This is a genomic window from Martinezella lusitana, assembly GCF_016901135.1.
In the GTDB taxonomy this organism is placed as follows: domain Bacteria; phylum Pseudomonadota; class Alphaproteobacteria; order Rhizobiales; family Rhizobiaceae; genus Rhizobium; species Rhizobium lusitanum_D.
Genome location: NZ_JAFEVL010000075.1, coordinates 452,560 through 507,459, shown reverse-complemented (window position 1 = coordinate 507,459; position 54,900 = coordinate 452,560). Strand labels below are relative to the sequence as shown.

Below are 54,900 nucleotides of genomic sequence, written 5' to 3'. Positions count from 1 at the left end.
CACCGGCCAGGCGGAAGCCCGCGCCAATCTGAAGGTGTTCATCGAGGCGGCCAAGGGGCGCGGCGAGGCGCTGGATCATGTGCTTTTTGTCGGCCCGCCCGGCCTCGGCAAGACGACGCTGGCACAGATCATGGCGAAGGAGCTCGGTGTCAATTTCCGTTCGACCTCCGGCCCGGTCATTGCCAAGGCGGGTGATCTCGCAGCATTGCTCACCAATCTCGAGGAGCGCGACGTGCTCTTCATCGACGAGATCCACCGCCTCAATCCGGCGGTCGAGGAAATCCTCTATCCGGCCATGGAGGACTTCCAGCTGGACCTGATCATCGGCGAGGGCCCTGCCGCGCGCTCGGTGAAGATCGATCTTGCCAAGTTCACGCTGGTTGCCGCCACCACGCGTCTCGGTCTGCTGACAACGCCGCTGCGGGATCGTTTCGGCATTCCGGTCCGGCTGAGTTTCTACACCGTCGAGGAGCTTGAGTTCATCGTCCGGCGCGGCGCGAGACTGATGGGGCTCGGCATGACCGACGAGGGGGCACGCGAGATTGCAAGGCGTGGGCGCGGAACGCCGCGCATCGCCGGCCGCCTGCTGCGCCGCGTGCGCGATTTTGCCGAAGTGGCCAAGGTCGAAGCAGTGACGCGGGAGATCGCCGACGAGGCGCTGACGCGGCTTCTCGTTGACAATGTCGGCTTCGATCAGCTCGACAAGCGCTATCTCAACATGATTGCCGTCAATTTCGGTGGCGGGCCGGTCGGCATCGAAACCATTGCCGCCGGCCTCTCCGAGCCGCGCGATGCGATAGAAGATATCATCGAGCCCTACATGATCCAGCAGGGTTTCATACAACGTACACCGCGCGGCCGTGTTTTGACCGCGATCGCCTGGAAACATCTCGGCATGCAGCCACCCAAGGATCTGGAGGCCGCGCAGTTCCGGTTGTTCCAGGAGGGAGATTGAATGCTCGGCCGTCGCGCCTTTGTGAAGCTTTTCGGCGGCAGCATATTCGGTTTGATGGCACTCGGGGGATACGCCCTCGGATATGAGCCTGTCGTGCGCCTGAATGTGACCCGCTATGCGTTGACCCCACCGCGATGGACGCCGGGGCTCAAACTGCGGATCGTGGCGCTCGCCGATTTTCACGCCTGCGAGCCGTGGATGACGGCCGAGCGCGTTGCATCGATCTGCGCCCGCGCCAATGAGCTCGACGGCGACATCATCGTCCTGCTCGGCGATTATACGTCAGGGACCGATCTTATCACTGCTCGCGTCGATCATCAGGCCTGGGCGGCGGAGCTGGGCAAGCTCAAGGCGCCGCTCGGCGTTCATGCCGTCATAGGCAATCACGACTGGTGGCACGACGCGGCCGCACAGAGAAGCGGCCATGGTCCGACGTTCAGCCACCGGGCCTTGGCCAGCGTCGGCATCGAGGTCTATTCCAATCGTTCCACACGTCTGGAGAAGAACGGGCAAGGGTTCTGGCTTGCCGGCGTCGAGGATCAGCTGGCCCTGCGCCGGAGCATGCGCTGGAGGCGCCCATATACGAAGGGGCTCGACGATCTTGGCGGCACCTTGGCGCAGGTTGTCGACGACGCGCCCGTGATCCTCCTTGCCCATGAGCCCGATATCTTTCCCAATGTGCCGTCGCGTGTGTCGCTGACTTTGTCGGGACATACGCATGGCGGCCAGGTGAGGATTTTCGGCTGGTCGCCCTATACGCCGTCGCGGTATGGCGACAGATATGTCTATGGCCATATCACAGAGGAAGAGCGTCATATCATCGTTTCCGGCGGCCTCGGCTGCTCCATTGCTCCGGTTCGTTTCGGCGTGCCGCCGGAAATCGTCGTGATCGATGTGGGATGAAGATCGTGTCGAAACGCAAGCTTATCAGACTGAATGCGGGCCGCTCGCGATTCCAGATGCGCGTGGCGGGCCTCGGCTTTCGTGATGGGCATGTGCTTGTCCATCGGGCCGAGCACGAGACATTCTGGACCTTTCCCGGCGGTCGTGCCGAGATCGGCGAGACGTCGGAAGAAACCCTGCGACGGGAAATGGTCGAGGAGCTGGGCGTCGATGTGACAGTCGGACGCCTTCTCTGGTCTGTGGAGAATTTCTTTCATTACGAGCAGCGCGACTGGCACGAACTCGGCCTCTATTACCTGATGGAGCTACCCGGCAGCTTCCCGTTCGCTCCAGACGAAATCGTGCATCGCATCCGCGATGGCGATAACGATCTCGAATTCAAATGGGTGCGGGCAACGCGGGAGGCGCTGGTAGCGCTCGATATTCCGCCCTATTTCATTGCCGAGGAAATCGAGAACCTGCCGCTGACGCCGCGTCATCTGGTCTGGCGGGACGGCGATCTCGACAAGGCCTAGGGAGAGATATCCGATGCCCGCTTTCGATCCGGTTCGTGTCTTTCGCAAGCTCGCCTACAACAATGCACTGGCGAATGTCCGGCTCCATCGCGCCTGCGCGGCGCTGCAGCCGGGCGAGTTCGAGGCGAAGCGGACAAGCTTCTTTCCGTCGATCAAATCGACCCTCAATCACATCCTGACGGTCGACTGGTTCTATGTCGATGCGCTGGAAGACGGCACTCTGGGGCTGCGGGCCTTCGACGTCGAAGAGCCGTTCGACAGGCTCGAAGACTTGTCCAGGCAGCAGGCGGATGTCGATCGCCGGCTGGTGGTGCTTTGCGAAGGCCTGACGCCGGAGACGGCGATGCGGACGGTCGATATTCACCGTGGTGACCGCATCCAACGGGAGCGGGCCGACGATGTGCTGAGCCATCTGCTCCAGCATCAGACGCATCATCGCGGCCAGGTGCATGCGATGCTGTCCGGAACCAGCGTCGCACCGCCGCAGCTCGATGAATTCATCGTCGCCGACGATGCGAGGTTCAGGGGTGCGGAATTGGCGTTGCTCAGCTGGGACGAGACGAAGCTGATGCGTTGATGGCGGCATGGAGCGGCCACATTGCCTGCGCCAAAGTCTCGATCGTCTGCCGGAGCAATGCTTTTCCGCCGCTCTGCCATCCAAGGGCACGGATCTTCGACGTATCCATGGCGCCGACGACACCTTCGGGCGCCGGGGCGGGGAGAGGATGAGGGCAGTCCGTTGCCGTCTTCAGGTGCCCGAGGATCTCGTGCGTATCGGTCAGTATGTCCGACAGGTTGAATGCCTCGCCGTCGATGCGGGCCGTCTCCGTCTCCAGCAGCAGGCGCACGGCGCGGCCGAGATCGCGGCCGTGGACTTCCGTTCCGGCGCGGGAGGGAACCGGCTTGCCGTTCAGATAGTCGTCGAACAGATCGTCCCATTTGTTCGGACGCAGGTCGCCATAGACGCCGGTCGCTCTCAGGCTCGCTGTTGCAAAGCCGGGAGCGGAGAGGGAGAACAGGGCATGCTCGGCATCGCGCTTCACTTCGCCGTAGAGCGTGTTCGGCATCGGCGTGCTGGACTCGGTCAACTCCTCTCCAGCAATTCGATCGCCGTATACAGCGCGGGATGATAGAAAGATGCAGCGTCGAATGCCGGCCTTTCTCGCCGTTTCGAACAGCTTGACCGTGCCGTCCAGATTGAGCCGACGGAACCCCTCGTGGTCTTCTCCTTCACCGCCGCGATATTTGCCGTGCACGTGGCTGAAAGCCGCATGCACGAAGAAATAGGCATCGTCGAAAGCATGGCTGTGGTCTTCAGCGGGGTCTAGGCTCAGCGGAACGAAGGAAACGGTATGGGGAAAGAGACCTGCCTGCGGAGCGCTGCGTCCGCCGACAGCAACCTTGTATCCGGCCGCCAGCAGCTCCTCGGCGATGTAGCGGCCGACAAGACCGGTTCCGCCCGATATGAGAACCTTCATGCAGCCTCTTTGGGATTTGCGAGCGTCGCGATATCGGGCATGTCCAGCCCGCTATGGAAGCCATGCCACAAGTCGATCAACGGTCGCAACAGCTCGGCCTTCGGATGGCTCTCCTCCCAAGGCTTTTCATATTGGTAATGCAGGATCGAAATGCTGTTCCAGTCCCAGAGCGCCGGCATGGTGAACCATACATATTGCAGCATGTTCATGAAGATCGGCAGGCCGTGCCAATCCGGGAAGAATGTCTCGAGAAAGGTCTGGTCGGTGCGCCGCCAGAAGACGTCGGTGCGATCGAGCCGCTGCAACATGTCCTGAAACGTCGCGAGCGACGGTTTGGCGACGAAGACGCCGGAGTTTAGCCGATGAAAATCGGACAGGCTTTCATAGACATTCGGCGCGGCGGAAAACTCAGGGTAATCGAAAAGCCTGTCGACATTCCTCAGCACGATGGCGTCCGCGTCGATGAAGACGCAGGTGTCGTATTCGATGAGCTGCCAGAGCCGCAGCTTGCAGAAATTGTCGAGCGGCGTGTGAAAGGAGGGCTTGCGGCCCTTGGTGAAGGGAGCGGCGGCATGAAGGTTGCCGCGCGCATGACGCGCGTTGAAAGCGTCGGACAGGGGCAGGTGTTCGACCTCGACGAGCCGGCAATCGAGTGCCGCTAGCGGGGCAAGATCGCCTTCGTTGACGCCTACCGTATGCAGCACGACGATATCGGCCTTCGTGCACGTCCGAACGATCGAACGCGCCAGCGCGGTAGCCCCCATGGCATAGTCGGCATTCGTGACGAGGGTCACGAATGCTTGGCCGGAGCGCGGGCGGGTCTGCGGGCGCAATCCCTGCAGCATTTCGCTTCCCGGCATCATGAGACGGACTTCAATCTCTTGCCCTCGGGATCATGGTTGACCGTCGCCGCGATATCCTTGGTCCAGGCGGAGACGGCCGGGACACGCGAGCGATCGACGCGATAGGCGTATTTCTTGGCGACATCGACGATTTCGCTCAGCAGGCCGGCTTCGAGCGTGATCGGGGCCAGCCCGAGATTGAGGAACTTGTCGTTCTTGACGATCAGGTCGTTCTCGGGGGCTTCCTTGCGTGGGTTGGGCAGGCGGACGATGTCGGCACCGCTTATCTTGGCAATCATCTCGGCGAGATCGCGGACGCGATGCGTTTCCGTCATCTGGTTGAAGATCTCGACGCGGGTACTCCGCGCCGGCGGGTTCTTCAGCGCAAGCTCGATGCAGCGCACCGAATCCTGGATATGAATGAAGGCACGGGTCTGGCCGCCGGTGCCGTGTACGGTAAGGGGATAGCCGATCGCCGCCTGGATGAGGAAGCGGTTGAGCACGGTGCCATAGTCGCCGTCATAGTCGAAACGGTTGATCAACTGTTCGTGACGGCGCGTCTGTTCGGTGTGCGTGCCCCAGACGATGCCCTGATGCAGGTCGGTGATCCTGAGCCCATCGTTCTTGGCGTAGAACTGGAAGAGGAGCTGATCGAGGCACTTGGTCATGTGATAGATGGAGCCGGGATTGGCGGGGTAAAGGATTTCCTGGCTGACGGTGCGGCCATCGGCTGTATCGATGCCAACAGGCAGATAGCCTTCGGGAATGGCGGCGCCAACGGTCGAATAGCCGTAGACGCCCATGGTGCCGAGATGGACGAGATGGGCGTCGAGGTTGAGCTCGACCAGCGCGTTCAGCAGATTGTGCGTGGCGCTGACATTGTTGTTGACCGTGTAGTTCTTGTGGCGGTCGCTCTTCATCGAATAGGGCGCGGCGCGCTGCTCGGCGAAATGCACGATCGCGTCGGGGCGATGCTCGGCCAGCCACTTCTTCAGGAGCTCGTAGTCCTTGGCGAGGTCGATGAGGTTGAAGTGGATGCGGCGGCCGGTTTCGGCGTGCCAGATGCGGGTGCGTTCCTGGATCGAATCCATCGGCGTCAGGGACTGGACGCCCAGTTCCGTGTCGATCCATCGGCGGGAGAGATTGTCGAGGATATGCACCTCATGACCGGCGTCGGAGAGATGGAGCGAGGTTGGCCAACCGATGAATCCGTCGCCACCCATTACCGCTATTTTCATGAGATGTTTCCTTCTGCGCCGATCCGCTAGCCGGCACCATTCCGGATAGTCGGAGTTTATGACAATTGTTCAAAGCTTGCTTGATGGCAGAACTTCGGCCAAAGAGATGCCGGACATTCAAGGAGATGCGGCAACGATGAACAGCCCCTTTCTGATAGCTGGGGAACTGGAAGCCGGAAGCCACCGGCTGGTGCAGCGAGTCTATTACGAAGATACGGATTTTTCCGGCCTCGTCTATCATGCGCGGTATCTGCATTTCCTCGAGCGCGGCCGCACGGACTATCTGCGCTGTCTCGGCGTGGAACAGCGCGAGCTTTTGAGTGCCGACGAGGAAGGGCTTGTTTTCGTGGTTCACCGCATGGAGATCGACTTCAAGGGGCCTGCCCGCATGGATGACGTGCTGCTGATTCGCACCGTCACCGAGAAAGCCGGCGGTGCCAAGATGGTGCTCTCCCAGGAAATACGCCGCGACGACACGCTGCTGATCGCCGCCAAGGTCATCATCGCCGTGATCAACGCGAAGGGGCGGCCGCGCCGGCTGCCGGAGAAGCTGGCGGCACAGATGCTCTCGGCATCGCAATCCGCTGGCTAGCAAGGCGGTCAACGGCTCGTCGGGCAAGCGGCTTCATGCAAGATATGACCATTGCCTGTGGGTGCTTGCAAAAACTTGAGTTTTGTGTGAAGGAATTTGCCGCGCAAGATTTGTCTGCGTTTGCCGGCGGTTTCGCCCGGTCATTTCTTCCCAGGAGCTAGAATAAGCCTTCGCCGCCGTTAAATCCTTCATGTTTCGACGCTAACATTCTTTTAACCATAATAGTGTCTTACTAGTTAAGTCGGAGTTTGTGCGGTGCACGCCTTCCTTTGACCAAATTTGACGGCAAGAAGGCAGTTGTAAGCTTGGAAGGCTTGACCAGGGCGTTCAGCGGCGGCTGCCAAACATTTCTTGTGAGATCACTTTTAGCCGCCCGGTCTAGCGCCGGGCGTTTGGATTCGGGGATTTTGGATCAATGGAACAAGTAGCATTGGCAGCGGCCACCACACCGGACATCACCCTCTGGTCGCTATTCATGCAGGCGGGCCTGGTAGTCAAGCTCGTCATGATCGGCCTTCTGGCCGCATCCGTGTGGACGTGGGCAATCGTCATCGACAAGTATCTGAGCTACGCGCGAGCGCGCCGGCAGTTCGATCATTTCGAGCAGGTCTTCTGGTCGGGCCAATCGCTCGAAGAGCTCTACCGGACGCTTTCGGAACGCAACAATACGGGTCTCAGCGCCATCTTCGTCGCGGCGATGCGGGAATGGAAGAAATCGTTCGAGCGCGGCGCGCGGTCGCCGATCGGCCTGCAGATGCGTATCGACCGGGCGATGGACGTTACCTTGGCGCGTGAATCGGAACATCTGATGGCCCGCCTAGGATCTCTGGCCACCATCGGTTCGGCCGGTCCGTTCATCGGTCTGTTCGGCACGGTCGTCGGTATTATGACCTCGTTCCAGGCCATTGCCGGTTCGAAGTCGACCAATCTTGCGGTTGTCGCGCCCGGTATCGCCGAAGCGCTGCTGGCGACCGCCATCGGTCTGGTCGCGGCTATTCCCGCCGTTATCGCCTATAACAAGTTCTCTGGCGACGCCGGCAAGCTCTCGGGACGCATGGAAGGCTTTGCGGATGAATTCTCCGCCATTCTTTCGCGCCAGATCGATGAGAAGCTGCAGCCGCGCCAGGCGGCGCAGTAAGTAACGGACAGAACCGGAGTAATTCATATGGCAATGTCTGTTGGAGGCAGGGGTGGCGGCGGTGGCCGCCGGGGCAGTCGTCGAGGCGGAAGCCGGAGCGGCCCGATTTCCGATATCAACGTGACGCCGCTGGTCGACGTCATGCTCGTGCTGCTCATCATCTTCATGGTGGCGGCACCGATGATGACATCGGGCGTGCCGATCGACCTGCCGCAGACGCAGGCAGGCGCGCTGAACGCGCAGACCCAGCCCATCACCATCTCGATCAAGGCCGACGGCCAGGTCTTCTTGCAGGAAACGCAGATCCAGGCAGCAGACATTGCCGCCAAGCTGCAGGCGATCGCGACGACCGGCTACAACGAGCGCATCTTCGTGCGTGGCGACGGCAAGGCGCCCTACGGCGTGATCGCCGACGTCATGTCACGCATTCAGGAAGCCGGTTACAAGAACATCGGCCTGGTTACGCAGCAGCAGACAACGGATCACTGACGGATCGCCATGAAACGCAGCCTCGTCACATCTGCGGTTTTTCACATCCTGGTGCTGATCGGCGCCATGCTGACGCTTAGCGCGCCGGCACCGCTGGAGACGCCGGAAAGCACGGCGATGGATGTCGACATCGTGCAGGCTGACCAGCTTCAGCAGGGTGAGAAGAAGGCGCCGGTGACGGATCACGTCTCCCGGAAGCAGACCACGAAGCAGGACCAGGTCGCCAACGCCCAGAATGTCGGCGAGAACAACGTCGATATCAAGAACCCGGTCGTACCGACCCAGCGGCCGGAGAGCGACACCGCGGCCTTGGCGCCGAAGAAGGTCGACGTGCCCGTCCCGCAGAACGATCCGCGGCCGAATGATGTCAAGACGATAGAGCAGAAGGAGACGGAGGCTGCGCCCAAGGAAGTGGCCGCCGTTCCGCAGCAGAAGCCGGATGTGACGCCCACTCCGCCGCCGAAGACCGATCCTACGCCGCCGCCGCCGAAGGCCGATGCGACGCCGACCCCGCCGCCGACCGAACAGCCCACCCAGCAGGCGGAAATCCAGCTGCCAAACAATGTTCCCGTGCCGGATGTGAAGCCGCAGCCGACGCCGCCTAAGACCGTCGAGCAGAAGCCCGAAGTCAAGCCTGCGCCGAAGCCGGATGTGAAGGTGGCCGACGCCAAGCCGACGGACAAGACGACGACACAGAGCACGAGCAAGACCACGTCTACCGATGACGGCAAGAAGGACAGCGACAAGAAGCGCGAGACTGCTAAAGCCTCTAACAAGGGTCTTGACGACGGCCTTGCCGATCAGATCGCCGACGTTCTGAACAATACATCGTCGAAGGGTGGTGCGAAGCGCTCGTCCCAGCAGGCCTCGGCCGGTGCCGATACGCAAGTTGCCTCGCGAGGCGGCATGAAATCGCTCGGCGCAGGCAAACTTAGCCAGAGCCAGCAGGACGGTTTGCGTGATCTGATTGCCAAATACTGGAATCTCATGCCGGGCATGGAAGGTGCGAGCGACGTGCGGATCAAGGTGCATTTCAGGCTCGACAAGTCCGGCCAGATCGTCGGGGAACCGGATGCGACGACGAGCGGTGGGCCTGCTTCGACACAGGCCGCGATGCAGAGCGCTGCTGTGCGCGCGGTGATGCGAGCGCAGTCGGACTATCTAAAGGTCCTGCCGGTGGACAAGTATGACGACTGGCAGGAAGTCGTCGTCAATTTCAGTGCAGCGGACCTGGGGATGTGATGCGGGGAGTGCGGCGTTTCCACTGTCCTCGTTTCGGCCTGTCCTTGTTTGTGGCCCTGGCGATTACCCTGGCGGGCTCAGCGTCTGCGCGATGCGCGGAAACTGCTGCCGGCAAGGATCGGCTTGAGCATTCCATGATTGAGAATATCCGCAAGAGTGTCACGGCAAATTGGCCGCCGCCGGCGGATATATCTGGCATCAAGAATGTCCGTGTTCAAATCCGGTTTGAGCTCGATCGTGCCGGACAGATCGTTGGCAAGCCGAATGTTGTCATGACGGGTGGTCCGGAGAAAACCCAACAAGCTGTGGCGGCAAGCGCGCTGCGCGCTGTGCTCAGATCCGCCCCGTTCAAAAATCTGCCAATGGATAAATATGACGCCTGGAAAGAAGTGATAATTCACTTCGATGCCGGCGACCTTGGGCTTTAATGCTGAAAGGCTTGATACATATGATCAGAAACTCCTTCGTCCGTCTCCTGCTGGTGCTGGCAGGCCTGATGACAGCGCTCGCCACTCCGGCCTATGCCGTGGTCGAGCTCAACATCAACAAGGGCAATGTCCAGCCCATGCCGATCGCCATCACCGACCTGCTGTCGAATGATAGCCTCGGCCCGCAGATTTCGGGCGTGATTGCGGCCGACCTGCAGCGTTCGGGTCTGTTCGCGCCGATCAACAAGCAGGCCTTCATCGAGAAGATCAGCAATCCGGACTCGACGCCGCGCTTCCCGGACTGGACTTCCATCAACGCGCAAGCGCTGGTGACCGGCCGCGTGACGCAGGAAGGTGGCCGCCTTCGGGCCGAGTTCCGTCTGTGGGATACGTTTGGCAATAGTCAAATGGTCGGCCAGCAATTCTATGCCCAGCCGGACAATTGGCGCCGTGTCGCCCATATCATCGCCGATGGGATTTACGAGAAGATCACCGGCGAGAAGGGCTATTTCGATACCCGCGTCGTCTTCGTTGCCGAAAGCGGCCCGAAGACGGCCCGCAAGACGCAGCTCGGCATCATGGACCAGGACGGTGCCAACGTGCGCATGCTGACCGATGGCAGTGACCTGGTGCTGACGCCGCGCTTCTCGCCGAACCGGCAGGAAGTCACCTACATGTCCTTTGCCAACCAGCAGCCGCGCGTCTACCTGCTGCAGTTGCAGACGGGCCAGCGCGAACTGGTCGGCAATTTCCCCGGCATGACCTTCTCGCCGCGCTTCTCGCCGGACGGGCAGCGCGTGATCATGAGCCTGCAGCAGGAAGGCAACGCCAACATCTATACGATGGACCTGCGCTCACGCACCACGACACGTCTGACGTCGACGGCTGCGATCGACACTTCGCCGTCCTATTCGCCTGATGGCACGCAGATCGCCTTTGAAAGCGACCGCGGCGGCAAGCAGCAGATCTACGTGATGAATGCTGACGGTTCCAACCAGCACCGCATCTCCTTCGGCGACGGCTCCTATTCCACCCCGGTCTGGTCGCCGCGCGGCGATCTCATCGCCTTCACCAAGCAGGCTGGCGGAAGCTTCTCGATCGGCGTCATGAAGACGGACGGTTCGAGCGAGCGTCTGTTGACCACCGGCTTCCACAATGAGGGCCCGACCTGGGCGCCGAACGGCCGTGTCATCATGTTCTTCCGCGAACCGGCCGGCTCCAGCGGTCCGCAACTCTATTCCATTGATCTGACAGGTTATAACGAGCAGAAGATCCCGACCCCGGGCTTTGCTTCCGACCCGGCCTGGTCGCCGCTTCTCGAGTAACGAGGGGCTTGCCACGTTATCGCCGCAAAGTCCTGTGAGTGGACCGTTTCGGGACAATTTTAGGACAGCATTAACCATATTTGTTGGAATCGGATTAACCGAACCCGGTTACAGTCTGGCAACCCTGATAGAGACTAAGGAGAGACCGGCAATGAGCCGCATCGCAAACCCGGCCGTTGGCCATATGCAAAACCTCGCCCGCAACCCGATCCTGATCGCGCTTTTCGTCGGCCTTTCCTTGGCTGGCTGTGCATCGAAGAAGGGCCTGCCGAATGATGCCAATGGTCTTGGCCTGAATGGTGCCGGCAATGCCGCTCCGGGTTCGCCGCAGGATTTCACCGTCAATGTCGGCGACCGCATCTTCTTCGATACCGACAGCTCGTCGGTTCGCGCCGATGCCGGCCAGACGCTCGATCGTCAGGCTCAGTGGCTTGCCCGTTATCCGAACTATTCGATCACCGTCGAAGGCCATGCCGACGAACGCGGCACGCGCGAATACAACCTGGCGCTCGGCGCTCGCCGTGCGGCTGCCACCAAGGACTATCTCGCTTCGCGCGGCGTTCCGGCTCAGCGCATGAAGACGATCTCCTACGGCAAGGAACGTCCGGTCGCGACCTGCGACGACATCTCCTGCTGGTCGCAGAACCGTCGCGCCGTTACCGTGCTCAACGGCGCTGGCTCCTGATAGGCAAAGCATCGGTCGAAATGCGCAAAGGCGGTCCTCGTGGCCGCCTTTACTTTTTTGACCACACTTTGGCCGAACTCCGTTGCTTTTTGAGAGCAATTGTAAAAATCTCCTGTTCGAGCCCCATGGCCCGAAGAATCAATGAGACAGGAAGATCCATATGAGAAGACTTGTCGTGGCGAGCTTGCTTTGTCTCGCTGCTGTTGCAGGCAGTGAGCGGGACGCCTCTGCCTTGTCGCTGTTCGGAATCCACCTCGGAGGCCGCGACGCCTCTGCGCAGTCGGCTCCGAACAACGCCTATCAGAGACAAGGCCAGGCGCCTGTCGTCAATGTCCAGAACAGCGATGCGGAAGTGCGCCTGCAGCAGCTTGAGGATCAGATGCGCCAACTGAACGGCCGCGTCGAGGAGATGAGCTATCAGCTGCTGCAAATGCAGGAGCAGATTCGCAAGGCACAGGAAGACAACGAGTTCCGCTTCCAGCAGCTCGAGAAGCGCGGCGGCAGCGCGCCCACGGCCGGCAATCCCCCGATGAAGAAGAGCGAGGCCGATGTTCCAGCCCAGGGCGCCGGCAATCAGCAGGATGACGTTGCCGGGGTCATCAGCGATTCCGGGAACAACGGCGTGTCGCCCCAGCAGGGGAGTGGTACGGGCAAGCCGCCGAGCCAGCTCGGCTCGATCCAGTTCGATCAGAGCGGTAAACAGGTGGGTTCTGCCCTGACGCCGTCGAACAATGGTTCGGGCGCGCCGCCAAGCGCGGGCTCCGGAGCGCAGACGGCTTCGCTCGGCAATGAAGGCGATCAGTATAAGGCTGCCTACGGCCATGTCCTGTCCGGCGATTATAGCGTCGCCGAACAGGAGTTCCGCCAGTATCTCGACAGCTACCCGAGCAGCGCGCGGGCCGCGGATGCGAATTTCTGGCTCGGCGAAGCGCTCTATTCCCAGGGCAAGTACAACGACGCGGCCAAGACGTTTCTGAATGCGCATCAGAAGTACAGCGGTTCGGAGAAGGCGCCAGAAATGCTCCTGAAGCTCGGCATGTCGCTTGCCGCGCTCGACAACAAGGACACGGCTTGCGCCACGCTTCGTGAGGTGACCAAGCGTTATCCCAAGGCTTCGAAGGCTGTCTCGGGCAAGGTTGCCAGCGAAGAAAAGCGTCTCGCCTGCTGATCGCCATGCCTAGTCAAGCTGTGACCGGTGCTGCCACAGCCCTTACGCCTGAAGCCGCAGCATCCGATTTTCTCCGGTCACTTTCAAAGCCTGCTCATATCCTGGTTGCCATTTCCGGCGGCAGCGATTCCACTGGTCTCCTGATCGCCCTTGCCGAGCAGCTGAAATCCTCTCCTCATTCCGACATTACCCTTGCCGCCGCGACCATCGATCATGGCTTGCGCGCCGCCTCCACGGACGAAGCGCTAGAGGTCGCCGCGCTCTGTGCCTTTCTCGGCATTCCTCATTTCGTGCGCCGTTGGGAGGGCGAAAAGCCGAAGAGCGGCATCATGGCCGCTGCCCGCGAGGCGCGCTACGGACTGCTCGCCGACCTGGCATCCGAAATCTCGGCCGACGCGATCGTTACGGCTCATACCTTGGATGATCAGCGCGAGACGATTGCCATGCGCGCCGCGCGCCGAGGCGAGAGCGAGGATGGCATCGGCACCGGCATTGCCGACGCGGTGCTGTTTGATCGTCGCATCTGGATCGCCAGACCGTTTCTGGCTTGCCGGCGGAGGGATATACGCGCCTATCTCGAGAGGCATGGCGTATCCTGGCTCGACGACCCCAGCAATGAGGATAGCCGGTACGAGCGCGTGCGCACGCGTATGCGCCTCGCGCAGGATCCGACCCCCGCTCTCTTTGTGGATGGTGGAGCAAATCGAGCCGCGCTTTCCGCAAAAGCAGCCTTGTGGCTGGACGACCACGTCGCCATTCATGCGAACGCGCTTTGTGTCATCGACCGAGCGGCCTTTTCCTTAGACGAAACGGTTGTCGTCTATGCCTTGTCCTACCTAGCGGCGGCTTTCGGTGGCGAGGCCTATGGGCCTGGCCGCGGGCAAATGGAACGCATTCTCAATTTCGTGAATGCGGGAAACCCTGGGAGACGCACGGCAGGCGGGGTGGTCTTCGACCTGCGCCGCGATGCGCTCTTTCTCATGCGGGAAAGCCGCAACATCGAGCCGCTGACGCTTATGCCTGGCGCCAGGGGCATTTGGGATGGCCGTTTCGAAGTGGTCAATCCGGGGCCGACACCCGTCCACGTGCGAGCTTGCGGGGCGGAAGGTGCGGCGTTTCTTCCCACGGATTTGCCGAGAGGGGCGGTGCAGCGCGCCCGCGCCGCGATGCCTCAGATCGAGGCGGATAAGGCCAATATGGCAGCGGACGTCACCATCTCGCCCTATCTTGCGCCGTTCGACCGCTTTTTGACACGATTCGATCTCACATTCGCAGATCGGCTTTCAGTCGCTTTTGGTCGTGAAGCCTATAGGCGGCTGCCGCTTTCAGTCATATAGACGGAAAAAACATGCGCCGACGCGGTTTGCCTTGGCAACGGCTTGGCGCAACCCTATGTTAGGGACCAAGTAATGCCGTCGCTTTGCGGCGGAAGTTTCAGTGCTGGGGAGTTCGATGAACCCTAATTTTCGTAATTTCGCTCTGTGGGCAATCATAGCTCTGCTGTTGATTGCCCTGTTCAGTATGTTTCAGAACGCGCCGGCACAAACAGGCTCCAGGGAAATTCCGTATTCGCAGTTCCTCCGGGAAGTTGATTCCGGCCGCGTTCGTGACGTCACCGTCACTGGCAATCGCGTCGTCGGCAGCTATGTGGAAAACGGTACACCATTCCAGACCTACGCTCCGGTCGTGGATGACAGCTTGCTTGAACGCCTGCAAAACAAGAACGTCAACATCGTTGGACGTCCAGAATCGGATGGCTCTTCGAGCTTCCTGAGCTATCTCGGCACACTGCTGCCGATGCTTCTGATCCTCGGCGTCTGGCTGTTCTTCATGCGGCAGATGCAGGGTGGCTCGCGCGGTGCGATGGGCTTCGGCAAGTCGAAGGCAAAGCTTTTGACGGAAGCGCATGGCCGCGTCACCTTCGACGATGTCGCCGGTGTCGATGAAGCCAAGCAGGATCTTGAGGAAATCGTTGAATTCCTGCGCGATCCGCAGAAGTTCCAGCGTCTCGGTGGCCGCATCCCGCGCGGCGTTCTGCTTGTGGGACCTCCCGGTACAGGTAAGACGCTTCTGGCGCGCGCCATTGCCGGCGAAGCCAACGTGCCGTTCTTCACCATTTCCGGTTCCGACTTCGTGGAAATGTTCGTGGGCGTCGGCGCAAGCCGCGTCCGTGACATGTTCGAGCAGGCGAAGAAGAATGCGCCCTGCATCATCTTCATCGACGAAATCGACGCCGTCGGCCGCCATCGTGGCGCCGGTCTCGGCGGTGGTAACGACGAGCGCGAGCAGACGCTGAACCAGCTGCTGGTCGAGATGGACGGCTTCGAGGCCAATGAGGGTATCATCCTGATTGCCGCGACCAACCGTCCCGACGTTCTCGATCCGGCGCTGCTGCGTCCAGGCCGTTTCGACCGTCAGGTCGTCGTGCCGAACCCGGACATCGTCGGACGCGAGCGTATCCTCAAGGTTCACGCCCGCAATGTCCCGCTGGCTCCGAACGTCGATCTGAAGACGCTTGCCCGCGGTACGCCCGGCTTCTCCGGTGCGGATCTGATGAACCTCGTCAACGAGGCTGCCCTGATGGCCGCCCGTCGCAACAAGCGGCTGGTGACGATGCAGGAGTTCGAAGACGCCAAGGACAAGATCATGATGGGCGCCGAGCGCCGCTCTTCGGCCATGACCGAAGCGGAAAAGAAGCTCACCGCCTATCACGAAGCCGGTCACGCGATCACGGCGCTCTATGTCGCCGTCGCCGATCCGCTGCACAAGGCGACCATCATTCCGCGCGGCCGCGCGCTCGGCATGGTCATGCAGCTCCCCGAGGGCGATCGCTACTCGATGAGCTACAAGTGGATGGTGTCGCGCCTCTGCATCATGATGGGCGGCCGCGTCGCGGAAGAGCTGACCTTCGGCAAGGAAAACATCACGTCAGGTGCATCCTCCGATATCGAACAGGCCACCAAGCTTGCCCGCGCCATGGTCACCCAATGGGGCTTCTCCGACGAGCTCGGTCTGGTCGCCTATGGCGAGAACCAGCAGGAAGTCTTCCTCGGCCACTCCGTCTCGCAGTCGAAGAACGTCTCGGAAGCGACCGCGCAGACGATCGACAACGAGGTGCGCCGCCTGATCGACCAAGCCTATCATCAGGCCAAGGATATCCTCACCGAACAGCATGACGGGTTCGTGGCAATCGCCGAAGGCCTGCTCGAATACGAAACGCTGAGCGGCGAAGAGATCAAGGGGCTCATCCGCGGCGAAAAGCCTGCTCGCGATCTTGGTGACGATACTCCGCCGAGCCGCGGCTCGGCCGTGCCGAAGACCGGCGCGAAGAAGGACGGCTCGCTCGGCACCAAGGGCGATGAGCCCGAAGGTGGTTTCGAGCCGCAGCCGCGCTAACGGACCAAGACCATCAAGCCGCAAAAACGAAGGGCCAGCTACCTCGAATAGGGAGCTGGCCTTTTGTTTTTTGGCGTGTAACAGGAGGTAATGCACTGAGCGTTGGCGAAGCGGCATGACAATCCGCAGATTCGGGCGAAGTAACGCAAGCGCCTTGATCCGCGGAATCGGAATATTGCCTGCCTCGTGCCCATGCAGTTTTTTAGTGCTTATTAATGGTAACGCGTTGTAATAGCCGTTCTCGGTAATTTAAGTGCCGATTTTTACAATCTGTGGCATGAGCCACAAGCATCGATGCTCGTCATGTCTCCGGAATCCGGGGCAGCGATTTCGATGCCGCTGCATCTCATAGGATGCCGCAACGACAGGAGTGCATATGAAACGTCGCTATTTCGGAACCGACGGAATTCGCGGTCAATCCAACATCTATCCGATGACGCCCGATCTTGCCATGCGCGTGGGTATCGCTGCCGGCACGATCTTCCATCGAGGTAGTCATCGACACCGGGTGGTTATCGGCAAGGATACGCGCCTTTCCGGCTATATGCTGGAGAACGCAATGGTCGCGGGCTTCACCGCAGCCGGCGTCGACGCCTTCGTTCTCGGCCCGATCCCGACGCCGGCCGTCGCCATGCTCACACGGTCGTTGCGCGCCGATATCGGCGTGATGATTTCCGCCTCGCATAACCCTTACGAAGACAACGGCATCAAGCTCTTCGGCCCCGACGGCTACAAACTGTCCGACGATCTCGAAATGAAGATCGAGGATCTGCTCGAAAAGGATATGACCGAGCATCTTGCCAAGGCCGAGAACATCGGCCGCGCCAAGCGTGTTGACGGCGTGCACGACCGCTATATCGAACATGCCAAGCGCACCTTGCCGCGCGATGTCACGCTGCAGGGGCTGCGGATTGCCATCGACTGCGCAAATGGTGCTGCCTACAAGGTTGCGCCCGCCGTCCTGTGGGAACTGGGCGCCGATGTCGTGACTATCGGCAATGAGCCGAACGGCACCAATATCAACCTCAATTGCGGCTCCACCAGCCCGGTGGCGCTGCAGAAGAAGGTGCATGAAGTGCGTGCCGATATCGGCATCGCATTGGATGGCGACGCTGATCGCGTCATCATCGTCGACGAGACCGGTACGATCATAGACGGCGATCAGCTCATGGCCGTCATTGCCGAGAGCTGGGCCGAGAGCCAGCTGCTGCGCGGCAACGGCATCGTGGCGACCGTAATGTCCAATCTCGGTCTGGAACGTTTCCTCGAAGAGCGCGGCATGTCGCTGGCACGCACGGCGGTCGGCGACCGTTATGTCGTCGAGCACATGCGTCAGCACAATTACAATGTCGGCGGCGAGCAATCCGGTCATATCGTGCTGTCCGACTATGGCACGACCGGCGATGGGCTTGTTGCTGCCTTGCAGATCCTCGTCGCGGTCAAGCGCACGGGCAAACCGGTGAGCGAAGTCTGCCGGCGTTTCGAGCCGGTGCCGCAATTGCTGCGCAACGTGCGCATTTCCGGCGGCAAGCCTCTGGAGGACAATCAGGTGCGGAAGGCGATCGCCGATGCGGAAAGCGAGCTTGCCCGCCATGGCCGCCTGGTCATCCGCCCCTCCGGCACGGAACCGCTGATCCGCGTTATGGCGGAAGGCGACGATCGCAGCCAGATCGAGCGTATCGTCGGTGGGCTGATCGATGTGATCTCGAGCGTCCGCACCGCCGCCTGATCGAGCGGAGCGGTAATCCATCGCAGGTATCGGATTCGTGGCCGCTCCCTTGGGGGCGGCCATGCTGCTTTTCGCTTGATCTATTGGAACATCTCGCCGGGATAGGCGCCCCAGAGCTTGTCCTGCCTGATGTATCCTTTCGCCGCATGCTCCCTAACGGAAACGCGGCACCAGGTTCCGGTGCAGGAGTGCAGTGAAAGCAGCACCCGTGATTGCAGCTCTGCAACCAGTGTCCCAGCCGGCTCCGGATCGGTGCGCAGCATTGCATTCTTCGTCAGCCAGGGTGCGACCACCGCCGTGCGCGTCGCCGACAGGAGGGCGCTGTGCATCCACCCGGTGACACCGGTATCGTCACGAACCTGCCGCCAGTGGCCGTATTCGTCGATGATCTCCATGGGAAGGCCGGGCTTCACATAGATCCATTTGGTGGCATAGATCGTCGACGGGCCGACCCGCATGCGCGCCTTGTGTGCCTTCAACGAAACATAGCGTGGGATCGGCAATCCGGTCTCGCGACCCTTGTTCCATGCCGTCGCGGCAACAGGCTTCATTGGCATCGCGTTGGCAAGCGCGGCGGAACTCAGGAAGACAAGGGCAAGGCACAGGCCGGCGCATAATTTTCGATGGTAAGTCAACGACTCCCTCCTGAGCTAACCCCCGGCTGCCGCACTGTAATGGTGCGATTGTTGCCAATTGGTTTAGAAAGCAGGCCCCGGCTGTACTTGCAGATACACGCGTTTCTGGAGGGAAGAGGGGGCTGGACGGGCGCATCCCGTTCTCTTCATTATAAAATCACCTATTCCTAATGTATAAATTAAAGTATAATTCGTGAATAGTCAGGGTAAATATTCGTAGTTAATCAGGTTTTAACTCCTTTTCATCATTATCCGTCTCATGTCGTTTCGATTGGCAAGCATCTGCTGTGCCAATGGCAAGAGATTTGGAGCCAAAGCCATGATGAAATCCCTGATCGGAGCACTTGCCACTTTGCTTGTCGGCACGTCAGCGTTCTCCGCTGACCTTTATACGCCGGAGCCCCAGCAGCCGGCGCAGGAAGTGGCTGTCGCCCAATCCAGCGGCTGGTACCTGCGCGGCGATGTCGGCTATGCCTTCACGAACCTGCGCGGCGCCAACTACTTCCAGGGCTCCAACTCAAACCTCGTCGATTTCAACAGCGCGAAGCTGGATGACAATGTTACGCTCGGCGGCGGTGTCGGTTACCAGATCAACAACTACCTCCGGACGGACGTGACGCTGGACTATCTCTTCAAGTCCGACTTCAAGGGCTCGACGAAGGGTGATTGCGGCGGCTGCGGCCCGGACTTCTCGTCTGTTCCGGCGACCTCCCGCGATGTGGCCTCCTTGACGGCCTACAGCTTGCTTGCCAACGCCTATGTCGATCTCGGCACCTACGGCGCGTTCACCCCTTATGTCGGTGGCGGTCTCGGCGGTACCTATGTCAAATGGAGCAATCTGAAGAACACCTCGTGCTCGGACGCCAATCCGGACTCCTGCGACAGCTCCGTCACGCATAATGGTCGTGGCAGCTGGCGCTTTACCTATGCGTTGATGGCCGGCACCTCCATCGACCTGACTTGTAACCTCAAGGCTGACGTCGGCTACCGCTTCCGTCATATCCAGGGCGGCGACATGTTCGGCTATGCGGAAAATGGCGGTCCCGGCTACGACAAGGGCCTCAACCTGCATGAAGCCCGCATCGGCGCCCGCTACACCTTCGGCGGCTGCCAGACCGCAAGCTACATGCCGCCGGCCGATATCCCGGTCCAGCCGCAAGCGGTCTACAAGTAAGCATCCCTCGCGCAAGTCATTGAAAAGCCGTCCGGTTTCAACCGGGCGGCTTTTTGCTTTTTCATCTCCCTCGTTAAGCAATTGTTCGGCGTTTTAAAGCTTCATTAACCATGAATTCCCTATGGTTAATGAAATGAGAATGGTGGCCATCCCGTCGCGGATCCTCGTGCTGGAGCCCGAAGCGGAAGACAAAGGTCAGCCGGGTCGGCATGCGGGCTCCGCCCGAAGGATGGAAGGCGAGGGGTAATGATCCGTTTCGACGCTCTGGCGCTGGCCACGGTGATGGCGGGCGCATCGGCGGGTGCTGCCCTTGCAGGCGACGCACCGCCGGAAATCAAGATGCCCGAAGTCAGCGTCAAGGATGCGAAGGGGTGGTACGTCCGCGGGGATCTCGGCTACGCCGTCAATGCCAGCCGCAACGACACGACGTTCCGTGCCTATGATCCGGCTGGCGGCGATTACAGTTCCGGACGCTTCGATTCGGATCGGTTCGGCGGCAACTTTTCCGGCGGTCTCGGTGTCGGTTACCAGTTCAATGACCTGTTGCGCGCCGACGTCACTGGCGATTTCTTCAGCGGCGACTTCAATGGCAGCATCTCAAGCGATTCGCCCTGTTCCGGCGGGGCAGGCGGCACCGGCTGCTCCACAAAGGCGCGGTCTTCCTTCAGGGCGGGCAGCTTGATGGTGAACGGCTACGTCGATCTGGGGACGCTTGCCGGTTTTACGCCCTATGTCGGTGCCGGCCTCGGCGCGACGCGGGTCTCCTGGAGCAGCGTCAATGCGGTCGGCTCGTGTATCGATGGCGCTTCGGGTTGCGGTGGCGCGGCCTCGGTCAGCGCGCGCTATCCCGGCGACAGCGACTGGCGCATGACCTATGCGCTGATGGCCGGCGTCGCCTACGAGGTGGCGCCGAACGTAAAAGTCGATCTCGGCTATCGTTTCTCCCACATCGCCGGCGGCGACATGTTCGGTGATTCGTCCGCAAGTGCCGGCGGGACGACGGGCCGCGATGGCGCTCTGTCGCGCCACGAGATACGCATCGGTTTGCGGATAACCACCTGGTAGCTCGGGTGCCTTACTGTGTCGTCAGCACATAAGCGATGCGGCGAAAGAAATCCCAGGTCCGGAAGAGATGTGCGGGAACACGTCGCCACGGCGAGGATTTGGCCGCACGATAGTCGCGGCGCCAGCCGATCATCGTGCTTTTCTGCAACCGGCTGAAGCCGACGATATTGGCGCGCGTGCTGAAGATGGACGTCTGCATGTCCCAGCCGCGTTCGACCGCGACATCCCAGGGCAGGGACATGACGGCAAGCGACTTCACGATCTTTTGAGCCCCGCTTCGCGTCACGAGATAGCACGCCGTCGATCCCTGGGGGCCGAAGAGGCAACGACCGATCACATCTCCCTTATCGCTGCGCGTTGCGACGCGGAAGCCGCCCCAGCGGTGATTGACGAGCTTGATCAGATCGGCCGTAGGGGCTGCTTTCTTGGCTGCCATGGCGCGGGTGAGAAAATCGGCGTCCAAGGCCACATCGTCTTCGATGATGACTGCTATTTCGCCGCCATTGGCCAAGAATTGGCGCAAGGCCATCAGGTGGCTGCGATAGCAGCCGTATTCTCCGGGCAGGATGATCCTGCCGTGCCGGCGTTGAAAGCGAAGGTGATCGACGTCAACCCATTGGTCGCGCGGCAAGAGCGCGCCATCGACGCCGTCGACGCGTTCGAACCGAATGCCGAGTTCGTCGCTCTGCCGTTGAATTTCCGCCAGTCTGTCTGTCGCTCGATCAATGTTGATCAGATAGACAGGCACAGGCTGCGCGGGCATGAAGTGGCTTTCGGCGAGTGCAGTTAGAGACATCGAGCACACTTGTTATTTTCCGTCGGCGCAAGTCAATAAGCGCCACCCTTTATATGATTGCGTGTCGGCACAGAAACCAGCTTTTGTGAGGCTGAATTTGACCTAACTTCATTGCGTGTGACTTGCCCCATCAAACTTTTCGCACGAATTCGTGATGCAGCAACATGAGTACCTTTTTCTGTTGCGCTTGCAGGCAGCTTCCAATATATCCGGCGGCGGGACACCCTTCCCCAACGAAGGGCTTTCTATCTGAGAGGATAGCATTATGACGAAGCTCGCCAAGCCGGACATCCGTCCGCAGAATACCCATTTTTCTTCTGGCCCCTGCTCGAAGCGCCCCGGTTGGTCGCTCGACGCTCTTTCCGACGCGGCCCTTGGCCGTTCGCACCGCGCGAAGGTCGGCAAAGCCAAGCTGAAGCAGGCCATTGATCTTACCCGTGAAATTCTGGAAGTGCCGGCGGATTACCGCATCGGCATCGTTCCCGCTTCAGACACCGGCGCCGTCGAAATGGCGCTCTGGTCGCTGCTCGGAGAGCGCGGCGTCGACATGGTCGCCTGGGAAAGCTTCGGCGCCGGCTGGGTCACCGACGTCGTCAAGCAGCTGAAGCTCAAGGACGTCCGCAAGCTCGAAGCCGGTTACGGCGAGCTGCCCGACCTCTCCACTGTCGATTTCGACCGCGACGTGGTCTTCACCTGGAACGGCACCACCTCCGGTGTCCGCGTTCCGAACGCCGATTTCATTCCGGCTGACCGCAAGGGCCTGACGATCTGCGATGCCACCTCGGCGGCCTTCGCGCAGAACCTCGACTTCGCCAAGCTCGATGTCGTCACCTTCTCCTGGCAGAAGGTTCTCGGTGGCGAAGGCGCGCACGGCGTCATCATCCTTTCGCCGCGCGCCGTCGAGCGTCTGACCACCTATCAGCCCGCCTGGCCGCTGCCGAAGATTTTCCGCATGACCAGCGGCGGCAAGCTCATCGAAGGTATTTTCACCGGCGAGACGATCAATACGCCCTCGATGCTCTGCGTCGAGGACTATATCGACGCTCTGCTCTGGGCCAAGGACCTCGGCGGTCTCAAGGCTCTGATCGGCCGCGCCGATGCCAACGCCAAGGTCATCCATGACTTCGTCGCTGCCAACGGCTGGATCGCCAATCTCTCCGCCAAGGCCGAGACGCAGTCCAACACGTCCGTCTGCCTGAAGATCGTCGACAAGGATATCGCCGCTCTAGACGAAGACGGCCAGGCGAATTTCGCCAAGGGTCTGGTCGCGCTCCTCGAAAAGGAAGGCGTCGCCTATGACGTCGGCCACTACCGCGACGCGCCTTCGGGCCTGCGTATCTGGGCTGGTGCGACGATCGAAGCCGCCGACATGCAGAAGCTGATGCCCTGGCTTTCTTGGGCCTTCGAAACGCAGAAGGCGACGCTCTCCCAGGCCGCTGCCTGAGACTTTAAGCGTTCATGGCTCCGCCGCTAGGGCGGAGCCCAGCATCCCGAATTACCTGTTTGCTTTCATGCAATCCCGCACGGAAACCGCTTCGCATTTTCCTGGAATTGCTCATCACCGCTGACCCTTTTCAGGAGGCCACCATGGCACCTCGCGTTCTCGTATCCGACGAACTGTCGGAAACCGCCGTCCAGATCTTCCGTGATCGCGGCGTCGAAGTCGATTTCCAGCCGCAGCTCGGCAAGGACAAGGACAAACTGTTCGAGATTATCGGCAATTATGATGGTCTCGCCATCCGTTCCGCCACAAAGGTGACGGAAAAGATCATCGAGGCGGCTACCAATCTCAAGGTCGTCGGCCGCGCCGGTATCGGCGTCGACAATGTCGATATTCCCGCCGCCTCGCGCCGCGGTATTATCGTCATGAACACCCCGTTCGGCAATTCGATCACAACGGCCGAGCATGCCATCGCCCTGATGTTCGCCGTTGCCCGCCAGCTTCCGTCCGCCGATGCCTCGACCCAGGCCGGCAAATGGGAAAAGTCGAAGTTCATGGGTGTCGAGATCACCGGCAAGACGCTCGGCGTCATCGGCGCCGGCAATATCGGCTCGATCGTCATTGCCCGCGCTATCGGCCTGAAGATGCATGTCGTTGCCTATGATCCCTTCCTGTCGAAGGAGCGCGCCGAGGAAATGGGTGTGATCAAGGTCGAGCTCGACGAGCTGTTCGCCCGCGCCGATTTCATCACGCTGCACGTGCCGCTGACCGACAAGACCCGCAATATCATCGACGCCAGCGCGATCGCCAAGATCAAGCCGGGCGTGCGCATCATCAATTGTGCTCGTGGCGGCCTCGTGGATGAGGCGGCGCTTGCCGCAGCCATCAAGTCCGGCCACGTCGCCGGTGCTGCCTTCGATGTCTTCGAAGTCGAGCCTGCCAAGGAAAGCCCGCTGTTCGGCCTGCCGAACGTCGTCTGCACGCCGCATCTTGGCGCGTCCACAACGGAAGCGCAGGAGAACGTCGCTCTCCAGGTTGCCGAGCAGATGGCTGATTATCTCGTCAAGGGTGCGGTTTCCAACGCGATCAACATGCCGTCGATCACCGCCGAGGAAGCGCCGATCCTGAAGCCGTTCATCAAGCTCGCCGATGTCCTCGGCGCCTTCGTCGGCCAGGTCACCGAAGAGCCGATCAAGGAAATCGAGATCCTTTATGACGGCATCACCGCCGGCATGAACACCAAGGCGCTGACGAGCGCGCTGCTGGCCGGCCTGATCCGCAACCAGGTTGCCGACGTCAACATGGTTTCGGCGCCGATCATGATCAAGGAAAAGGGCATCGTGCTTGCCGAAGTCAAGCGCGACAAGACCGGCGTCTATGACGGCTACATCAAGCTGACTGTCACCACCGACACCATGACGCGCTCTGTCGCCGGCACCGTCTTCTCCGATGGCAAGCCACGCTTCATCCAGATCAAGGGCATCAACCTCGACGCCGATGTCGGCAATCACATGGTCTATCTCGCCAATACCGACGTTCCCGGCATGATCGGCTTCATCGGCACGACGCTCGGTTCTGCCGGCGTCAACATCGCCAACTTCCAGCTCGGCCGCGACAAGCAGGGCGGCGATGCCATCGCGCTGCTCTACGTCGATGGTCCGATCAGCGATGACGTGCTTGCCAAGCTGACGGCGCATCACGCGATCCGCCAGGCCAAGCCGCTGGTGTTCAACGTCGACTAAGCCTGCCGCCTTCGCAAGGAGGCGGGAGCATCCGTTTGCTCCTCCCAAGAGCCATCCGGAAACCCGGCGTGACGCAAGTTGCGCCGGGTTTCCTTTGCTGTTGGCAGGGTTGTGGATAAGTCGGGCGGGCGGGCTATCGAGGCCGGTCAAACGGGCCTATCTCTTTGCCATGGAGGCACTGCGGAAGACTGTTTTCGGGGATGGGATGGGCAAGCCGATCGAGTGGCTGGCATGGCCCGTATCCGTGGCGATCGTGCTGTTTGCGCGAGCTGTCACCGCGGTGAGGGCGATCTGGCCCGAGAGCGGCATGCATGCAGGCCGTTGCATCTATTTTGCCAATCATTCCAGCCATGGTGATTTCATCCTCATCTGGGCCGTGCTGCCGCCTCGGCTGCGCCGGCGCGTGCGGCCCGTGGCCGGCGCCGACTACTGGCTGAAATCGAAGCTGAACAGTTTCATCGGCCGCGATGTCTTCAATGCGGTGCTGATCGAGCGGGATCGCGAGGCGCGCAAGGAAGATCCGGTGACGCAGATGACGCAGGCGCTCGATGCCGGATCCTCCCTGATCCTGTTTCCAGAGGGCACGCGCAATCTGACTGAGGTGCCGCTGCAGCCGTTCAAGAGTGGGCTCTTCCATCTCGCCCAGGCTCGCCCGGATATCGATCTCGTTCCCGTCTGGATCGACAATCTCAATCGCGTCATGCCCAAGGGCGAGTTCGTGCCCATTCCGCTGATCTGCACCGTTACCTTCGGCGAGGCGCTGCATATCGGCGAGACCGAGGAGAAGCCGGATTTCCTTGCGAGAGCCGAAGCGGCCTTGCTGGCGCTTGCGCCGAAACGGGCGGCAGACTGAGCATGAGTGCTGCCAGCGCCGATCTGATCCACCTCGTCCTCGGCATTTTCGGCGTGCTGATCGTTGCCTCCATCGTGGGCTTCGTGCTCGAGCAGCGTTTGTCGCCGGATGGATCGAATGCGGCGATCGAGAACCTGAATGCGCGCATCAAGGCCTGGTGGGTCATGGTGGTGCTGATCGGCATCGCCTTCGTGGCGGGGCGCGCCGGCGTCATCCTACTTTTTGCCTTCTGCTCCTTTGCCGCGTTGCGCGAGTTCGTGACGCTGATCAACACCAGGCGGGCCGACCATTGGGCGCTTGCGGCCGCCTTCTTCGTTGCCCTGCCGGTGCAATATTACCTGCTCTGGGCCGAGCAATACGGCATCTATTCGATTTTCATTCCCGTTTATGCCTTCCTGTTCATGCCCATCGTCGCTGTGCTGCGCGGCGATACCGAACGGTTCCTGGTGCGTATTGCCGAGGTACAATGGGCGCTGATGATCTGCGTCTTCTGCGCCTCGCATGTGCCGGCGCTGCTCACCCTGCATATTCCGGGCTATGAAGGCCGCAACGTGCTGCTGATCGCCTTCCTGGTGATCGTCGTCCAGTTGAGCGACGTGTTGCAATATGTCTGGGGCAAGCTCTTCGGGAAAACCAAGATCGCGCCACGGCTGTCGCCGTCGAAGACGGTGGAGGGCTTTGTCGGCGGGGTCATCAGCGCTTCGCTGATCGGCGCGGCACTCTGGTGGGTAACGCCGTTCACGCCGCTGCAGGCCGGCCTGCTCGCCTTTGTCATCACGATCATGGGCTTCTTCGGCGGCTTGGTGATGTCGGCGATCAAGCGGGATCGCGGCGTCAAGGACTGGGGTCATCTGATCGAAGGGCATGGCGGGCTGATCGACCGGCTGGATTCGGTCGTCTTCTCGGCGCCGATCTTCTTTCATCTCGTCCGCTTCTGGTGGTCTGTGTCATGACGGGCAGGCTGAAAGCGCTTGCCGGCAGCAGCATCGTGCATGTGCTTTTCGCGTTCCTTGCCATGGGCGGCTGGGCTGTCTTTGCCAATCGTATGCATCCGATGCCGCGCCCGTTAATTGCCGGCGTTGTGCAGGGCGTGCTTTCGGGCTGCCTGACGCTGTTTCTGAAGTCGGCCGTCGAGGCCCTGTCGCGGCGGTTCAGCGGCGTTGCGGTCCTCTGGGCGCCGCCGTTGATCGCCTGCCTCGGTTCGGCGACGATCCTGGTGACGATCCATGCCCTCAGCGGTACGCCGGAGATCCTGAAGACGATCGCGGTGCCGCTGCTGGTGTCATCGAGCTATGCGGCGATCTATAATTATTCGATTTCCGGCGGGAGGCGTCGAAGCATGACAGGTGTGGGCCATGACGGGTGAGGGAACAGGCGACAGACGGCCGCTGGCCAGCCGCAATACGCGCTGGGCGCAGGCCTTGGCGCGGCGCATGACCGCGCTTTCGGTGACGCCGAACCAGATATCGCAGGCGAGCGTGGCGATGGCGGCGCTGGCCAGCGCCAGCTTCTGGCTTTCCGGATCCGGCGGTGTCGGCATGCGAGTGGTTCTACTGGTCCTCGGGGCCTTGTTCTGCCAGTTGCGCCTGCTCTGCAACCTGCTTGACGGCATGGTCGCAGTCGAGGGCGGCAAGGGAGAAGCCGATGGACCCTTCTGGAACGAATTCCCGGATCGGATCGCCGATATGCTGATCCTTGCCGGCATCGGCTACGGCATTGGAGCGCCGGGGCTCGGCTGGGCTGCAGCCGCCTTTGCCGTGTTGACCGCCTATGTCCGTGAGCTCGGGCGTGCCACGGGCAACCCCAGCGATTTCGGCGGCCCGATGGCCAAGCAGCATCGCATGGCCGTCATCACCGCCGCGGCGCTGCTCTCCATTGTCGAGGCTCTGTGGAGTGGCGGCGTATGGGTCTTGACCGTTGCCCTCTGGATCGTCGCGATCGGGTCGGCCGTCACCGTACTGCGCCGTGGGCGCAATCTGATCGGGCATTTGAGGGCCAAGGGGTGATTCGCACTTCGGCTGACCCCTTGCGCCGGAAGGCAATCCTTTCTATATCCCTCCACAATTGAGGCGGGCTGCGAAGAGCGCAGCCCATTGCCCCGCATGATGAAAATTCGCCGCTTTTGCATGGCATTCGGCGAGAAGATTGCATCGAAGATCGTTCAAGACTGGCGGCAACGACCGTGAATACACTGGATTTTGACAAGAGGCCGGAAGATACCCGCGTCGTCGTCGCCATGTCGGGCGGCGTTGACAGCTCCGTCGTCGCCGGCATTTTGAAGCGGCAGGGCTATGATGTGCTCGGCATCACGCTGCAGCTCTATGATCATGGTGCTGCCGTACACCGCGCCGGTTCCTGTTGCGCCGGCCAGGATATCGATGATGCGCGCCGCGTCTGCGAAACGCTTGGCATCCCGCATTACGTGCTCGACTACGAGAAGCGCTTCCGCGAGACGGTGATCAATCCCTTTGCCGAGAGCTATGTCGCCGGCGAGACGCCGATCCCCTGCGTTGCCTGCAACCAGACAGTCAAGTTCGCCGACCTTCTGTTGACCGCCAAGGAACTCGGCGCCGATGCTCTGGCGACCGGCCATTACATTCGCTCGCGCCCGAACCCGTCTGCCGACAATCCTGGCCGCCGCGCGCTCTATCGCCCGGCCGATGCCGATCGCGACCAGAGCTATTTCCTCTTTGCGACGACGCAGGAGCAGATCGACTATCTGCGCTTTCCGCTCGGCGGCATGCCGAAGGCTGAGACACGCGCGCTTGCCGAGGAAATGGGCCTCGTCGTCGCCAAGAAGGCCGACAGCCAAGACATCTGTTTCGTGCCGCAGGGCAAATATTCGGATGTGATCGCCAAGCTGAAGCCGAATGCTGCGCTCGCCGGCGAGATCGTCCATCTCGACGGCCGCGTGCTCGGCCAGCATGAGGGCATTCTGCACTATACGATCGGCCAGCGCCGCGGCATCGGCATCGCCACCGGCGAGCCACTCTATGTCGTCTATCTCGACGCCCGCTCGCGCCGCGTCATCGTCGGCCCGAAGGAAGCGCTGGAAACGCACCGCGTCTATCTGCGCGACGTTAACTGGCTGGGCGATGAGACGCTGACACAGGCGGCTTCGGGCGAGGGCTTTGCCTGCTACGCCAAGGTCCGTTCCACCCGCGCACCGTCGCCGGCCGTGTTGCACAGCGATGCCAGCGGCATCTATGTCGACCTGACGGACGGCGAAGCCGGCGTCGCCCCAGGCCAGGCCTGCGCGCTATACTCGGCGCCGGGCGACGATGCCCGCGTCTATGGCGGCGGCTTCATCGAACGCTCCGAGCGCGAGCCCATTGCCGAAGCCTCGTTGAAGGCTTTGCTGGCAAGGCCGGTCGCGGCTTAAGGGGCAAGCGGCCCGGCCAAGAGAAAGCACTGATTTTTCCAAATCATCCGCTTGACACCAAGCCGAGCCGCACCTTATAAGCCGCTCAACCGACGGGCCAACGCTTTTCGAGCGACGGTTCGTTTGACCTTTGTGCATCATAGACAATTATTATGCGCAGACGTGGCGGAGTAGCTCAGTAGGTCAGAGCAGAGGAATCATAATCCTTGTGTCGGGGGTTCAAATCCCTCCTCCGCTACCATCGTTCTCCCCAATCCAAGTTTAAGTAGCGCATCAGCCGTTGTAGCTGGCTCCGATTTTCCGGTCTCTGCCGCTGGTCAAAGACATCCTCGCCAAGGAAAGTAACGAGATCCCGGAAGACCTCCGCATCGTGGGGCGTGATTGTGTACCCGGCCGTTTGCATGGCACACGTCTCCGTTCCGCCGATCGACGGCGGTCCTCTTTGTCAAATTGTCGGTAAACCTAGACCGTGGCCGGTCTTGTTTGTTCTATAAATGTTCTCATTTTAAGGAGGAGTCAAGGGCGCGCGAGAATAGGGCCGGCCGGCCGAGCGCATAGGCGCCGGCCTGGTTATCTTTCTTTGTAGTCTTCCTCTTGGTGGAAGAGCTAGGTCGTCCTATTTTTGGTTGTGGCGACTCCAGACGGCGATATCTGAAGGTTGCCGTTTGTCTTCAGCATAATCACATTTCCGGCGCTGCCGCTCTTACTCTCAATGATTTTTACAAGCCGCAGACGCTGAGGGACCCGAAATGCCAAGAATTTTGACGATCGTCTTTCGGTGCATCTGGGCGTTCGCCATAATTGCGACCGCTATAGGCTTCGGTGCGATATATGGTTGGGAAAAGCATGGTCTGGTTGCGGCCATCGCGCTTGGGTTTGTTGGTCTCGTGGTCAGCTGGCCCGCCGCCTATTCACCCGCATTGTTCTTTGAATCGTTGTGCCGATTGTTAGGCGAATTGCTAATGAGCCTAATTTGATGATCCTCGGTCGTGATGCTCTCGTCGACAGAGTGAACAAAGTGGAAGCCAGCGTCATCACGGTTCAAACGGATGTCTCAAAGATGCAGCCCGTTGTCGACAAGGTGACATCCTGGGAACAGAGAGGTATCGGTGGGTTGTTCATAGTCAGAATCGGGGCGTCTGCATTGACCCTGCTTTTGTCGCAGCTCTTCAGCCATTACATATCGAAGATGTGGCCCTGAGGCGCTTGTAAAAGACCCCCCTTGGCGCAGCTATATTCAACAGCTCATTCTCTCTCTTGGAGCGGTGGCAAAGGTTTTCTCAAAGACCTGCCATCTTGATATCATGGACTATGTCGGAGCCGTAATGGTTGACAAAGTCCCGAATAGCTACCCTTACCCTTTCCAGGGAAAAGCCTCGCCGCCAATTGGATGGATCACGCACAATTTTGTCTTTCCAAAAATCAAAATCGTGATCGATCATCGCTTGGTCGGTTGAGTCGCTCATATCTACGACCAACACCAATTTGTCGGACTTGCCGCGAGAGTCGGCGGGTGACCACCCGATCAGAAACGGGCCTTCCCCATCCAAGCTTACATGCTGCATTTCCGCGTATGCAATCGCGGTAGTTGCTGCACCCAATACGTAATGCTGTGTAATATAATCACAATCGTCTTTGATAGCGCCTTCGGCTTGAGGATCATCTAGCGGCCATATTGTGATCATCTGGTCCGCTATTGGAGCATTTGACACTTCGCTACGATCGAAATGCGCAATAAAGGACTTACAGACCATCATTAACTTTGCGTTATTTGCAGGAGTAGGTCTCGATTTCAGGGCGACCACACCATAGGCCCCCACTCCCGTGGGAGGGATTTCAGACTCTCTTAAATACGCACGAACTGGATGAAGCATCACCACTCGAGGATCTATCTCATTTAGCCCATTATTAAGCTTGTCTATGGCCTTGCCTGCGCGAACAGTTCCCCTATCGATGGTTTTACCCACTTCGCACAAGATGTCGAATGGCCCGTTGCATGCAGCTGCAGAGGAAACCGAGATACAGCCCACCAAGATTGCTACGAGCGCGAGTTTCATGGTTCGTTTCGTATTTTTCTGGGCACTTTAGTATTTTTTGTCTCTTTGACGGCAGAGAAGAGCGATCCAATGGCGCCCATCACTAAGATCGAAATAACGATCAAGAATGCCGTGCCGCTGCTGTCCGGCCGAACCCAGGCGACCAACAATATTCCGACAATTAATCCTATTCCACTGCCTGCCGATATATTCTTGAGCATGACTCCCCCCAGCCAATTCTTCGCGTCCATATCATAGCCGAAACCTCCCTATTTCGTACATCCTAACCCTTCGCAGTAATGCTCAAAATACATCGGCGCAGCCGTCCGTCCGTCCGTCATCGCTCATAGCATATTTCTGGCCCGCTGCGGCATAGACGCAGCGCTTTAAAGGGCTGCTAAGCGTTCCCATCCACTTCCCCATCCTCAACCAGCTCCCGCACCGGCAGATAGGCGTTCTTCTCCAACCATTCTTGGATGATGTAGCGGATCATGTCGTTTCGGGTCTTGCCGAGTTCGTCGGCGATGCTGTCAATCGCCTCTTCAACTTGGTCATTGAGCTCGATCGAACCCGCATTTCGGAGTACTAGAGCGGCCCTGCGCAGCAAGATCTGCAGATCGGCGCGGGACATATCGCCGATGCAATTGGCAGCGTCATCCAGCAGGCCGGCATAGTCTGTTTTCATTCCTCAGGCCACACACCAAAACCGTTTCAAACGCCCAATAGCGCATCGATTTGAGCAATCAGGGCAGCATAAGTTTCAATGTGACGGTGATATTCCGCCTTGATCTCTTCGGTAATCTCCGCCAGCGGGCCTTCGCCTTCCTGGCGAAAGTGGCGGGTATCTTTATCTTCCATCGATCGGAGCTGCTCTTCATGCTCCTCGATCTTTCGCTCATAGCTCATTCGAAGCTCACGCAAGTCCATGGCATCCTCCTCCAATCGTTCTGGCTAAGCCAATCGCACTGAACTACTTTCGCGCTGAGGAGCGTCGGGCACAATAGTCACTTGCGAAGATAGCTTTTCCGACCGTCATCGGTGAAGCAATAGTGGCCGCCACGCGGTCCAACGCAAAACAAGCCGGCTTGGCAAGAGCATTCTGCGGAGGTCGTCGGCTCCATTTCCGCAGGCGCCGATCCGAGAAGAGATGATGCTCCGCCCATATAAGCCTCGCATGATTTCTTGCTGGCGCTGACAGACCCGTCATTGCAAATGAAGGTCGATCCCTGGCAGTGATCAATGCCGCCCTTGTGGCCGCTGCACGGAGTATTGGTCGCCCACGAAGAAGCGGGCGCCAATATCAACGACGTTCCGACAAGTGCCGCCCAAACTCGCATCGGACCTAAGTTGCCAGCTTGGAACTATGCGGTTTCAAATGCTCTGCAAGCAGTTCCCGAGCCGCTGCGAATACGCCGCTGTGGTCATCGCCCTGGCTTTCCTCGAGCATTTGAAGGGCGTTCTCATAGAGATCGCGCTCTGCTTCCGCGCTGACCGCGCCGATCCGCCGAAGATGACCAATGAGCGCTGCAAGCATGGCGGAATTCGAAAGCGCCACCGCGCCGGCGGACAGGGCGGCGGCATCACGGTTGTTCGGTTTGCCGGTCATATGTTCCTCCCGAAAGTGAAGTTACTCCCAGAACGGTCGTCGCTGTAAAATAGAAGAAATATCAGAAGCCGCTTGAATGTCGATGGCGAGCATTCGCCTAGGGGTTACAGAGAAACGCTGCCATCACTTTCATTCCACGCGAGCGTTCGCTATCATCGGGCTATGCAGGAAAAATACGTCCTCCACGAAGATGAAGACGGCACTTTCGCGATCCTCGACGCCAAGTCGTACGAGGTCGTCGAGAGATCTGGCATGGCGCTGCAAAACATGGAGTGGCACTGGGTGGAATCTCCGATCTCCATCCTGGAAGCGCTCGACCGGCACAAAGAGCTTCCGAACTAACAGAGCATCCAGACTGGTGTCGGACAACAACCAGCGGAATCCCTGGAATATCGATGGGTGCGATGAATTTGGCGAGGATGACCCTATTCCGCTCGTCAGAATGGGCAGGGAACCAAAGCGAGCCATCGCCGTTCCTGACAGGCGACTTTACGCCACTGTCAGGAGAATCTAATGGCCGACATCACGCTAGACAAAGACATCAACGCGCAGATCGAAGAGCTTCGAAATCAGATCGGCAAGCTTTCAGCGGATTTGGCCAGCAGGATTGACGTTGCTTCCGAACGCGCTGACGAAGCCCTGTCGTCGGCGAAGACGAAGGTTTCCAATGTTGCTGACCAGGCGCGAACCGAAGGCAGAAATGTCGTTCAAGCCGCTAAGGAAAATCCAACGGCTACGAGTTCCATTCTTATGGCTACGGCTCTGCTGGGTCTCTTTGCCGGGCTTTTGATCGGCAAGCTGACGGACTAGTACCGCCGGCGGATATCTCTCTTCCAAGAGCAAAAGCCCGACCAGCAGCTACGCTGATTGGGCTGCCATGGTGATGGTTGCATGCACAGGCTGGTGCACCGTCGACCTCGCAGTGACCATCATCAGGCTCTCGCCATACTTTTAGCGACATCTTAGATTAGGAAACGACGATGGAAGTGAAACTTCTTGCGCGTCAGTGCGTTTGGGTGTCACGGAATTTGTGAGGATCTGGTTATGACCTCAAAAGAGAAGAGACTTGCTCGGCATATCATGGTCAAGCTTTTGCCTGTTTTCGGCGGCTTGAGCATCCTGGGGGTCGTTGTGCTTTCGATGATCGCATAGGCAGTTCGGCAAGCAAGACGATATGAAATCATTGTCGGACAAGGGGTCGCTTCTGCGGCTCTTTTTGTTGGTGCTTGAATGCAAACCGAGCGAAGTTCTTCGCGTCCGGAAGAAAAGATCGCAAGCCCTGAGCGCTGTTCTGAAGATGATCGGTAAACGGACTGAATGGAGCGAGAAGATCCGCTTATCACCGGCATTTGTAAGCGGCCATGGATAATTCATGCTAGATATCTTGCAAGACGAAACGCGCTCTGGCACCGTGCCGCCACAGGGGAACGGGGTGTTCAATGAGGATGTTTTTGGCGGCGGCCACTGCTCTGGTGGTCGCCAATTCTGTATTGGCTGCTGACGATGCCGTGAACAACGCGTTCCGGGTCTGCAAGATGATAGATAATACTGGCCTGTTCACCGCGCCGTGCCAGGTTTCCAGCCGAAAATACTCCGTCACGGCGACGATCGACTTGACGATCATCGATGCTCGGAAGGCTTGCACGCAGATCACGGGCGTTGTTTCGTCGAAGGGATTTCATTTCCCCGGCGGAGACTGGACCGTGCAGATCAGGTCGCCATCCAGCGGCGACCGATCGATTGTGTTCTGCCGGCTGCCGAAATAGCTTCCTCACGCGGACGCGTTCATCTCGTCCGCTGCAAAGGCCAACTGCAGTTCCATCAGAACCGCATGCATGAAGAGCCCAGCTTGGCGCGATATTTCGTCTTCATCCATTCCCTGTCGTTTTAGGGTGGCGGCAAAGCCCGCCATTTCCGAGCGCCAGAAGCGATTTGCTTCCTCTCCGTGAAGCTGCTGCAGGGCACTGGCGCACCGCCTGACATCGCTGGCGCGTCTGTCGGCTGGGAATGCTAAAAGCGACATAATCTCTCCGTCATTGGCGAGGCGAATCGCCTGCCTTTGTTGGCACCATCGCCGGCACTCGTTCACAAAGAATGAATTGCCCCTTCGGAGACCCCTCCTGTTTCCGAAATGACGGGATGAGTTCACTGCATCACCGATACGCCCGCCTCCCGCGCGGCCCTGATCAAGGCTTCGCGTGCGGCCTCCGGAGGAGCGGCACCCAGCATCGCCTCGAGGCAAACGCGCACCGCGGTCACATATTCTTCGCCGCTCTCGACCGGCCAATGCTCCAGCAACAACTCGGCGACCTGATGTACCGAATTGACGCGGCGATGTCCGCCGGTCTCTCCGAGTACGAGTGTTACGGCCGGGAATGGTCGTAAAGTGTTTCGTTTCAAAACGCACTACCTCCGAAACGTACATGCTTCGGTAACCATTGCAAAAAGCGTTCCGTGTCGAACGTGATCTTGCCTGGTGTCGTCGAGGTTGTTTCTGTTAGCCCGTAGCCACGGGGCGCGATCGAGCCGGCAGATTGCTTCAACAGCACCTGCCACGCCTGTTGTCCGAATAGGCCGTGTTCGGATATCCGACGGCTGTCACCATCGATCTCTCGGAGTGTGCGTCTGCGAACAGGTTCAGACCGGTCAGCGCCACGCTTTTGACGGCGCCCGATGCTGCAAAGTCGATGCCGACGAGCTTAGTCCAGCACGTCAGCTTCGACGCAGGCTTCAACAAATGCCATCCTGGCTTCGTTGCGAAGAAGGGAGTTTCCTTCCGCCGCCGCGCAAATATGCCTTGCCGAACGATATTTCTCGCCTCGGACGGTCGGCCAGCGGAACAGAAGATGGTTGAGGGCATCCTTCGGGCTTCTTATCGTTTCCGGCATGCCATAGCCGATGCGCAGGTACACAGGTTCGCTCCAGCGAACGCCGCTGGTCATCATGATCATGTTCATTTCAATGGTGCTCCGACATGGCACCGAAACTCTCGCGACAGGAAAAAGTTTCGCAATTTCTTGAAAATTGATTGTTTTGTCGGAATGATCCCGCAGCGCTTCGCATCGAAGATGCCCGGCGCCGAAGAGCTTATGTGGAGCACTGACCTCGCTGAGCCCGCCGCAAGTGCTGAACGAACTGGCGGCGGGACGTTTCAAAATTACCTTGCAAGCAGCCCGAAAGGTCGGCGGATCACTGGCAATCGGATACGACGACCTTGCAATTCTGGCAGTTGTCCAGCGCCATGCTTTCGGCTTCGCGCTTGGTGCTGCCGTAGCCGATGCCGTAGTTGACGCGATTGCCGACATAGGCTCCGCATTGTTCGAACCATACGGCCGACTTGCAGGAGTCATTGCCCGCCGAACGGCACTCTCTGACGGCATTCCGCTCCGCTTCCGCGCGAGTGGAACCCCAGCCGAGGCCGTAGCCGGCTTCGCCGGCAGAAACGCCCTGCTGATCGTCGACGGCGATTGCGCCAAAGGCCAGTGCGGATGATGCGAAGGCGCACGAAATTAATGCTGCGGCCAGGGCCGCGCGAATGTTCTTCTTCATGATTAGATCCCCGAAAAACCCAGATAACTTGGGTCAACCTCGGTATATATAGCGGCGGCGCCAAGACAAGGCGGGTTGAGGCTCCATTTTTGGGTGGATTTGGCCGGAAGCGGATTATCTGATCTTGCCGGAATGCGCAGTCGGCGCCGCTATACGGCGACCAGGACGACGACGACAAGGAGCAGAAGCGCCAACGCCACGAAAATGGCGCGCAAGATGCCTCGAAAGAATATTGCCAGGAGTGCGACGACAAGCAGCGCGACGATCATGAGGCGATCGGTCTCCGGATTTGGCTAGCCGGTGCGCGGGGCTCGCAAATGCGTGGCAATTGTCTTATGGGTGGCGCCTATTGAGCACGGTCAGTGCTGTTGGGCCATGGTGGTCTCGATCGGAACGCCGGCTTCCATTGCCGCAGCCATGAAGCTGTTCCTGGCTTCCAGCGGGTGCCCGTGGCCGCTCTCGACATCGGCACAGATCTGCAGGGCCATCAAAAACGCCTTGCCTTCCGCCACGGGCCAGGCGTTCAGCAGCATGTCCAATGCATCCTTCGTGGTCCCGACGGTGTAGACCTTCCCGGTACGCTTGCAGATGACCATGATGGGATAATTCCAGTCTTTAATGCTCATGGTGCGGGGCTCCGATATAACGCCGCAGAGGTTAATGCCACGGCGCGCAAAATCTCAAGTTAATTTCGGGACGTATCTGGTGCAGGTCACAGTTGTTTCAATCATCGCCCGGTTGATTCAAGCCGTAGCGCGATCAACTTTGGAGTCGCGCGTTACAATGTGTTGCTTCTGACCGATATCGAGGCGCCGAAGACCCTTGCGCAGAGGGATGGGATCATAAATGACTTGGCGTGCAGCGCAGCCGGAGGATGACAGCCATGGGAAGCTTTGCGGAGATTGAGGAGCGGGCCGAAAAGCGCAAGGGCGGGGCTGCCGCGCTGAAGACGCTGATGCCGAAATTGCCTGATCGCGATGCCTTGCGTGCGCAGCCGGACGATCGGCTTTTGTCGGAGATGACGCGTTATGTCTTTTATGCCGGTTTCGTCCGCAACGTCATCGATTCCAAGTGGCCTGGTTTTGAAGCGGCTTTCTCCGGTTTCGATCCCGCCTTTCTCAATCTCGCGCCTGATGATTACTGGCATGATCTGACGTCCGACACGCGTATTGTCCGCAACGGTGCCAAGATCATGTCGGTGCGGGCGAATGCCCAATTCATCCGCCAGCTTGCCGATGAGCATGGCAGCGCCGGCCAGTTTTTTGCCGATTGGCCGATTGAGGATCACATCGGCCTGCTCGGCGTGCTCGACAAGCGCGCGAACCGGCTCGGCGGCATGAGCGGGCAATATTTCCTGCGGGCGATCGGCCGCGACAGCTTCGTCATGAGCCATGATGTGCTCGTCTGCCTGCGCCTTTCCGGCCTGCCGATCTCGGAGGGCAAGCCGACGAAGAAGGACCTTCGCCTGATCCAGGATCAATTCAATGCCTGGTGCGCCGAGACGGGCCTGCCGCTCACCTATCTCTCACGCATCTGCGCCTTCTCCGTCGGAATGCCGGGAGAAGAGGACGAAGCCTGATTGATTTGAGCCGTCGAATGATATTGGATCGCACGCCTGAAACAGGGAAAGATTAAGATGACGACCGACAGCAGGCCTTTGGCCATCAGCGCGCCGGAGCCGCGCTCGCTTGAACTCATTTTCACCAAGGACGCGCTGTCCCTGCTTCACTCGAAATATCGCATCGTCGAGGCGGATCCGGAGGATATCGCCGCATTGGGCGACGAGGTGCTCGCAGAAGCGCGCTACATCATCGGCCAGCCGCCGCTGTCTAAGGAGACGCTGGAGCTTATGCCGCAACTGCGCTGCATCCTGAATGTCGAAAGCAACCTCATCAACAACATGCCTTACGAGGTGCTTTTCGAGCGTGGCATCCATGTCGTCACCACGGGCCTGGTCTTTGCCGAGCCGGTGGCCGAGATCGGGCTTGGATTTGCGCTGAGCCTGGCGCGCGGCATCGTTGACGCTGATCTCGATTTCCGCGAGGGCAGGGAGCTCTGGGGCGGCGACGGCAATGCCAGCGCCCGGCTGCTTTCGGGCAGCGATATCGGCATTGTCGGCTTCGGCGAGCTCGGCAAGGCGCTGAACCGGGTGCTGACGGGCTTCCGGGCGAATATCAAGGTGTTCGATCCCTGGATGCCGCCTTCGATCCTCAGGGAAAACGGCGTTCAGCCCGCCGGGCTGGACGAGGTGCTGTCGGGCAGCGATTTCATTTTCGTGGTTGCCTCCGTCACCAGCGAAAACAAGGGCTTTCTCGGCACTGAAGCTTTCGCGCGCATGCGCAAGGGTGCAGCCTTCATTCTGCTCAGCCGGGCCGACGTCGTCGATTTCGACGCGCTGATGGCGGCAGTCGCTTCCGGTCATATCGTGGCGGCGAGCGACGTCTATCCCGAGGAGCCGCTCGGCAAGGATCATCCGGTGCGAAGCCTCAAGGGCTTCCTCCGCTCGGCCCATCGCGCCGGAGCGCTCGACAGCGCCTTCAAGAAAATGGGCGACATGGTGCTGGAAGACATGGATCTGATGGATCGCGGCCTGCCGCCGATGCGCTGCAAGCGCGCGGAGCGGGAAACGGTGTCGCGGATGCGCTCGAAGCCGGTGACGCGGAACTGATAATGGCGGTTGCTTTTCATCCCCCGCGCAGCGGATCGCGCTGCACGGGGGATGAGCATGCACACGACAATGCTAGCGGCGATCCAGCCTGGCGGCCAGCCGGTCGCCGAGCCATTGCATGCCGCAGACGAGGATGATCAGCACGACAACGACGGCGACCATGACGCCGGTTTCGAAACGTTGGTAGCCATAGCGGATGGCAAGATCGCCGAGGCCGCCGCCGCCGATCGTCCCGGCCATGGCGGAAGCGCCGATCAGCGTCACCAGCGTTACAGTGAAGCCTGCGACGATGCCGGGCATGGCTTCCGGCACCAGCACCTCGCGGATGATGGTCCAGCGATTGCCGCCCATGGCGCGCACCGCGTCGATCAGGCCGCGATCGACTTCGCGCAGCGATACCTCAGCGATGCGGGCATAGTAGGGGATAGCCGCGATGGTCAGCGGCACGATCGCCGCCGTGGTGCCGAGCGCGGTGCCGACGATCAGCCGCGTCAGCGGAATGAGCGCAATCAGCAGGATTATGAAGGGCACGGCCCGGAAGCCGTTGACCAGGGCCGCAAGGACGCCGTTGACGGCGAGTTGCTCGGCGATGCCGCCGCGACTGGTGATGACGAGGGCAAGACCGAGCGGCAGGCCGATGATCAAAGAGATCAGGCCGGATGCGCCGGTCATCCACACGGTCTCCCAGAAGGAGCGCCAAAGCAGGCTGAGGATTACATCAGTTGTCATAGCCTAAAACCTCCACCCGGGCGGAGCGGGCGTTCAGAAAATCGCTGACTTGCGCCGGCAGGGTCGCATCGCGTGTCGGGACGGCAATGAAGAAGCGGGCGACGGGCTGGTTCTGAATGTGGTCGATGCCGCCGTGAACCAGGCGGAAAGAGCGCGGCAGGGCGGCGGAAAGCTCGGCAAAGAGCGCGCCTTGCGCGGCCGGGCCGGCGAGGTCGACGCTGAGGATGGCCTCCACCCCTGAGGTCGGCGACAGGCGGGCGGCGATGTGTTCCGGAAGCTGCGGGCGGATGCCGCCAAGCAGGCTTGCGGTGATTTCCGTTTCGGGGTTGGCGAAGACGGTCCAAACGGAACCTTCCTCAACGATCCGGCCTGCATCGATGACGGCAACGCGATCGGCGATCGAGCGCACCACTTCCATCTCATGGGTGATCAGCAGAATGGTGAGCCCGAGCTTGCGATTGATATCTTTCAGCAATGCGAGGATCGACCGCGTCGTTTCCGGATCGAGCGCCGATGTCGCTTCGTCCGACAGCAGCAGCGCCGGGCGGGCGGCGAGGGCACGGGCAATGCCGACACGCTGCTTCTGACCGCCAGAGAGGGCCGCAGGATAGGCCTTTGCCTTGTCGGCGAGGCCGACGAGATCAAGCAGCTCCCGGGCGCGCTGGAAGCGCTCGGCCTTGGCGACGCCCTCGATCTTCAGCGGCAGGGCGATGTTCTCTTCGACCGTCTTGGAAGACAGCAGATTGAAGTGCTGGAAGACCATGCCGATGCGGCGGCGCAGCGGCTGCAGCTCCTTCTCCGACAAACGGGCGATGTCGCGGCCTTCGATGTGGATCTCGCCGCTATCGGAGCGTTCCAGCCCGTTGAGGCAACGGATCAGCGTCGACTTGCCGGCGCCGCTGCGGCCGATGATGCCGACGATCTCGCCACGGCGCGCCGTCAGCGAGACGCCGTCGAGCGCGGGTGTTGTACCGAACCGACGGCGGACATCGACGAGACGGATGATTTCGTCGCTGGCCGACGTATCGGGTGGCGGGTGGCCATTGATTGATGTGGCTGGGGTGAAGGAGTTCATGTCTGTCTGTTTCCCGATCTTCTTTTTGCGTGCGGCGCGGGTTGAGGCAGCGCTGTAAACACCAAAGGCGGCCCGGGCAAGATGCCCCGGCCGCCTTGCCGCTCAGCGCTGTCCCCCGCGCCGTCCGGTTATCAATAGGCGCTCAGGCCCGTTCCCTTGTAGACCTTGTCGAACTCGGCCTTGACGGTGTCGTTCTGGTAGGCGGCCACCAGCGTCTTGACCCAAGCCTCGTTTTCGCTGCCCTGTTTGACGGCAATGAAATTGCGATAAGGGTTGCCGTCGATCGGCTCCTGCGCGATGCGATCCTTCGGTGTCAGGCCGCTCTTCAGCGCCCAGTCGGTGTTGACGACAGCTGCGTCAAGGTCATCGATCGAGCGGCCGACGATGCCGGCGTCCAGCTCCTTGATCTCGACATTCTTGGGGTTCTCAGCGATATCGGCTGTCGTGGCGAGAATGCCGGTGCCGTCCTTGAGCTTGATCAGGCCCTCGGTCTGCAGCACACGCAGCGCGCGGCCCTCATTGGAAGGATCGTTCGGCACGCCGATGACCGCACCCTTTGGGAGTTCGGCCACTACCTTGTACTTCTTGGTGTAGAGGCCGATCGGCCAGACACCGGTATAGCCGACGCGGACGATATGGTAGCCGTGCTGCTTGACCTGGTTGTCGAGATAGGGCTGATGCTGGAAGGCGTTGGCATCGACTTCGCCGCGCTCAAGCGCTTCGTTCGGCTGGGTATAGTCGTTGAAGACGACCGTTTCGATCTTCAGCCCCTTCTTGGCGGCTTCCGTGGTGACCACGCGCCAGACATCTTCGTCCTCGCCGCTCATGATGCCGACCTTGATCGTCTTGTCGGCAGCGAAAGACGGGGTAGCGGTCGCCATCAAGCCGAAAGCGGCGACAGCAGAGGCAAGGATGGCGGCAAGGCCGGCGCGGCGGGAAAGGCGCAGCGCGTCGAAACCTTTGAGAAGCTTTTCAGTCATGGGAAATCCTGTTCCAGATGATCGAGATCGTTATCTCGTTGACGGCTTAATCATCTCAGACGCGTGTTCGCGTCGCGAAGCAGGATCATGCGTTGTGCGGCGCACTTCTGAAAAACTCTTTTCAGTGCAGTGCAAAGCGGAAACTAATTTTCTACAAATATTATAGATTATTTATGTGGCAAAATAGGCAATTGCCCAAAGCTTATGCAAGCTAGCGATGGATCGGGTCCTTCCAGAGGACATTTTCCGGCTTTTCCACAGGCTCGATATCGAGATTGACCACCACGGGTTCCTGTCCGGAGCGCACCAGCACGCATTCCAGCGTCTCGTCGCGGCTGGCATTGATTTCCTGATGCGGCACGAATGGCGGCACGAAGATGAAATCGCCGGGGCCGGCTTCAGCCACGAATTCCAGATTTTCGCCCCAGCGCATCCGCGCCTTACCCTTGACGACATAGATGATGCTTTCGAGATCGCCGTGATGATGGGCGCCGGTCTTGGCGTTGGCGTGGATCGTCACGGTTCCGGCCCAGATCTTCTCCGCGCCGGCGCGGGCGTGGTTGATCGCGGTTGCGCGATTCATGCCCGGCGTCTGCGCCGTATTCGGGTCGAGGGCATTGCCAGGGATGATTTTGACGCCATGTTCGCGCCAGTCGATCGGCTCGGAACTGTGATCGTGCCCATGTTCATGCCCATTGTCATGATTGCCGCACATGGTCTTCCTTTCACCGTTTTGGAAGGGATTCGCGCGCCTTCCGGATGGATCGCGGCATTTTACTCTACTCGAAGGCCTTCAAAAATAAAGAGAATTGCAGAAAATTATCAAAGAGGCTTTTCAAGTCGTGATTAATCTATAGACTTGATCAAGTTAAATGACCGGTGGGAACATTTTGTGTGCGTCCCGCGTTGCGCCGGTCACAACCTGGTTTGCCGCGCCGCTTGCCCCTATTGAATGCGTTCGGGGCGCGCCAAACTCAAGAAGCAGCGCCTGGTCTCTGAAGGAGACCGATTACTTTCATATCATGCGCCGGACTTCCAATTGAAAGGAGACAGACATGTCGAATGCCTTGCCGCCCCTTCATGAGGGTCATGCCCCCATTACGTTGCAGCAGCTCTTCCGCGAAGGACTTTATGCCTTCGAAGAATGGGACAGCGAAGTAACCGAACCGATTGTGACGTTTGAGGGGCGGATCATCCCCATCAGCGTCGTTTTCGAAGCCATGCGCGAATGCACCGACATCGTGCCCAACAATATCGTTTCGGCTGTGACCGAACGGTTGACCAAGCCCTGGGAGGGCGAAGGTCCGCTTGACACGATGACCTTTTCGACGGCCGCCCGCGTGATGGGCGTTCTGGTTCGCAAAAGGCTGCTGGCCGTGAACAACGGTATCAGCGTCGCTGCCATCGCGGGAGAAGCTCAGGCTACGGAAAAGTCTGACCGCTAAAACGCGAGCATTGCTGATCGAAGGCCCGCCGGCACCCGCCTGCGGGCCTTTTTACGTTGTCAGGGATGGCTGACGTCGAATTCGGGATCGACCGGAATCTGCATAGCCGTGACCAGATGGTTCGTCTGTCCTGCAAGGCCGATGACGGCCAGCAGCTCCCCGTGTTGGGCATCCGTCATGCCCTTTGCCCTGGCGGCTGCGGTATGGGAATGGACACAATAGGTGCAGCCATTAGCCGTCGAGACGGCGATATAGATCATCTCGCGCACCAGCGGATCGAGCGCGCCCTCCGCCACCATGACCGCCTTCAGGCCTTCCCAGGTGCGCTTCAGCAAGGCTGGGTCGTTGGCGAGGCCGCGCCAGAAATTATTGACGAAATCGGACTTTCGGACGGCACGGATATCGTCGAACACCGCCTTGACCGCCGGGATCGCTTCCGCCTCCGCATCATCGAGCAATTTGACCGTCGCCATCCTCAATCTCCTTTCAACAATCCTGACCCTGCCGAAGCATAGCGTATTTTCCGGCGGCCTTGGCGACACGGCTGGTGAATATCCTCCCTCTTTTTGTTTGCAAATGTCATCCATATGTGAAAATACTATTCACATAAGAAGATTGGGGCTGACGCGGGAATCGGCAACGAGGGTGTTTGTCGAGGCGGAGAAGCGCTTTTGGCCGAAGTGATGTCATGGGAGCGGGAATATCGATGGCGCTGAAGAAGGACTTGCCGCTGGCCGGGCTGGTGGTCGTCGATATGAGCCAGTTCCTGTCCGGGCCTTACTGCACCCTCAGACTGATGGATCTCGGCGCCAGGGTCATCAAGATCGAACGGCCTGGTGGTGGCGATCTTTCGCGCGGGCTTTATCTCAGCGATGACGAGAGCGGCGATTCCACCATCTTCCATGCCATCAACCGCTCCAAGGAAAGCCTGGCGATCGACCTGAAGAACGAGCACGACATGAGCGCGCTGCGCAAGCTCATCTCCAAGGCCGACGTTCTCGTACAGAATTTCCGCCCGGGTGTGATTGAGCGGCTGGGATTGGACTACAAGGCTGCGAGCAAGCTCAACCCTCGTCTCGTCTACTGCTCGATCAGCGGTTACGGCGAAGAAGGCCCGTGGGTATCGCGGCCGGGTCAGGATCTCCTGGCGCAGTCACGCTCCGGTGTCATGTGGCTGAATGGCGACGAAGGGCAGGGGCCGGTGCCGTTCGGTCTGGCGATCGGCGACATGCTGGCCGGTGCGGCAGCGGCTCAAGGCATTCTGGCGGCGCTGGTTCGGCGTGGCGTGACAGGCGAGGGCGGCTTGGTCGAGACCAGCCTGCTGGAAGCGTTGATCGACTTGCAGGTGGAAGTGCTGAGCGTCCACATGAACAACGGCAACAAGCTGCCGCAGCGCTCCCACGTGCGCAGCGCCCATGCCTATCTCTCAGCGCCCTATGGCGTCTATCCCGCCACCGACGGCTATCTCGCCATCGCCATGACGCCGATTCCTAGGCTTGCCGATCTGCTCGGCATGGAGGAGCTGGCGCCCTATCGCGACGACCCGAAAAGCTGGTTCACGTCGCGCGATGACATCAAGGCGCTTATCTCGGCGCGTATCGCCACCCGCAGCGTGGACGAATGGCTTGCCATCCTGGAGCCTGCCGACATCTGGTGCGCCCGGGTCCTGAACTGGCCGGAGCTGCTTGGCAGCGAAGGCTTTCGCGTTCTCGACATGCTACAGACGATCGGACGCGATGACGGGGTTAGCCTTAGCACCACACGCTCGCCCATCCGCATCGACGGGCAGCGACCGAAATTCGAGCGTGCGGCCCCGCACGTTGGCGAGCATAATGTGGCGCTCTGGGAGGAGTTCGACCTCGGTTGAGGTTTCGAGAGGCGGCCGATGGATTTAGAAGGAGTTTTCCAATGACGCGCATCACCAATCTTCGTGTTTTCGATTTGCGCTTCCCCACATCGCAGAGCCTCGACGGTTCCGATGCGATGAATCCGGATCCGGATTATTCGGCAGCCTATGTCATTCTCGAGACCGACAGGCCGGGCCTTGCCGGCCACGGCCTGACTTTCACCATCGGGCGCGGCAACGACATCTGCTGCATGGCGATCGAGGCGATGCGGCATCTGGTTGTCGGCACGGAGCTTGCGACCGTGCTGGAAAACCCCGGCAAGTACTGGCGGCATCTGACCAGCGACAGCCAGCTGCGCTGGATCGGCCCTGAGAAGGGCGCGATGCACCTTGCCACAGGCGCGGTCGTCAACGCCGTCTGGGATCTGCTTGCGAAGGAAGCCGGCAAGCCGGTCTGGCGCCTGGTGGCGGAGATGGATGCGGAGCAGATCGCCGATATCGTCGACTATCGCTACCTGACAGATGTTCTGACTCGCGACGAAGCGGTCGCCATCCTGAAGAAGGCGGAAGCCGGCAAGGCGGATCGCATCGCCACGCTCGAGCGCGAAGGGTATGCCTGCTACACGACCTCAGCCGGCTGGCTCGGCTATGATGATGCCAAGCTGCGCCGCCTCTGCCAGGAGGCGATCGATGCCGGCTTCAATCATGTGAAGATGAAGGTCGGCCGCGATCTCGAAGACGATATTCGCCGCCTCACCATCGCCCGCGAGGTGATCGGACCCGACCGCTATCTGATGATCGACGCCAATCAGGTCTGGGAAGTTGGCCAGGCGATCGACTGGGTGGGCAAGCTTGCCTTTGCAAAGCCGTTCTTCATTGAGGAGCCGACCAGCCCGGACGATGTCGCCGGACACCGCAAGATCCGCGAGGCGATCGGCCCGGTGAAGGTTGCCACAGGCGAAATGTGCCAGAACCGCATCATGTTCAAGCAGTTCATCGCCGAAGGCGCGATCGACATCGTGCAGATCGATTCCTGCCGCATGGGCGGTCTCAACGAAGTTCTCGCCGTGCTGCTGATTGCCGCCAAGTATGGGCTGCCCGTGTGGCCGCATGCCGGCGGCGTCGGCCTGTGCGAATATGTGCAGCATCTGTCGATGATCGATTACATCGCCGTGTCCGGCACCAAGGATGGTCGCGTCATCGAATATGTCGATCATCTGCACGAGCATTTCATCGACCCTTGCATCATCCGCGATGCCGCTTACATGCCGCCGAGCCTGCCGGGCTTCTCGATCGAGATGAAGCCGGAGTCGATCGCCGAGTATACTTTCAAGGGCTGATCATCTGCCGCAAGTGCCTTCTCCCCGAGGGGAGAAGGTGGCCCGAAGGGTCGGATGAGGGGGCCAACCGCCTTGAATCAATCGGTTTTTGTGCTCCTGGCACCCCCATCCGCCTTCTGAGCTTGTCGAAGGGCGGCACCTACCGGGGTTGAGCCGCAGGTCTCAACCCGTCCTTCGGACCCCCGAGGGGAGAAGGGGTTACGCGGGCTGGTTCAGCCAGCGCTGAATGACCGGCACATCCGCATCATCAAGCTCGTGACCGGCAGGGACAGTCGCAAGCTCGACCTTTGCGCCGCCGTTCTGCAGGCGCTCGGCAAGGGGTTGGGCGTATGGACCGTACAAATCCTTTTCGCCTGCGATAACAAGTACGTTGGCGGTCGACATATCAGCTGCCGGCGGATTTTCGAGCACGGCCATGGACCGCAGCAACACAGCGCGGCGAATGAGTTGCGGGTGCAGTGACAGCATGGCGTTCAGCAGGTTGGCGCCGTTCGAATAGCCGATATAGACGATGCGGTCCGGGTCGAGGCTATAGGCGTGGATCGCACCATCGATGAAAGCGGCGAAGGCTTCCGCCTCGTTGACGATATCGGTCTGATCGAAGGACATAGGCCCCACCCGGCGAAACCAGCGCGGCGAGCCTTCCTCGAGCGCACGGCCACGCACACTGAGCAATGTCGTGTTGGCATCGATCTTGTGGCCGATCGGTAGCATCGTCGTTTCATTGGCGCCGGAGCCGTGCAACAGGACGAAGATATTGCCGTTCGGCTGCTGTGGCGTGAAGAAGCGATGGATGAAGGGCAGGTCGCGATAGATGACGCGCGGTTCGCCGGGCATGGAGAACTGCGGCAGGATCACCTCCAGCTCGGCCTGCCGCTCCGGCTTGTCGTCAGGCGAAAAGAGGCGCGTGCCGAGTGTTGTCTCGTCCTCATCGACCAGCATGCCCGACGCATCCGTTGCCAGCTCGAAGAGGATGCGGCCGGGTTCGCGAACATAGAGCGAGCGGAAATACTTGCGGTCATGCATCGCGGTCGGCCAGGAATTGACCGCCTGCAGCGCTGTTCGCACCGATTGAAGCTCGGCATCGTCGGCGGCGCGAAAGGCGACATGGTCGACCGTGCCCGTGCCCGGCGCGCTCGCCCAGAAGCCGCGCGCATCCCTGATGTCGATGATATCGCCGGGTTCCGACACGAGCCGGCTGATGGCGCCATTGGTTGCCTGCGGCCGATAGTCGAAATGGTTGACCAGAAGCTCCCGCGTTTCGTCCGGCGTTTCGCTGAACAGCGTCGTCCCGCGAATGCGGCGAATGGCGTGCTCCTGCGGGATAGCATCGTTCGTCCAGGGGGCGGCTGCCTGCAAGGCGTTGGTGCCGACCAGCTTGACGATGATGCCGTCCGGATCCTTCAGCCGCAGGACCGGTTCGCCGAATTCCTCGAAAGGACCTTCCGGCTTCAGGCCGGCGCTCAACGCACGCGTCAGCCAGAAGCCGATGCTCATGGGGTCGATCGCAAGCGAAATCTCGCCGACCTGGCCGACGCCGGCGCGGCCCGGAGAGCCATCCTCCCAGACGAGAAAGGTCACCAGCGAACCCGGCGAGCCCTTTGCGTCGCCATAAAGCAGATGAAGCTGGGTGGCATCCTCGAAGCCGCCCGTGCGCTTGACGAGGCGCAGGCCGAGAATGCCGACGTAGAAATCGACATTTGCCTGAACCTTGCGGGTAATCAGCGTGACGTGGTGGATGCCGGCGACCATGAATGCTCCAGACTCAATTGTGAGATTGGTGGCAATTTAGGGCGCAAGCTACCTCCGATTCAATGCGCGGGACGTAGAGGCTGTGTTCACGAAATACGCAATCTCATCTGTCGAGCGATGTTATTTTTCGGATTCGAGTTTGGCCGCTTCGGATGCTTTTGAGGTCTTTCGCTTGGCTTTCGTCTTTGGCTCCGGCGGCGGTTCCGATGCCTCCTTCTCGAGGCGAAGCTCGCGCAGGCGAGCCGTTTTCCGAGCGCGCATCGCCTGTTCGCTGGCGAGGATTTCCTTGACGGTGGAATCGAGCTGATTGGCCTTGGCCGGGGCTGCCTGTTTCTTGGAGCCGAATAGGTTGTCTTTGTTGGGTGGCGCCATATCGGCCTCCATGGTTCGTGTCGGCGTTGGCGTTGGTTGCAAATAGTGCGCGTTGATCGACCGCGCTTGCAAGACTGATGATTTCATCCTGTAGCAGATGATGCGCCGCATAAGCGATATAATTCCGCGATCCCTGGCGGAAACAGACGATGGAAGGCCTATCAGAAGGTGCAACTTGGCTGAAAATACCCGATGAAGCCTGGAGAAAGATGATGGAAATAGCAGGAAATCAACTGAAATACCTTCGTTTTTCAATCCAGAATTGCGCCTGGATTTTCCTCCACCCAGGCCCGTTTTGATGAGATATCTGGCTGCTTCGATATTTTAGATGTTTCTGCTTGTGAGGAATATGCTTATCGGATATAAGCACCGCCATCGATATTGGTGAATGAACTTTGCTGCGACGCGTTCCGCGCAATACTGACGAGCTTCCCTCTCAAAATCGGTGTACTGCCATCCAGTTATTCCCTGGATCGGGATTATTATATGAGCGATTGAAAGGTCATCGTTATGAGCACAGGTACTGTAAAGTGGTTCAATGCTGCCAAGGGTTTTGGTTTCATTCAGCCCGATGATGGCGCGACGGATGTTTTCGTGCATATTTCTGCCGTTGAACGCGCTGGAATGAGCACTCTCCGCGACGGCCAGAAGATTTCCTACGAGCTTGTCAAGGACAAGCGTTCGGGCAAGATGTCGGCTGATCAGCTGGAAGCCATGTAAGCCATTCGTTTCCGATCTTTGACCACGGATGAACTAGCATCGATCGTCGAGACAATGAAGGAAGAGGTCGGGTTAGCCCGGCCTTTTTTGTTTTTCGCAATTAGCTCCGGTTGAGCAGGGGCAGACAAGATCGTCTATCAAGACCGAAGCGCCGATCGATGATCGGCGCTTTTTATTTTGTCTTTGCAGTTGAGCGGTATGGCCGACTCAATGTTCGCCGAGCCCATCCGCCGGCGATTTGCGGCGGTGGCCGCTGATTTCCGAGCCGGCGGTGCGCGAGAATCTGGCGTTCCAGATGACCGCAAGAAGCGCGATGGCTGTCACGACAAGGAAGGCGACGGAGAAGTCGCTCATCTCGGCCTTCGCATGTCCGCGGAACTGGGTCGAGCCGTGCAGGGCGAGGGCAGCGATGCAGATGCCGAGAGAAAGCATCAGCTGCTGGAAGGTCGAATAGAAGCTGGTCGCGATGCTCATGCGGTCGCGCTCGATTTCGTCATAGGCGATCGTGTTGTAGGCCGTGAACTGGAACGACATGAAGAAGCCGCAGAAGAACAGGATCACGAAGATGACAGGCATCGGCCAGTCGGGCTGGAAGATGGCGCACAGTCCGTAGCCGAGCGTGCCGATCAGACCGAAGATGATGAGGGCGGTGCGGAAGCCGAGCGTGCGCAGGATGCGGACCTGCAACGGCTTCATCGCCATGGAGCCAAGCGCGGTCGCAATGGCGATCTGGCCGGCTGCGGCAGCCGAAAGGCCGAAACCGAGCTGCAGCATCAAGGGAATGAGGAAGGGATGGGCGCCCTGGCTGATGCGCGTCAACGAGCCGGCAATGACCGATGTCCGGAAGGTCGGCACCTTCATCAGCGAGAAATCCATGATCGGCGACGGATGCTTGCGGGCATGGCGAAGATAGGCGATGCCGAACAGCAGGCCGATCGAGATGAGGAAGACGGCCATATAGCCTTCGCCCTCGCGGCTGGACATTTCGAAGCCGAACAGCAGCGAGCCGAGCGAGATGCCGGACAGGATGAAGCCCGACAGATCGAAGCGGCCGTTGCGCGGGCCTTTCACGTCTTCGATGAACATCGTCACCAGTATGAAGCCGATGACGCCGATGGGCACATTGATATAGAAGATCCAGCGCCAGTCGAGATAGGTCACGAACATGCCACCGACGGGCGGCCCGAGGATGGGACCGACAAGCGCCGGAATGAGCAGCCAGGACATGGCGTTCACCATATCCTTGCGGGCGACGCTGCGCATCAGCACCAGGCGTCCCACAGGCAGCATCATGGCGCCGCCGAGACCCTGGAGGAGCCGCGCGATGACGAGGAAGAACAGGTTCGGCGCCTGCGCGCAGAGAAGCGAGCCGACAACGAAGACCGCAATGGCGGATCGGAAGACGGTGCGCGACCCGAAACGATCGGCGATGGCGCCGCTGGCGGGAATGAAGATCGCGAGGCTGAGAAGGTATGAAGTCAGCGAGATACTCATGGCCGGCGCGCTGACGCCGAAGTCTCTTGCCATGGTCGGAAGGGCTGTTGCGAGCACTGTCGCGTCAAGCTGTTCCATGAACATCGCGCTTGCTACAATAAGCGCTACTACACGAAAATTCGGCGCGGCCCGCCGGGTGGGGGCGGCCTGGAATATCTGATCCGACATTGTCGGGGATCGCTCTCGATGGTGCGGAGGGGTCCGGAGACAGAACCGCAAGTCTGGTCGCGGCGCGAAGGCCGGTTCGAATGGCCGCCTGTATACTCCCGCTTGCGCGCGATTTCTATATCAGAAATCGCAAATCTCCTTGATCGAAATGGAAAAAATGACGCACCCGGGCAGGAATGCAACAACGGATGAATGCCAGATGAACAGATGAGGCATTATGCCGTGGTTGTGGCGCTCACGGTTCGTTTTACCACGTAAGATGGTGTGTTCGCATTAGCGTTTCGATCTTAGAAGTTGCGCGCAAAAATGCCGGTGCCGAGAAGGACGGCACCGGCCTTAGTGTCGCGATGGCACGCGGGGAAGCGGTCAGTAGCCTTCGGCAAGCCCCGAGCCGGCGCGGCTATCCATGGCGCCATTGTAGCGGGCGCCACCACCCTTGGCGATATCCCCGAGGCTCTTGCCGCCGACCAGGATGCCCGCGGCCTGACCCCAGACCGGCCAGTCGCCGCCGACCTGAATCGTGTAGCCCATGCCGGCCAGCAGCTTCATCGTATCGGGCGAAAGCGCATAGGGCTCGGTATAGATTTTATCCGGCAGCCATTGGTGATGGATGCGCGGCGCGTCGATCGCCTGCTGGATATTCATGCCGAAATCGATGACGTTGATGATCGCTTCGAGCGTGATGGTGATGATGCGCGAGCCGCCGGGGCTGCCGATCACCATGAAGGGCTTGCCGTCCTTGGCGATGATCGTCGGGCTCATGGACGAAAGGGGCGTTTTCTTCGGCTGGATGGCGTTGGCTTCGCCCTGCACCAAGCCATAGAGGTTGGGCACGCCCGGCTTGGAGGTGAAGTCGTCCATCTCGTTGTTCAAAAGAATGCCCGTGCCGGGCGCGACGACGCCGGCGCCGAAGGAACCGTTCAGCGTGTAGGTGACGGCAACGGCGTTGCCATCGTTGTCGATGATCGAATAATGCGTCGTCTCATGGCTTTCGCCGAGGCCCTTCGGCATCAGATCCTTGGAAGTACCGGCCTTGTAGGGATCGATGCTGTCGCGGATCTTCTTGGCATAGCCTTTGTCCAGCAGCTTGCTGACCGGGTTGTCGACGAAGTCTGGATCGCCGAGAGCCGAATTGCGGTCGACATAGGCGTAACGCATGGCTTCGGTCATGAAGTGCACGGTGTCCGCCGAGGCATAGCCGGTGTAGGAAAGCGGGTAGCCTTCCAGCACATTGAGGATTTCGCAGATGATGATGCCGCCGGAAGAGGGGGGTGGCGAGGAAATGATCTCGTAGCCGCGATAGTCGCACTTCACGGGATCGAGCTCGCGGACCTTATATTGCTCGAAATCCTGGTTTGCGAGAATGCCGCCCTTGTCCTGGCTTGCCTTGACGATGGCGTTGGCGATCGGTCCCTTATAGAATCCATCAGGCCCCTGTTCCGAAATGCCGGAAAGAGCATTGGCGAGATCCGGTTGGGTCAGCGTATCGCCGGTCGCAAAGGGCGTGCCGTCCACCTTGGTGAAGATCGCGGCCGTGGCCGGATCGCGCGCGAGCCATTTCTTGCCCTCGTTCAGCTCGGCCGCATCGGCCTGATTCAGCGTGAAGCCTTCCTTGGCATAGCGAATGGCGGGCGCCATCAGATCCTGGCGGGACTTGGTGCCGTATTTCTCGCGGGCCGTTTCGAAACCCATGACCGAGCCCGGCACGCCGACAGCGAGATAGCCATCGGTGCTCGCGCCTTTGACGACATTGCCCTTGTCGTCGAGATACATGCCCTTGGTGGATGCCAACGGTGCGCGCTCACGAAAATCCAGGAATGTGGTCTTGCCGTCCCGCAAGCGGATGGTCATGAAGCCGCCGCCGCCGATATTTCCGGCGGTCGGATAGACCACGGCCAGCGCATAGCCGACCGCGACCGCGGCATCGACCGCATTGCCGCCGCTTTTCAGCACCTGCACGCCGACATCTGTGGCCAGATGCTGGGCGGTGACCACCATGCCATGCTCGGCCTCCACCGGGGGCGGCGAGGCGGCTCGGGCTGTCGTGATGGAGAAAAGAGCGAATGTGACCAGGGTGACCGAGGAGATCGCCCGCTGGCGGAATTGGCGCATGATGATGCCTCTCGTTGCGGTATTAGGGGTAAAAGGACCCACCATTGACATGGTGTTCAGCACGAAAATGGCGATATCCGCAGTTGTGATTTTTTCGGTGGCGCCGTCGAGAGGTGAATCGAAAGTAAAACGTCCATCTTTCGCGAGAGACCACAGCAGTCAGCGTCAGACGCCAAACTGACCGATATCACGTCAAGCGTCTGTGGCAAACGGGTCGTTTCGTCCTTCCCAGGTGTAGGAGTTGGTGGCGCCTTCGCACTTGCAATATTTCTTTCATTAGTTCAGCCTACTTTAGGGGAACCCTCGTCGAGGCGGAAGTATTGCGCGGAAGGTAATGATGGCCGTCACGAAGCTTGAACAGTGGAAGAACGAACGCAAGACCAAGGCCAAGCCACACGTCATTGCCGAGAAGACGCATGTCGTCGAAATCGAGTGCATGCATTGTAGCCGCCACTTTCTTCGATGGACATCGATGGCGGCCGCCTACTGGCGCTGCGACGACTGCACCGTCGGTACCTGACTTGCATCTACCCTAGCGTTTACACGATCAGGATGGCGCGGAGGTCGTTGACATTCGTTCCTGTCGGGCCGGGGACGAAGAGATCGCCAATGGCATTGAAGGCTGTCCAGGCATCGTTGTTCGCCAGCATTTCGGCGGGGATCACTCCGGCATTACGCAGCCGCGCCACCGTGCCGGCGTCGGCAAAAGCGCCGGCATTGTCTTCGCTGCCATCGATGCCGTCGGTATCCGCCGCCATGGCATGAATGCCGTCATGGCCATCTATGTCGATCGCCAGCGACAGCAGGAATTCGGAATTTCGGCCGCCCTTGCCTTTGCCTTTCAGCGTCACCGTCGTTTCGCCGCCCGAGAGCAGCACGACCGGCTTGGTAAAGGGCCGGCTGCGGTGCAGCACCTCGCGGGCGATGGCGGCATGCATGTGTGCGGCTTCACGGGCTTCGCCCTCTATGGCATCCGAGAGAATGGCCGTTTCGATGCCGGCCGCGCGCGCGACTTCGGCAGCCGCCTCGAGAGAGACACCGGCGGATGCAATGAGATGCACCTCATGACCGGCAAAGCGCGGATCATCGGGCCGGGGCGCATCGGCCTCCTGCCTTTCGATATGGGCGAGAACGGCAGCAGGCAGCTCGATCCGGTAGAGGCGGATGAGATCGAGCGCCTCGGCACGCGTGCCGGCACCCGGCACGGTCGGCCCGGAAGCGACGAGCGCCGGATCGTCGCCGGGAATATCCGAGACGACAAGCGAGACAACCTTGGCCGGATGGGCTGCGGCTGCAAGGCGGCCACCCTTGATGGTCGACAGATGCTTGCGGATGACATTCATCGCTGAAATCGGCGCGCCGGAGGCGAGCAGTGCCTTGTTGACGGCGATCTCGTCGGCGAGCGCCAGCGTACCCGCCGGCGATGGAAGCAGAGCCGAGCCGCCGCCGGAAATGAGGGCGATGACCAGATCGTCCTCCGTCAGGCCTTCGACGAGCTTCAATAGCCGGCCGGAGGCGATCAGCCCTGCTTCGTCGGGCACCGGATGGGCGGCTTCGATGATCTCCATCTGCCGGCAAGGCGCCGAAAAGCCGTATCGCGTCACCACCAGCCCTTCGAGCGGACCATCCCAGCATTGCTCCAGCGCGGCTGCCATTTGTGCCGAGCCCTTGCCGGCACCGATGACGATCGTCCGCCCCTTCGGCTTGGCCGGCAGATGCGCGCGAATGCCCGTCAGTGGATCGGCCGCACGCACGGCGGCGTCGAACAGGGAGGTGAGGAAGGCGCGGGGATCGGAA

60 protein-coding genes and 1 tRNA gene (2 of these 61 cut by a window edge) are annotated in these 54,900 nt (G+C 60.1%); 36 read left to right on the top strand and 25 right to left on the bottom strand.

Annotated elements, in window-relative coordinates:
• The 4 genes in view from ruvB to JTP94_RS34175 are tightly spaced (at most 13 nt apart) and all read left to right on the top strand, a layout consistent with a single transcriptional unit that may run on beyond the window.
• A protein-coding gene (gene ruvB, locus JTP94_RS34190) for a Holliday junction branch migration DNA helicase RuvB (RefSeq protein ID WP_037196500.1) crosses the window boundary here: on the top strand, positions 1–955 show its 3' portion. Its footprint begins 86 nt before the window's first position; 955 of the gene's 1,041 nt are visible here — the last part of the coding sequence; its start codon lies off the left edge, out of view; the stop codon is at positions 953–955.
• Positions 956–1,858: a metallophosphoesterase gene (locus JTP94_RS34185; protein WP_204854761.1), complete on the top strand. Its 903-nt coding sequence runs from the start codon at positions 956–958 to the stop codon at positions 1,856–1,858.
• A 5-nt stretch (positions 1,859–1,863) separates the two neighbouring features.
• The gene (locus JTP94_RS34180) at positions 1,864–2,373 is read left to right on the top strand and encodes an NUDIX hydrolase (RefSeq protein WP_204854760.1); all 510 of its coding nucleotides are present in this window, start codon (positions 1,864–1,866) and stop codon (positions 2,371–2,373) included.
• 13 nt (positions 2,374–2,386) lie between these two features.
• Positions 2,387–2,950 (top strand): DinB family protein, encoded by a 564-nt coding sequence (locus tag JTP94_RS34175; RefSeq protein ID WP_204854759.1) that lies wholly within the window; start codon positions 2,387–2,389, stop codon positions 2,948–2,950.
• Here the strand turns inward: JTP94_RS34175 and JTP94_RS34170 are convergent.
• From JTP94_RS34170 to JTP94_RS34160, 3 genes are read right to left on the bottom strand one after another with little or no spacing between them, the layout of a single operon-like run.
• Positions 2,919–3,851, bottom strand: a complete 933-nt coding sequence (locus tag JTP94_RS34170) for an NAD(P)-dependent oxidoreductase (protein ID WP_204854758.1) — start codon at positions 3,849–3,851, stop codon at positions 2,919–2,921. The genes JTP94_RS34175 and JTP94_RS34170 overlap by 32 nt on opposite strands.
• The gene (locus tag JTP94_RS34165; protein ID WP_246755460.1) at positions 3,848–4,711 is read right to left on the bottom strand and encodes a glycosyltransferase; all 864 of its coding nucleotides are present in this window, start codon (positions 4,709–4,711) and stop codon (positions 3,848–3,850) included. Before JTP94_RS34165 ends, JTP94_RS34170 begins: the two co-directional genes overlap by 4 nt.
• Positions 4,711–5,931: an NAD-dependent epimerase/dehydratase family protein gene (locus tag JTP94_RS34160; protein ID WP_204854756.1), complete on the bottom strand. Its 1,221-nt coding sequence runs from the start codon at positions 5,929–5,931 to the stop codon at positions 4,711–4,713. The genes JTP94_RS34165 and JTP94_RS34160 overlap by 1 nt, the downstream gene beginning before the upstream one ends.
• A gap of 136 nt (positions 5,932–6,067) precedes the next feature.
• Here JTP94_RS34160 and ybgC point away from each other — a divergent pair, with 136 nt between their 5' ends.
• The 11 genes from ybgC (at position 6,068) to glmM (ending at position 18,123) form a co-directional block, all read left to right on the top strand.
• Positions 6,068–6,523, top strand: a complete 456-nt coding sequence (ybgC, locus tag JTP94_RS34155; RefSeq protein WP_034505394.1) for a tol-pal system-associated acyl-CoA thioesterase — start codon at positions 6,068–6,070, stop codon at positions 6,521–6,523.
• 415 nt (positions 6,524–6,938) lie between these two features.
• A complete protein-coding gene (gene tolQ, locus JTP94_RS34150; RefSeq protein WP_034476136.1) occupies positions 6,939–7,661 on the top strand; it encodes a protein TolQ in 723 nt (240 codons plus the stop codon).
• A 27-nt stretch (positions 7,662–7,688) separates the two neighbouring features.
• Positions 7,689–8,150 (top strand): protein TolR, encoded by a 462-nt coding sequence (gene tolR / locus JTP94_RS34145; protein ID WP_204854755.1) that lies wholly within the window; start codon positions 7,689–7,691, stop codon positions 8,148–8,150.
• A gap of 9 nt (positions 8,151–8,159) precedes the next feature.
• Entirely contained in the window at positions 8,160–9,392 is a 1,233-nt protein-coding gene (locus tag JTP94_RS34140; RefSeq protein ID WP_204854754.1) for a hypothetical protein, read from the top strand.
• Positions 9,393–9,526: 134 nt separating this feature from the next.
• The gene (locus JTP94_RS34135) at positions 9,527–9,820 is read left to right on the top strand and encodes a TonB C-terminal domain-containing protein (RefSeq protein WP_246755446.1); all 294 of its coding nucleotides are present in this window, start codon (positions 9,527–9,529) and stop codon (positions 9,818–9,820) included.
• Positions 9,820–11,145 carry a Tol-Pal system beta propeller repeat protein TolB gene (tolB, locus tag JTP94_RS34130; RefSeq protein ID WP_409456653.1) on the top strand — a complete coding sequence of 442 codons (1,326 nt, stop codon included), beginning with the start codon at positions 9,820–9,822 and terminating at the stop codon, positions 11,143–11,145. The genes JTP94_RS34135 and tolB overlap by 1 nt, the downstream gene beginning before the upstream one ends.
• A 151-nt stretch (positions 11,146–11,296) precedes the next feature.
• The gene (gene pal, locus JTP94_RS34125) at positions 11,297–11,830 is read left to right on the top strand and encodes a peptidoglycan-associated lipoprotein Pal (RefSeq protein ID WP_204854751.1); all 534 of its coding nucleotides are present in this window, start codon (positions 11,297–11,299) and stop codon (positions 11,828–11,830) included.
• Positions 11,831–11,990: 160 nt separating this feature from the next.
• Positions 11,991–12,998 carry a tol-pal system protein YbgF gene (gene ybgF, locus JTP94_RS34120; protein ID WP_204854750.1) on the top strand — a complete coding sequence of 336 codons (1,008 nt, stop codon included), beginning with the start codon at positions 11,991–11,993 and terminating at the stop codon, positions 12,996–12,998.
• Between the two features lie 5 nt (positions 12,999–13,003).
• On the top strand, positions 13,004–14,335 hold the full coding sequence (gene tilS, locus JTP94_RS34115) for a tRNA lysidine(34) synthetase TilS (protein ID WP_204854749.1): 1,332 nt from the start codon (positions 13,004–13,006) through the stop codon (positions 14,333–14,335).
• 115 nt (positions 14,336–14,450) lie between these two features.
• On the top strand, positions 14,451–16,394 hold the full coding sequence (gene ftsH, locus JTP94_RS34110) for an ATP-dependent zinc metalloprotease FtsH (protein WP_204854748.1): 1,944 nt from the start codon (positions 14,451–14,453) through the stop codon (positions 16,392–16,394).
• A gap of 376 nt (positions 16,395–16,770) precedes the next feature.
• Positions 16,771–18,123, top strand: coding sequence for a phosphoglucosamine mutase (gene glmM, locus JTP94_RS34105; RefSeq protein ID WP_204854747.1), 1,353 nt, complete (start codon positions 16,771–16,773; stop codon positions 18,121–18,123).
• Between the two features lie 80 nt (positions 18,124–18,203).
• On the opposite strand, the gene JTP94_RS34100 is transcribed toward glmM, so the two are convergent.
• Positions 18,204–18,758, bottom strand: coding sequence for an SH3 domain-containing protein (locus JTP94_RS34100; RefSeq protein ID WP_204854746.1), 555 nt, complete (start codon positions 18,756–18,758; stop codon positions 18,204–18,206).
• A 319-nt stretch (positions 18,759–19,077) separates the two neighbouring features.
• On the opposite strand from JTP94_RS34100, the gene JTP94_RS34095 reads away from it, so the two are divergent.
• Together JTP94_RS34095 and JTP94_RS34090 are read left to right on the top strand one after the other, a co-directional pair.
• On the top strand, positions 19,078–19,932 hold the full coding sequence (locus JTP94_RS34095) for an outer membrane protein (protein WP_204854745.1): 855 nt from the start codon (positions 19,078–19,080) through the stop codon (positions 19,930–19,932).
• A gap of 246 nt (positions 19,933–20,178) precedes the next feature.
• Positions 20,179–20,997 carry an outer membrane protein gene (locus JTP94_RS34090; RefSeq protein WP_204854744.1) on the top strand — a complete coding sequence of 273 codons (819 nt, stop codon included), beginning with the start codon at positions 20,179–20,181 and terminating at the stop codon, positions 20,995–20,997.
• A 10-nt stretch (positions 20,998–21,007) separates the two neighbouring features.
• On the opposite strand, the gene JTP94_RS34085 is transcribed toward JTP94_RS34090, so the two are convergent.
• Complete coding sequence (locus tag JTP94_RS34085; protein WP_246755445.1) at positions 21,008–21,793, bottom strand: glycosyltransferase family 25 protein; 786 nt, start codon at positions 21,791–21,793, stop codon at positions 21,008–21,010.
• Between the two features lie 265 nt (positions 21,794–22,058).
• On the opposite strand from JTP94_RS34085, the gene JTP94_RS34080 reads away from it, so the two are divergent.
• From JTP94_RS34080 to JTP94_RS36120, 9 genes are all read left to right on the top strand, one after another.
• Positions 22,059–23,237 (top strand): phosphoserine transaminase, encoded by a 1,179-nt coding sequence (locus JTP94_RS34080; RefSeq protein WP_204854743.1) that lies wholly within the window; start codon positions 22,059–22,061, stop codon positions 23,235–23,237.
• Between the two features lie 143 nt (positions 23,238–23,380).
• Positions 23,381–24,976 (top strand): phosphoglycerate dehydrogenase, encoded by a 1,596-nt coding sequence (serA, locus tag JTP94_RS34075; protein ID WP_204854742.1) that lies wholly within the window; start codon positions 23,381–23,383, stop codon positions 24,974–24,976.
• A gap of 205 nt (positions 24,977–25,181) precedes the next feature.
• A complete protein-coding gene (locus JTP94_RS34070; protein WP_204854741.1) occupies positions 25,182–25,829 on the top strand; it encodes a lysophospholipid acyltransferase family protein in 648 nt (215 codons plus the stop codon).
• A 2-nt stretch (positions 25,830–25,831) separates the two neighbouring features.
• Entirely contained in the window at positions 25,832–26,782 is a 951-nt protein-coding gene (locus tag JTP94_RS34065) for a phosphatidate cytidylyltransferase (protein ID WP_204854740.1), read from the top strand.
• Positions 26,779–27,195: a hypothetical protein gene (locus tag JTP94_RS34060; RefSeq protein WP_204854739.1), complete on the top strand. Its 417-nt coding sequence runs from the start codon at positions 26,779–26,781 to the stop codon at positions 27,193–27,195. The genes JTP94_RS34065 and JTP94_RS34060 overlap by 4 nt, the downstream gene beginning before the upstream one ends.
• Complete coding sequence (locus JTP94_RS34055; protein ID WP_204854738.1) at positions 27,185–27,835, top strand: CDP-alcohol phosphatidyltransferase family protein; 651 nt, start codon at positions 27,185–27,187, stop codon at positions 27,833–27,835. The genes JTP94_RS34060 and JTP94_RS34055 overlap by 11 nt, the downstream gene beginning before the upstream one ends.
• Positions 27,836–28,011: 176 nt before the next feature.
• Positions 28,012–29,211 carry a tRNA 2-thiouridine(34) synthase MnmA gene (gene mnmA / locus JTP94_RS34050; protein ID WP_204854737.1) on the top strand — a complete coding sequence of 400 codons (1,200 nt, stop codon included), beginning with the start codon at positions 28,012–28,014 and terminating at the stop codon, positions 29,209–29,211.
• Between the two features lie 164 nt (positions 29,212–29,375).
• A tRNA-Met gene (locus JTP94_RS34045) sits at positions 29,376–29,452 on the top strand.
• Positions 29,453–30,187: 735 nt separating this feature from the next.
• Positions 30,188–30,412, top strand: coding sequence for a DUF1515 family protein (locus tag JTP94_RS36120; RefSeq protein ID WP_204854736.1), 225 nt, complete (start codon positions 30,188–30,190; stop codon positions 30,410–30,412).
• Positions 30,413–30,491: 79 nt separating this feature from the next.
• On the opposite strand, the gene JTP94_RS34035 is transcribed toward JTP94_RS36120, so the two are convergent.
• From JTP94_RS34035 to JTP94_RS34015, 5 genes are all read right to left on the bottom strand, one after another.
• Positions 30,492–31,268 (bottom strand): hypothetical protein, encoded by a 777-nt coding sequence (locus tag JTP94_RS34035; RefSeq protein ID WP_204854735.1) that lies wholly within the window; start codon positions 31,266–31,268, stop codon positions 30,492–30,494.
• Positions 31,265–31,468 carry a hypothetical protein gene (locus tag JTP94_RS34030; protein WP_204854734.1) on the bottom strand — a complete coding sequence of 68 codons (204 nt, stop codon included), beginning with the start codon at positions 31,466–31,468 and terminating at the stop codon, positions 31,265–31,267. The genes JTP94_RS34035 and JTP94_RS34030 overlap by 4 nt, the downstream gene beginning before the upstream one ends.
• A gap of 176 nt (positions 31,469–31,644) precedes the next feature.
• On the bottom strand, positions 31,645–31,932 hold the full coding sequence (locus tag JTP94_RS34025) for a ribbon-helix-helix domain-containing protein (RefSeq protein ID WP_204854733.1): 288 nt from the start codon (positions 31,930–31,932) through the stop codon (positions 31,645–31,647).
• A 26-nt stretch (positions 31,933–31,958) separates the two neighbouring features.
• A complete protein-coding gene (locus JTP94_RS34020) occupies positions 31,959–32,174 on the bottom strand; it encodes a hypothetical protein (protein ID WP_204854732.1) in 216 nt (71 codons plus the stop codon).
• 415 nt (positions 32,175–32,589) lie between these two features.
• Positions 32,590–32,853, bottom strand: coding sequence for a hypothetical protein (locus tag JTP94_RS34015; protein ID WP_204854731.1), 264 nt, complete (start codon positions 32,851–32,853; stop codon positions 32,590–32,592).
• A gap of 162 nt (positions 32,854–33,015) precedes the next feature.
• Here JTP94_RS34015 and JTP94_RS34010 point away from each other — a divergent pair, with 162 nt between their 5' ends.
• The 3 genes from JTP94_RS34010 (at position 33,016) to JTP94_RS34000 (ending at position 34,619) form a co-directional block, all read left to right on the top strand.
• Positions 33,016–33,195 carry a hypothetical protein gene (locus JTP94_RS34010; protein ID WP_204854730.1) on the top strand — a complete coding sequence of 60 codons (180 nt, stop codon included), beginning with the start codon at positions 33,016–33,018 and terminating at the stop codon, positions 33,193–33,195.
• Between the two features lie 171 nt (positions 33,196–33,366).
• A complete protein-coding gene (locus JTP94_RS34005; RefSeq protein WP_204854729.1) occupies positions 33,367–33,663 on the top strand; it encodes a hypothetical protein in 297 nt (98 codons plus the stop codon).
• A gap of 635 nt (positions 33,664–34,298) precedes the next feature.
• Positions 34,299–34,619 (top strand): hypothetical protein, encoded by a 321-nt coding sequence (locus JTP94_RS34000; protein ID WP_246755444.1) that lies wholly within the window; start codon positions 34,299–34,301, stop codon positions 34,617–34,619.
• Positions 34,620–34,624: 5 nt separating this feature from the next.
• On the opposite strand, the gene JTP94_RS33995 is transcribed toward JTP94_RS34000, so the two are convergent.
• The 5 genes from JTP94_RS33995 to JTP94_RS33975 form a co-directional block, all read right to left on the bottom strand.
• A complete protein-coding gene (locus JTP94_RS33995) occupies positions 34,625–34,876 on the bottom strand; it encodes a DUF6074 family protein (RefSeq protein WP_034503679.1) in 252 nt (83 codons plus the stop codon).
• Positions 34,877–34,998: 122 nt separating this feature from the next.
• Positions 34,999–35,253, bottom strand: a complete 255-nt coding sequence (locus tag JTP94_RS33990) for a DUF982 domain-containing protein (protein WP_204854728.1) — start codon at positions 35,251–35,253, stop codon at positions 34,999–35,001.
• 299 nt (positions 35,254–35,552) lie between these two features.
• Positions 35,553–36,008: a DUF982 domain-containing protein gene (locus JTP94_RS33985; RefSeq protein ID WP_204854727.1), complete on the bottom strand. Its 456-nt coding sequence runs from the start codon at positions 36,006–36,008 to the stop codon at positions 35,553–35,555.
• 34 nt (positions 36,009–36,042) lie between these two features.
• Positions 36,043–36,402 carry a DUF4189 domain-containing protein gene (locus JTP94_RS33980; protein ID WP_080739437.1) on the bottom strand — a complete coding sequence of 120 codons (360 nt, stop codon included), beginning with the start codon at positions 36,400–36,402 and terminating at the stop codon, positions 36,043–36,045.
• Positions 36,403–36,761: 359 nt separating this feature from the next.
• Positions 36,762–37,028 (bottom strand): DUF982 domain-containing protein, encoded by a 267-nt coding sequence (locus JTP94_RS33975; protein WP_034503683.1) that lies wholly within the window; start codon positions 37,026–37,028, stop codon positions 36,762–36,764.
• A 257-nt stretch (positions 37,029–37,285) separates the two neighbouring features.
• On the opposite strand from JTP94_RS33975, the gene JTP94_RS33970 reads away from it, so the two are divergent.
• Together JTP94_RS33970 and JTP94_RS33965 are read left to right on the top strand one after the other, a co-directional pair.
• Entirely contained in the window at positions 37,286–37,981 is a 696-nt protein-coding gene (locus JTP94_RS33970) for a DNA-3-methyladenine glycosylase I (RefSeq protein WP_204854726.1), read from the top strand.
• Between the two features lie 57 nt (positions 37,982–38,038).
• On the top strand, positions 38,039–39,070 hold the full coding sequence (locus JTP94_RS33965) for a hydroxyacid dehydrogenase (RefSeq protein ID WP_204854725.1): 1,032 nt from the start codon (positions 38,039–38,041) through the stop codon (positions 39,068–39,070).
• Between the two features lie 72 nt (positions 39,071–39,142).
• On the opposite strand, the gene JTP94_RS33960 is transcribed toward JTP94_RS33965, so the two are convergent.
• From JTP94_RS33960 to JTP94_RS33945, 4 genes are all read right to left on the bottom strand, one after another.
• Positions 39,143–39,799, bottom strand: a complete 657-nt coding sequence (locus JTP94_RS33960) for a methionine ABC transporter permease (RefSeq protein WP_204854724.1) — start codon at positions 39,797–39,799, stop codon at positions 39,143–39,145.
• Positions 39,789–40,874 carry a methionine ABC transporter ATP-binding protein gene (locus JTP94_RS33955; protein WP_204854723.1) on the bottom strand — a complete coding sequence of 362 codons (1,086 nt, stop codon included), beginning with the start codon at positions 40,872–40,874 and terminating at the stop codon, positions 39,789–39,791. The genes JTP94_RS33960 and JTP94_RS33955 overlap by 11 nt, the downstream gene beginning before the upstream one ends.
• A 131-nt stretch (positions 40,875–41,005) precedes the next feature.
• Entirely contained in the window at positions 41,006–41,854 is an 849-nt protein-coding gene (locus JTP94_RS33950; protein WP_204854722.1) for a MetQ/NlpA family lipoprotein, read from the bottom strand.
• Positions 41,855–42,065: 211 nt separating this feature from the next.
• Positions 42,066–42,569 (bottom strand): cupin domain-containing protein, encoded by a 504-nt coding sequence (locus JTP94_RS33945; RefSeq protein ID WP_204854721.1) that lies wholly within the window; start codon positions 42,567–42,569, stop codon positions 42,066–42,068.
• 340 nt (positions 42,570–42,909) lie between these two features.
• On the opposite strand from JTP94_RS33945, the gene JTP94_RS33940 reads away from it, so the two are divergent.
• Positions 42,910–43,299 (top strand): hypothetical protein, encoded by a 390-nt coding sequence (locus tag JTP94_RS33940; protein ID WP_034503693.1) that lies wholly within the window; start codon positions 42,910–42,912, stop codon positions 43,297–43,299.
• 59 nt (positions 43,300–43,358) lie between these two features.
• Here JTP94_RS33940 and JTP94_RS33935 read toward each other — a convergent pair whose 3' ends face one another.
• On the bottom strand, positions 43,359–43,772 hold the full coding sequence (locus JTP94_RS33935) for a carboxymuconolactone decarboxylase family protein (RefSeq protein ID WP_204854720.1): 414 nt from the start codon (positions 43,770–43,772) through the stop codon (positions 43,359–43,361).
• 233 nt (positions 43,773–44,005) lie between these two features.
• On the opposite strand from JTP94_RS33935, the gene JTP94_RS33930 reads away from it, so the two are divergent.
• Positions 44,006–45,166 (top strand): CaiB/BaiF CoA-transferase family protein, encoded by a 1,161-nt coding sequence (locus JTP94_RS33930; RefSeq protein WP_204854876.1) that lies wholly within the window; start codon positions 44,006–44,008, stop codon positions 45,164–45,166.
• A 41-nt stretch (positions 45,167–45,207) separates the two neighbouring features.
• A complete protein-coding gene (locus JTP94_RS33925) occupies positions 45,208–46,485 on the top strand; it encodes an L-fuconate dehydratase (RefSeq protein WP_204854719.1) in 1,278 nt (425 codons plus the stop codon).
• 198 nt (positions 46,486–46,683) lie between these two features.
• On the opposite strand, the gene JTP94_RS33920 is transcribed toward JTP94_RS33925, so the two are convergent.
• Both JTP94_RS33920 and JTP94_RS33915 read right to left on the bottom strand, forming a co-directional pair.
• Positions 46,684–48,237: an alpha/beta fold hydrolase gene (locus tag JTP94_RS33920; RefSeq protein WP_204854718.1), complete on the bottom strand. Its 1,554-nt coding sequence runs from the start codon at positions 48,235–48,237 to the stop codon at positions 46,684–46,686.
• A 120-nt stretch (positions 48,238–48,357) separates the two neighbouring features.
• Positions 48,358–48,864, bottom strand: a complete 507-nt coding sequence (locus JTP94_RS33915; protein ID WP_246755443.1) for a hypothetical protein — start codon at positions 48,862–48,864, stop codon at positions 48,358–48,360.
• Between the two features lie 255 nt (positions 48,865–49,119).
• Here JTP94_RS33915 and JTP94_RS33910 point away from each other — a divergent pair, with 255 nt between their 5' ends.
• Positions 49,120–49,329: a cold-shock protein gene (locus JTP94_RS33910; RefSeq protein WP_034503699.1), complete on the top strand. Its 210-nt coding sequence runs from the start codon at positions 49,120–49,122 to the stop codon at positions 49,327–49,329.
• Between the two features lie 207 nt (positions 49,330–49,536).
• On the opposite strand, the gene JTP94_RS33905 is transcribed toward JTP94_RS33910, so the two are convergent.
• Together JTP94_RS33905 and ggt are read right to left on the bottom strand one after the other, a co-directional pair.
• Positions 49,537–50,991 (bottom strand): MFS transporter, encoded by a 1,455-nt coding sequence (locus JTP94_RS33905; RefSeq protein WP_204854717.1) that lies wholly within the window; start codon positions 50,989–50,991, stop codon positions 49,537–49,539.
• Positions 50,992–51,357: 366 nt separating this feature from the next.
• Complete coding sequence (gene ggt, locus JTP94_RS33900; RefSeq protein ID WP_204854716.1) at positions 51,358–53,103, bottom strand: gamma-glutamyltransferase; 1,746 nt, start codon at positions 53,101–53,103, stop codon at positions 51,358–51,360.
• Positions 53,104–53,440: 337 nt separating this feature from the next.
• Here ggt and JTP94_RS33895 point away from each other — a divergent pair, with 337 nt between their 5' ends.
• Positions 53,441–53,623, top strand: a complete 183-nt coding sequence (locus JTP94_RS33895; protein ID WP_204854715.1) for a hypothetical protein — start codon at positions 53,441–53,443, stop codon at positions 53,621–53,623.
• Between the two features lie 19 nt (positions 53,624–53,642).
• Here JTP94_RS33895 and JTP94_RS33890 read toward each other — a convergent pair whose 3' ends face one another.
• Positions 53,643–54,900 carry the 3' portion of a glycerate kinase gene (locus JTP94_RS33890; RefSeq protein WP_204854714.1) on the bottom strand. 8 nt of this gene lie beyond the right edge of the window, so 1,258 of the gene's 1,266 nt are visible here — the last part of the coding sequence; the start codon falls outside the window, past its right edge; its stop codon occupies positions 53,643–53,645.

Coding starts and splice junctions, on each gene's coding strand:
- JTP94_RS34000 (WP_246755444.1), top strand. CDS start 34,299: ATGTTTTTGGCGGCGGCCACTGCTCTGGTGGTCGCCAATTCTGTATTG.
- JTP94_RS33905 (WP_204854717.1), bottom strand. CDS start 50,991: ATGTCGGATCAGATATTCCAGGCCGCCCCCACCCGGCGGGCCGCGCCG.
- JTP94_RS34025 (WP_204854733.1), bottom strand. CDS start 31,932: ATGAAAACAGACTATGCCGGCCTGCTGGATGACGCTGCCAATTGCATC.
- JTP94_RS34035 (WP_204854735.1), bottom strand. CDS start 31,268: ATGAAACTCGCGCTCGTAGCAATCTTGGTGGGCTGTATCTCGGTTTCC.
- JTP94_RS34140 (WP_204854754.1), top strand. CDS start 8,160: ATGAAACGCAGCCTCGTCACATCTGCGGTTTTTCACATCCTGGTGCTG.
- JTP94_RS34070 (WP_204854741.1), top strand. CDS start 25,182: ATGGGCAAGCCGATCGAGTGGCTGGCATGGCCCGTATCCGTGGCGATC.
- JTP94_RS34020 (WP_204854732.1), bottom strand. CDS start 32,174: ATGGACTTGCGTGAGCTTCGAATGAGCTATGAGCGAAAGATCGAGGAG.
- JTP94_RS33950 (WP_204854722.1), bottom strand. CDS start 41,854: ATGACTGAAAAGCTTCTCAAAGGTTTCGACGCGCTGCGCCTTTCCCGC.
- JTP94_RS33920 (WP_204854718.1), bottom strand. CDS start 48,237: ATGGTCGCCGGCATCCACCACGTCACGCTGATTACCCGCAAGGTTCAG.
- JTP94_RS34085 (WP_246755445.1), bottom strand. CDS start 21,793: ATGTCTCTAACTGCACTCGCCGAAAGCCACTTCATGCCCGCGCAGCCT.
- JTP94_RS33965 (WP_204854725.1), top strand. CDS start 38,039: ATGACGACCGACAGCAGGCCTTTGGCCATCAGCGCGCCGGAGCCGCGC.
- JTP94_RS34005 (WP_204854729.1), top strand. CDS start 33,367: ATGGCCGACATCACGCTAGACAAAGACATCAACGCGCAGATCGAAGAG.
- ybgC (WP_034505394.1), top strand. CDS start 6,068: ATGAACAGCCCCTTTCTGATAGCTGGGGAACTGGAAGCCGGAAGCCAC.
- JTP94_RS34165 (WP_246755460.1), bottom strand. CDS start 4,711: ATGCCGGGAAGCGAAATGCTGCAGGGATTGCGCCCGCAGACCCGCCCG.
- tolB (WP_409456653.1), top strand. CDS start 9,820: ATGCTGAAAGGCTTGATACATATGATCAGAAACTCCTTCGTCCGTCTC.
- glmM (WP_204854747.1), top strand. CDS start 16,771: ATGAAACGTCGCTATTTCGGAACCGACGGAATTCGCGGTCAATCCAAC.
- tolR (WP_204854755.1), top strand. CDS start 7,689: ATGGCAATGTCTGTTGGAGGCAGGGGTGGCGGCGGTGGCCGCCGGGGC.
- JTP94_RS34065 (WP_204854740.1), top strand. CDS start 25,832: ATGAGTGCTGCCAGCGCCGATCTGATCCACCTCGTCCTCGGCATTTTC.
- JTP94_RS34160 (WP_204854756.1), bottom strand. CDS start 5,931: ATGAAAATAGCGGTAATGGGTGGCGACGGATTCATCGGTTGGCCAACC.
- JTP94_RS34170 (WP_204854758.1), bottom strand. CDS start 3,851: ATGAAGGTTCTCATATCGGGCGGAACCGGTCTTGTCGGCCGCTACATC.
- ggt (WP_204854716.1), bottom strand. CDS start 53,103: ATGCGCCAATTCCGCCAGCGGGCGATCTCCTCGGTCACCCTGGTCACA.
- JTP94_RS33935 (WP_204854720.1), bottom strand. CDS start 43,772: ATGGCGACGGTCAAATTGCTCGATGATGCGGAGGCGGAAGCGATCCCG.
- JTP94_RS33925 (WP_204854719.1), top strand. CDS start 45,208: ATGACGCGCATCACCAATCTTCGTGTTTTCGATTTGCGCTTCCCCACA.
- JTP94_RS33895 (WP_204854715.1), top strand. CDS start 53,441: ATGGCCGTCACGAAGCTTGAACAGTGGAAGAACGAACGCAAGACCAAG.
- JTP94_RS34095 (WP_204854745.1), top strand. CDS start 19,078: ATGATGAAATCCCTGATCGGAGCACTTGCCACTTTGCTTGTCGGCACG.
- JTP94_RS34135 (WP_246755446.1), top strand. CDS start 9,527: ATGATTGAGAATATCCGCAAGAGTGTCACGGCAAATTGGCCGCCGCCG.
- JTP94_RS33945 (WP_204854721.1), bottom strand. CDS start 42,569: ATGTGCGGCAATCATGACAATGGGCATGAACATGGGCACGATCACAGT.
- JTP94_RS34015 (WP_204854731.1), bottom strand. CDS start 32,853: ATGACCGGCAAACCGAACAACCGTGATGCCGCCGCCCTGTCCGCCGGC.
- JTP94_RS33980 (WP_080739437.1), bottom strand. CDS start 36,402: ATGAAGAAGAACATTCGCGCGGCCCTGGCCGCAGCATTAATTTCGTGC.
- JTP94_RS34010 (WP_204854730.1), top strand. CDS start 33,016: ATGCAGGAAAAATACGTCCTCCACGAAGATGAAGACGGCACTTTCGCG.
- JTP94_RS34175 (WP_204854759.1), top strand. CDS start 2,387: ATGCCCGCTTTCGATCCGGTTCGTGTCTTTCGCAAGCTCGCCTACAAC.
- JTP94_RS34030 (WP_204854734.1), bottom strand. CDS start 31,468: ATGCTCAAGAATATATCGGCAGGCAGTGGAATAGGATTAATTGTCGGA.
- JTP94_RS34185 (WP_204854761.1), top strand. CDS start 956: ATGCTCGGCCGTCGCGCCTTTGTGAAGCTTTTCGGCGGCAGCATATTC.
- serA (WP_204854742.1), top strand. CDS start 23,381: ATGGCACCTCGCGTTCTCGTATCCGACGAACTGTCGGAAACCGCCGTC.
- tilS (WP_204854749.1), top strand. CDS start 13,004: ATGCCTAGTCAAGCTGTGACCGGTGCTGCCACAGCCCTTACGCCTGAA.
- ybgF (WP_204854750.1), top strand. CDS start 11,991: ATGAGAAGACTTGTCGTGGCGAGCTTGCTTTGTCTCGCTGCTGTTGCA.
- JTP94_RS34080 (WP_204854743.1), top strand. CDS start 22,059: ATGACGAAGCTCGCCAAGCCGGACATCCGTCCGCAGAATACCCATTTT.
- JTP94_RS33940 (WP_034503693.1), top strand. CDS start 42,910: ATGTCGAATGCCTTGCCGCCCCTTCATGAGGGTCATGCCCCCATTACG.
- JTP94_RS34060 (WP_204854739.1), top strand. CDS start 26,779: ATGACGGGCAGGCTGAAAGCGCTTGCCGGCAGCAGCATCGTGCATGTG.
- JTP94_RS34055 (WP_204854738.1), top strand. CDS start 27,185: ATGACGGGTGAGGGAACAGGCGACAGACGGCCGCTGGCCAGCCGCAAT.
- JTP94_RS33910 (WP_034503699.1), top strand. CDS start 49,120: ATGAGCACAGGTACTGTAAAGTGGTTCAATGCTGCCAAGGGTTTTGGT.
- JTP94_RS34090 (WP_204854744.1), top strand. CDS start 20,179: ATGATCCGTTTCGACGCTCTGGCGCTGGCCACGGTGATGGCGGGCGCA.
- JTP94_RS33960 (WP_204854724.1), bottom strand. CDS start 39,799: ATGACAACTGATGTAATCCTCAGCCTGCTTTGGCGCTCCTTCTGGGAG.
- JTP94_RS33970 (WP_204854726.1), top strand. CDS start 37,286: ATGGGAAGCTTTGCGGAGATTGAGGAGCGGGCCGAAAAGCGCAAGGGC.
- ftsH (WP_204854748.1), top strand. CDS start 14,451: ATGAACCCTAATTTTCGTAATTTCGCTCTGTGGGCAATCATAGCTCTG.
- JTP94_RS33995 (WP_034503679.1), bottom strand. CDS start 34,876: ATGTCGCTTTTAGCATTCCCAGCCGACAGACGCGCCAGCGATGTCAGG.
- pal (WP_204854751.1), top strand. CDS start 11,297: ATGAGCCGCATCGCAAACCCGGCCGTTGGCCATATGCAAAACCTCGCC.
- tolQ (WP_034476136.1), top strand. CDS start 6,939: ATGGAACAAGTAGCATTGGCAGCGGCCACCACACCGGACATCACCCTC.
- JTP94_RS33975 (WP_034503683.1), bottom strand. CDS start 37,028: ATGAGCATTAAAGACTGGAATTATCCCATCATGGTCATCTGCAAGCGT.
- JTP94_RS33955 (WP_204854723.1), bottom strand. CDS start 40,874: ATGAACTCCTTCACCCCAGCCACATCAATCAATGGCCACCCGCCACCC.
- JTP94_RS33930 (WP_204854876.1), top strand. CDS start 44,006: ATGGCGCTGAAGAAGGACTTGCCGCTGGCCGGGCTGGTGGTCGTCGAT.
- JTP94_RS36120 (WP_204854736.1), top strand. CDS start 30,188: ATGATCCTCGGTCGTGATGCTCTCGTCGACAGAGTGAACAAAGTGGAA.